The organism is Thalassospira lucentensis (assembly GCF_032921865.1).
Lineage (GTDB): Bacteria > Pseudomonadota > Alphaproteobacteria > Rhodospirillales > Thalassospiraceae > Thalassospira > Thalassospira lucentensis_A.
On the sequence record NZ_CP136684.1, the window covers coordinates 4,019,736 to 4,077,406 of the forward strand.

General features: G+C 54.5%; 52 protein-coding genes and 1 tRNA gene (2 of these 53 cut by a window edge). 19 read left to right on the top strand and 34 right to left on the bottom strand.

Annotation, left to right across the window (positions count from 1 at the left end; translation table 11 throughout):
• Nucleotides 1–1,185, top strand: partial view of an AAA family ATPase gene (locus R1T41_RS19450; protein WP_028624272.1) — the final stretch only. The gene continues 1,464 nt to the left of window position 1, outside the view; only the last 1,185 of its 2,649 coding nucleotides appear in the window; the start codon falls outside the window, past its left edge; the stop codon is at nucleotides 1,183–1,185.
• A gap of 117 nt (nucleotides 1,186–1,302) precedes the next feature.
• Here R1T41_RS19450 and R1T41_RS19455 read toward each other — a convergent pair whose 3' ends face one another.
• The 10 genes from R1T41_RS19455 to R1T41_RS19500 form a co-directional block, all read right to left on the bottom strand.
• Nucleotides 1,303–2,586, bottom strand: a complete 1,284-nt coding sequence (locus R1T41_RS19455; protein ID WP_028624271.1) for a hypothetical protein — start codon at nucleotides 2,584–2,586, stop codon at nucleotides 1,303–1,305.
• Nucleotides 2,587–2,599: 13 nt separating this feature from the next.
• Nucleotides 2,600–3,418 (bottom strand): TIGR02391 family protein, encoded by an 819-nt coding sequence (locus tag R1T41_RS19460; RefSeq protein ID WP_317338638.1) that lies wholly within the window; start codon nucleotides 3,416–3,418, stop codon nucleotides 2,600–2,602.
• Nucleotides 3,419–3,440: 22 nt separating this feature from the next.
• Complete coding sequence (locus R1T41_RS19465) at nucleotides 3,441–3,743, bottom strand: helix-turn-helix domain-containing protein (protein WP_028624269.1); 303 nt, start codon at nucleotides 3,741–3,743, stop codon at nucleotides 3,441–3,443.
• A complete protein-coding gene (locus R1T41_RS19470; protein WP_028624268.1) occupies nucleotides 3,727–4,110 on the bottom strand; it encodes a type II toxin-antitoxin system RelE/ParE family toxin in 384 nt (127 codons plus the stop codon). The genes R1T41_RS19465 and R1T41_RS19470 overlap by 17 nt, the downstream gene beginning before the upstream one ends.
• A gap of 139 nt (nucleotides 4,111–4,249) precedes the next feature.
• The gene (locus R1T41_RS19475) at nucleotides 4,250–5,449 is read right to left on the bottom strand and encodes a tyrosine-type recombinase/integrase (protein ID WP_028624267.1); all 1,200 of its coding nucleotides are present in this window, start codon (nucleotides 5,447–5,449) and stop codon (nucleotides 4,250–4,252) included.
• A gap of 232 nt (nucleotides 5,450–5,681) precedes the next feature.
• A complete protein-coding gene (gene clpP, locus R1T41_RS19480) occupies nucleotides 5,682–6,311 on the bottom strand; it encodes an ATP-dependent Clp endopeptidase proteolytic subunit ClpP (protein ID WP_062948548.1) in 630 nt (209 codons plus the stop codon).
• A 46-nt stretch (nucleotides 6,312–6,357) separates the two neighbouring features.
• Nucleotides 6,358–7,815 (bottom strand): trigger factor, encoded by a 1,458-nt coding sequence (gene tig / locus R1T41_RS19485; protein WP_317338641.1) that lies wholly within the window; start codon nucleotides 7,813–7,815, stop codon nucleotides 6,358–6,360.
• A gap of 114 nt (nucleotides 7,816–7,929) precedes the next feature.
• Nucleotides 7,930–8,014: transfer RNA gene (locus R1T41_RS19490), tRNA-Leu, on the bottom strand.
• A 168-nt stretch (nucleotides 8,015–8,182) separates the two neighbouring features.
• The gene (locus R1T41_RS19495; RefSeq protein WP_317338643.1) at nucleotides 8,183–9,613 is read right to left on the bottom strand and encodes a malonyl-CoA decarboxylase; all 1,431 of its coding nucleotides are present in this window, start codon (nucleotides 9,611–9,613) and stop codon (nucleotides 8,183–8,185) included.
• A gap of 214 nt (nucleotides 9,614–9,827) precedes the next feature.
• The gene (locus tag R1T41_RS19500; protein ID WP_317341598.1) at nucleotides 9,828–11,285 is read right to left on the bottom strand and encodes an NAD(P)H-hydrate dehydratase; all 1,458 of its coding nucleotides are present in this window, start codon (nucleotides 11,283–11,285) and stop codon (nucleotides 9,828–9,830) included.
• Between the two features lie 159 nt (nucleotides 11,286–11,444).
• Between R1T41_RS19500 and R1T41_RS19505 the strand changes: the two genes are divergently transcribed.
• Entirely contained in the window at nucleotides 11,445–12,695 is a 1,251-nt protein-coding gene (locus R1T41_RS19505; RefSeq protein ID WP_062948542.1) for a D-amino acid dehydrogenase, read from the top strand.
• Nucleotides 12,696–12,734: 39 nt separating this feature from the next.
• Nucleotides 12,735–13,847: a PAS domain-containing sensor histidine kinase gene (locus R1T41_RS19510; RefSeq protein ID WP_317338646.1), complete on the top strand. Its 1,113-nt coding sequence runs from the start codon at nucleotides 12,735–12,737 to the stop codon at nucleotides 13,845–13,847.
• Between the two features lie 61 nt (nucleotides 13,848–13,908).
• Here R1T41_RS19510 and R1T41_RS19515 read toward each other — a convergent pair whose 3' ends face one another.
• From R1T41_RS19515 to bfr (R1T41_RS19535), 5 genes are all read right to left on the bottom strand, one after another.
• Entirely contained in the window at nucleotides 13,909–14,385 is a 477-nt protein-coding gene (locus tag R1T41_RS19515) for a cytochrome c (RefSeq protein WP_317338648.1), read from the bottom strand.
• Nucleotides 14,386–14,416: 31 nt separating this feature from the next.
• Nucleotides 14,417–14,800, bottom strand: a complete 384-nt coding sequence (gene cueR / locus R1T41_RS19520) for a Cu(I)-responsive transcriptional regulator (RefSeq protein ID WP_062948538.1) — start codon at nucleotides 14,798–14,800, stop codon at nucleotides 14,417–14,419.
• 2 nt (nucleotides 14,801–14,802) lie between these two features.
• Entirely contained in the window at nucleotides 14,803–17,283 is a 2,481-nt protein-coding gene (locus R1T41_RS19525) for a heavy metal translocating P-type ATPase (protein ID WP_317338651.1), read from the bottom strand.
• A gap of 177 nt (nucleotides 17,284–17,460) precedes the next feature.
• Complete coding sequence (bfr, locus tag R1T41_RS19530; RefSeq protein WP_317338653.1) at nucleotides 17,461–17,952, bottom strand: bacterioferritin; 492 nt, start codon at nucleotides 17,950–17,952, stop codon at nucleotides 17,461–17,463.
• A 20-nt stretch (nucleotides 17,953–17,972) separates the two neighbouring features.
• Nucleotides 17,973–18,449, bottom strand: a complete 477-nt coding sequence (gene bfr / locus R1T41_RS19535; RefSeq protein ID WP_062948534.1) for a bacterioferritin — start codon at nucleotides 18,447–18,449, stop codon at nucleotides 17,973–17,975.
• Nucleotides 18,450–18,723: 274 nt separating this feature from the next.
• Between bfr (R1T41_RS19535) and R1T41_RS19540 the strand changes: the two genes are divergently transcribed.
• Nucleotides 18,724–20,304 carry a cryptochrome/photolyase family protein gene (locus R1T41_RS19540; RefSeq protein ID WP_317338656.1) on the top strand — a complete coding sequence of 527 codons (1,581 nt, stop codon included), beginning with the start codon at nucleotides 18,724–18,726 and terminating at the stop codon, nucleotides 20,302–20,304.
• A 121-nt stretch (nucleotides 20,305–20,425) separates the two neighbouring features.
• Here the strand turns inward: R1T41_RS19540 and R1T41_RS19545 are convergent, their stop codons facing one another.
• Both R1T41_RS19545 and R1T41_RS19550 read right to left on the bottom strand, forming a co-directional pair.
• The gene (locus R1T41_RS19545; RefSeq protein WP_007089389.1) at nucleotides 20,426–20,590 is read right to left on the bottom strand and encodes a DUF1127 domain-containing protein; all 165 of its coding nucleotides are present in this window, start codon (nucleotides 20,588–20,590) and stop codon (nucleotides 20,426–20,428) included.
• 278 nt (nucleotides 20,591–20,868) lie between these two features.
• Nucleotides 20,869–21,666: a prephenate dehydrogenase gene (locus tag R1T41_RS19550; RefSeq protein ID WP_317338661.1), complete on the bottom strand. Its 798-nt coding sequence runs from the start codon at nucleotides 21,664–21,666 to the stop codon at nucleotides 20,869–20,871.
• A 544-nt stretch (nucleotides 21,667–22,210) separates the two neighbouring features.
• On the opposite strand from R1T41_RS19550, the gene R1T41_RS19555 reads away from it, so the two are divergent.
• The 4 genes from R1T41_RS19555 to R1T41_RS19570 all read left to right on the top strand — a co-directional run bounded on the left by R1T41_RS19555 (nucleotide 22,211) and on the right by R1T41_RS19570 (nucleotide 26,478).
• Nucleotides 22,211–23,473: an ABC transporter substrate-binding protein gene (locus tag R1T41_RS19555; protein WP_062961449.1), complete on the top strand. Its 1,263-nt coding sequence runs from the start codon at nucleotides 22,211–22,213 to the stop codon at nucleotides 23,471–23,473.
• Nucleotides 23,474–23,572: 99 nt separating this feature from the next.
• Nucleotides 23,573–24,481: a carbohydrate ABC transporter permease gene (locus R1T41_RS19560; protein ID WP_007089386.1), complete on the top strand. Its 909-nt coding sequence runs from the start codon at nucleotides 23,573–23,575 to the stop codon at nucleotides 24,479–24,481.
• Complete coding sequence (locus tag R1T41_RS19565) at nucleotides 24,474–25,361, top strand: carbohydrate ABC transporter permease (protein WP_062961448.1); 888 nt, start codon at nucleotides 24,474–24,476, stop codon at nucleotides 25,359–25,361. The genes R1T41_RS19560 and R1T41_RS19565 overlap by 8 nt, the downstream gene beginning before the upstream one ends.
• A 4-nt stretch (nucleotides 25,362–25,365) precedes the next feature.
• Nucleotides 25,366–26,478, top strand: a complete 1,113-nt coding sequence (locus tag R1T41_RS19570; RefSeq protein WP_317338666.1) for a sn-glycerol-3-phosphate ABC transporter ATP-binding protein UgpC — start codon at nucleotides 25,366–25,368, stop codon at nucleotides 26,476–26,478.
• 113 nt (nucleotides 26,479–26,591) lie between these two features.
• On the opposite strand, the gene R1T41_RS19575 is transcribed toward R1T41_RS19570, so the two are convergent.
• The 3 genes from R1T41_RS19575 to R1T41_RS19585 all read right to left on the bottom strand — a co-directional run bounded on the left by R1T41_RS19575 (nucleotide 26,592) and on the right by R1T41_RS19585 (nucleotide 30,617).
• A complete protein-coding gene (locus R1T41_RS19575; RefSeq protein WP_114110098.1) occupies nucleotides 26,592–28,100 on the bottom strand; it encodes an ATP-binding protein in 1,509 nt (502 codons plus the stop codon).
• Between the two features lie 11 nt (nucleotides 28,101–28,111).
• On the bottom strand, nucleotides 28,112–28,846 hold the full coding sequence (locus R1T41_RS19580; protein WP_037991605.1) for a response regulator: 735 nt from the start codon (nucleotides 28,844–28,846) through the stop codon (nucleotides 28,112–28,114).
• Nucleotides 28,847–29,018: 172 nt separating this feature from the next.
• The gene (locus R1T41_RS19585) at nucleotides 29,019–30,617 is read right to left on the bottom strand and encodes a choice-of-anchor I family protein (protein WP_317338669.1); all 1,599 of its coding nucleotides are present in this window, start codon (nucleotides 30,615–30,617) and stop codon (nucleotides 29,019–29,021) included.
• Nucleotides 30,618–30,790: 173 nt separating this feature from the next.
• Between R1T41_RS19585 and R1T41_RS19590 the strand changes: the two genes are divergently transcribed.
• Together R1T41_RS19590 and R1T41_RS19595 are read left to right on the top strand one after the other, a co-directional pair.
• On the top strand, nucleotides 30,791–31,816 hold the full coding sequence (locus tag R1T41_RS19590; RefSeq protein ID WP_317338671.1) for an NAD(P)/FAD-dependent oxidoreductase: 1,026 nt from the start codon (nucleotides 30,791–30,793) through the stop codon (nucleotides 31,814–31,816).
• 4 nt (nucleotides 31,817–31,820) lie between these two features.
• On the top strand, nucleotides 31,821–32,021 hold the full coding sequence (locus tag R1T41_RS19595; RefSeq protein ID WP_317338672.1) for a DUF2256 domain-containing protein: 201 nt from the start codon (nucleotides 31,821–31,823) through the stop codon (nucleotides 32,019–32,021).
• Between the two features lie 23 nt (nucleotides 32,022–32,044).
• Here the strand turns inward: R1T41_RS19595 and pgi are convergent, their stop codons facing one another.
• The 7 genes from pgi to R1T41_RS19630 form a co-directional block, all read right to left on the bottom strand.
• The gene (gene pgi, locus R1T41_RS19600; RefSeq protein ID WP_317338673.1) at nucleotides 32,045–33,691 is read right to left on the bottom strand and encodes a glucose-6-phosphate isomerase; all 1,647 of its coding nucleotides are present in this window, start codon (nucleotides 33,689–33,691) and stop codon (nucleotides 32,045–32,047) included.
• A gap of 153 nt (nucleotides 33,692–33,844) precedes the next feature.
• Entirely contained in the window at nucleotides 33,845–34,804 is a 960-nt protein-coding gene (locus tag R1T41_RS19605) for a PfkB family carbohydrate kinase (protein ID WP_317338674.1), read from the bottom strand.
• A 151-nt stretch (nucleotides 34,805–34,955) separates the two neighbouring features.
• Nucleotides 34,956–35,540 (bottom strand): protein-tyrosine-phosphatase, encoded by a 585-nt coding sequence (locus R1T41_RS19610; RefSeq protein ID WP_317338675.1) that lies wholly within the window; start codon nucleotides 35,538–35,540, stop codon nucleotides 34,956–34,958.
• A gap of 113 nt (nucleotides 35,541–35,653) precedes the next feature.
• A complete protein-coding gene (gene speB, locus R1T41_RS19615; RefSeq protein ID WP_317338678.1) occupies nucleotides 35,654–36,625 on the bottom strand; it encodes an agmatinase in 972 nt (323 codons plus the stop codon).
• Nucleotides 36,626–36,652: 27 nt separating this feature from the next.
• Entirely contained in the window at nucleotides 36,653–38,158 is a 1,506-nt protein-coding gene (locus R1T41_RS19620) for an aldehyde dehydrogenase (RefSeq protein WP_317338679.1), read from the bottom strand.
• Between the two features lie 69 nt (nucleotides 38,159–38,227).
• Nucleotides 38,228–38,776 carry a cupin domain-containing protein gene (locus R1T41_RS19625; RefSeq protein ID WP_062961439.1) on the bottom strand — a complete coding sequence of 183 codons (549 nt, stop codon included), beginning with the start codon at nucleotides 38,774–38,776 and terminating at the stop codon, nucleotides 38,228–38,230.
• A 54-nt stretch (nucleotides 38,777–38,830) separates the two neighbouring features.
• Nucleotides 38,831–40,213 carry a glutamine synthetase family protein gene (locus R1T41_RS19630; RefSeq protein WP_114110090.1) on the bottom strand — a complete coding sequence of 461 codons (1,383 nt, stop codon included), beginning with the start codon at nucleotides 40,211–40,213 and terminating at the stop codon, nucleotides 38,831–38,833.
• Nucleotides 40,214–40,515: 302 nt separating this feature from the next.
• Here R1T41_RS19630 and R1T41_RS19635 point away from each other — a divergent pair, with 302 nt between their 5' ends.
• The 4 genes from R1T41_RS19635 to R1T41_RS19650 all read left to right on the top strand — a co-directional run bounded on the left by R1T41_RS19635 (nucleotide 40,516) and on the right by R1T41_RS19650 (nucleotide 44,836).
• Nucleotides 40,516–41,886 carry an aspartate aminotransferase family protein gene (locus R1T41_RS19635; RefSeq protein ID WP_317338681.1) on the top strand — a complete coding sequence of 457 codons (1,371 nt, stop codon included), beginning with the start codon at nucleotides 40,516–40,518 and terminating at the stop codon, nucleotides 41,884–41,886.
• A 115-nt stretch (nucleotides 41,887–42,001) separates the two neighbouring features.
• Complete coding sequence (locus R1T41_RS19640; protein ID WP_317338683.1) at nucleotides 42,002–43,351, top strand: FAD-dependent oxidoreductase; 1,350 nt, start codon at nucleotides 42,002–42,004, stop codon at nucleotides 43,349–43,351.
• Nucleotides 43,352–43,434: 83 nt separating this feature from the next.
• Nucleotides 43,435–43,917 (top strand): group III truncated hemoglobin, encoded by a 483-nt coding sequence (locus R1T41_RS19645; RefSeq protein WP_062953123.1) that lies wholly within the window; start codon nucleotides 43,435–43,437, stop codon nucleotides 43,915–43,917.
• 94 nt (nucleotides 43,918–44,011) lie between these two features.
• Entirely contained in the window at nucleotides 44,012–44,836 is an 825-nt protein-coding gene (locus R1T41_RS19650) for a cysteine hydrolase (protein WP_317338685.1), read from the top strand.
• Nucleotides 44,837–44,841: 5 nt separating this feature from the next.
• Here R1T41_RS19650 and R1T41_RS19655 read toward each other — a convergent pair whose 3' ends face one another.
• The 5 genes from R1T41_RS19655 to betI form a co-directional block, all read right to left on the bottom strand.
• The gene (locus tag R1T41_RS19655; RefSeq protein WP_317338686.1) at nucleotides 44,842–46,155 is read right to left on the bottom strand and encodes an FAD-binding oxidoreductase; all 1,314 of its coding nucleotides are present in this window, start codon (nucleotides 46,153–46,155) and stop codon (nucleotides 44,842–44,844) included.
• Nucleotides 46,156–46,333: 178 nt separating this feature from the next.
• Nucleotides 46,334–47,923, bottom strand: a complete 1,590-nt coding sequence (locus tag R1T41_RS19660) for an L-serine ammonia-lyase, iron-sulfur-dependent, subunit alpha (RefSeq protein ID WP_317338688.1) — start codon at nucleotides 47,921–47,923, stop codon at nucleotides 46,334–46,336.
• Nucleotides 47,924–48,046: 123 nt separating this feature from the next.
• Complete coding sequence (gene betA, locus R1T41_RS19665; RefSeq protein WP_317338690.1) at nucleotides 48,047–49,732, bottom strand: choline dehydrogenase; 1,686 nt, start codon at nucleotides 49,730–49,732, stop codon at nucleotides 48,047–48,049.
• Between the two features lie 56 nt (nucleotides 49,733–49,788).
• Entirely contained in the window at nucleotides 49,789–51,246 is a 1,458-nt protein-coding gene (gene betB, locus R1T41_RS19670) for a betaine-aldehyde dehydrogenase (protein ID WP_317338691.1), read from the bottom strand.
• A 62-nt stretch (nucleotides 51,247–51,308) separates the two neighbouring features.
• Nucleotides 51,309–51,899: a choline-responsive transcriptional repressor BetI gene (gene betI / locus R1T41_RS19675; RefSeq protein ID WP_062953117.1), complete on the bottom strand. Its 591-nt coding sequence runs from the start codon at nucleotides 51,897–51,899 to the stop codon at nucleotides 51,309–51,311.
• A gap of 378 nt (nucleotides 51,900–52,277) precedes the next feature.
• Here betI and R1T41_RS19680 point away from each other — a divergent pair, with 378 nt between their 5' ends.
• The 4 genes from R1T41_RS19680 to R1T41_RS19695 all read left to right on the top strand — a co-directional run bounded on the left by R1T41_RS19680 (nucleotide 52,278) and on the right by R1T41_RS19695 (nucleotide 55,753).
• Nucleotides 52,278–53,237 (top strand): choline ABC transporter substrate-binding protein, encoded by a 960-nt coding sequence (locus tag R1T41_RS19680; RefSeq protein ID WP_317338694.1) that lies wholly within the window; start codon nucleotides 52,278–52,280, stop codon nucleotides 53,235–53,237.
• Nucleotides 53,238–53,329: 92 nt separating this feature from the next.
• Nucleotides 53,330–54,178 carry a choline ABC transporter permease subunit gene (gene choW, locus R1T41_RS19685; RefSeq protein WP_062953115.1) on the top strand — a complete coding sequence of 283 codons (849 nt, stop codon included), beginning with the start codon at nucleotides 53,330–53,332 and terminating at the stop codon, nucleotides 54,176–54,178.
• Nucleotides 54,179–54,180: 2 nt separating this feature from the next.
• On the top strand, nucleotides 54,181–55,377 hold the full coding sequence (choV, locus tag R1T41_RS19690) for a choline ABC transporter ATP-binding protein (protein ID WP_317338697.1): 1,197 nt from the start codon (nucleotides 54,181–54,183) through the stop codon (nucleotides 55,375–55,377).
• Nucleotides 55,378–55,459: 82 nt separating this feature from the next.
• On the top strand, nucleotides 55,460–55,753 hold the full coding sequence (locus R1T41_RS19695) for a hypothetical protein (RefSeq protein WP_317338699.1): 294 nt from the start codon (nucleotides 55,460–55,462) through the stop codon (nucleotides 55,751–55,753).
• Here the strand turns inward: R1T41_RS19695 and moaD are convergent.
• Entirely contained in the window at nucleotides 55,750–56,001 is a 252-nt protein-coding gene (gene moaD / locus R1T41_RS19700; protein ID WP_317338701.1) for a molybdopterin converting factor subunit 1, read from the bottom strand. The two genes, R1T41_RS19695 and moaD, sit on opposite strands and share 4 nt — an antisense overlap.
• 84 nt (nucleotides 56,002–56,085) lie before the next feature.
• The gene (locus R1T41_RS19705; protein WP_317338703.1) at nucleotides 56,086–57,030 is read right to left on the bottom strand and encodes a LysR family transcriptional regulator; all 945 of its coding nucleotides are present in this window, start codon (nucleotides 57,028–57,030) and stop codon (nucleotides 56,086–56,088) included.
• Between the two features lie 152 nt (nucleotides 57,031–57,182).
• Here R1T41_RS19705 and R1T41_RS19710 point away from each other — a divergent pair, with 152 nt between their 5' ends.
• Nucleotides 57,183–57,671, top strand: the 5' portion of a protein-coding gene (locus R1T41_RS19710) for an ABC transporter permease (protein WP_097050137.1). Its footprint extends 384 nt past the window's final position; only the first 489 of its 873 coding nucleotides appear in the window; its start codon is at nucleotides 57,183–57,185; its stop codon lies off the right edge, out of view.

A 57,671-nucleotide genomic window follows, 5' to 3' on the forward strand; every position in this document is an offset into this window, starting at 1 on the left:
CCAGCGGATCGACTACAGGTGCTCGCTGACAAATTGAATGCGGAGGCGGAGGCCCTGGATAGAGCCTCGAATGAAGAAGCTCGCGCTGTGTTGCAGAAGCAACTAGGCGAGTTGGATGCGCGCGTAAAACTCAGTCAAGTTAAGGAGGCCGTGGCTACGGCAGTGACGAAGTTGGTGCACCAAGGGAAACTGAAGAACTGCCTGACTGCGGTCAGGACAAACGCTATATCCCTCAAAGCATCGGAACTCGCGGAAAAGGTGGTCTCCAAGGAACTGGCCGATGCGTTGAACTGGGAATTCAAAGCACTGGGCGTAGGGAGCTTGAGAGTTTCGCTGCAAAGCCGTGCCGACCGAGGGAAGGCGCTGCACAAGCTGAAACTGCAACTGCCGCAGGTTCGTAGTCCGGGTGAGATTCTGAGCGAAGGCGAGCAGCGTGCCATTGCGATCGGCTCGTTCCTCGCCGAGGTGGGATTGAGCGGTGGGAAAGGCGGAATCGTCTTCGACGATCCAGTCTCGTCCCTAGATCATCGTCGGCGCGAGCGCGTGGCCAAGCGCCTGGCCGCTGAAGCGGTGCAGCGGCAGGTCATCATCTTCACGCACGACATCTATTTCCTCTGTCTGCTAGCCGAAGAAGCAAAGCAAGTGGGTGCGGCAGTGGTCACGCAGAGCCTGACGCGGCGTGCTGAAGGCTTCGGCATAGCCGACCCGGAATTGCCGTTCGAAGGAAAGAACGCGAGCAAGCGCATCGGGGTGCTGAAAGCACAGCAGCAAGCAATCGCCAAACTGCACAAGGAAGGCAACGAGCAAGAACATCAAAGGCAGACGGTTGATGCGTACTTCCGCCTGCGCATGGCATGGGAACGCGCGGTGGAAGAAGTCCTCCTGCGAGAAGTCATTCTCCGCTTCCGAAAAGGTGTGGAGACACAACGGCTCGTCGGCGTGAGTGTGGGCGACGATGACTACGCGCAGGTCAACGCGGGAATGAGCAAGTGCTCCAACTATGCCCATGACAAAGCGATGATGGGCGGTGTTGCTATTCCTGATCCAGACGAACTGCTCACAGACATCCTCGCGCTGGAGAGCTGGCGTGCACAGGTTCACAAGCGTTCGGAAGAAACCGCCAAGAAGCGCAAAGCAGGGCCGCCGATTCCCGCAGGAGCTGGCGTGCAGGTCGCTCCAGCCTGAGCCAATTGGATCAAGCGCACAAGAATCAGGCGAGCGATCACGAGCCAAGCCAGCAGCAACGCGGCAGTATTGCCTTCTGGAATCGGTTCATCAGGACCGCGCGAGGCGGAAAGGTCGTCACGCCTCTTGGCTTGTTTCCACATGATTGCGGTGCAGATCTGAAACCACCGCGATCAACCTGTTGATCGGCTCGGCCAGCCGCTTCGGCAATACACGGTGCTGGGTATGGGTTTTCAGATCGGCAATCCAGCGGTGCGCCACCCACACGTCCTCTTCGGGGTGGTGGTTGTCCACGCCGTTGCAATACTTGTAGCCAACGAGCGCATCCGTGTGCGACAGCAGGATGCGCGCCATCGTCATGTGGAAGCGATGGGCCTGGAGGTCCGCCGGGCTTCTGGGGCGCGGGAGGGTCAGCCGAAGGCATCGCTGGGCGTTGAACTCACTCCAGTCAGGGCCAACGACCTGCCCCGCGCGTTCAAGCATCTTGCGCGACTGCTCGTTCTTGCCGTTGACCAGCGCAACGGCGACCGTACCCTTCGAGTACTCCAGCTTTTCGGCGAGCAGGTTCATCCAGCGCACCAACTTGTTCAGGGTCTGATCGTCGGCGAACACAAGGAACTGATGGCGTTGCTCGTCATCCAGAAACGCCGGCAATTGCGCGTAGAGGGGGTACAACAGATCGTGGAGATAGATGTAGGTTTGCCGGCGTCCTTGCTCGTGGCTCTGCGTGGTTGCGGTTAGTACCCGTTGTGCCCACTCGGGCGTAAGTTCGTCCAGCACCATTTCGGTGATGTCGATGGAAATCAGCGGAAATCCGAGCGACTTCCCGATTAGTGCCTTGCGCCCGTCGAAGGCGTGGCCGAGTTCGATTTCAACGCCACCCAGTACCATCGGCTCGGTTTGAACAGGTGGCCCAAGCACGGCAACGTCGAGCCGGAATTTGCTGCCGAATGGCGTTTCCAGAGGATGCTCGGTTGCCACTTGGTCGGCACCGAGCAACATGTTGCCTTCCAACGGATAGTCCGACGCATCCGCATCCTTGAACGCCCAGGGCATCGCAAGCCCGGCACTCAAGCGCCGGGAGAGCTCGGCCGCGACAAGTTCTTTTGCCCGCCGGTGTTCGGGACTTTCCTGGACAGCGTGCCACCGACTGGCTTCTTCATCGTCAAAGTGCGCTTTGGGATTAAAGGCGTGCTGAGTTGGAAGCACACGAAAATGGGATCGCCGACGCAGTTTCCCACTTTCAAAGGAAGGGCTAACCCATGTCACCATCTGCCGCGATGCGCCGGGAGACACTAGAGGCCAAAGCTTGCGCGCATGCTCCCGGCTGCGAACGTCGCGCGCAGCGATCGTGGTCTGGAAAATTCCTTTTCGAGAGAAGACAACGATCGCCTCGTCCATTCCTGTCTTGCCCCTATTGCGATGCGGCAGCGAACTTCGTGGTGCCATCCAGCTTGCGGTGAATCAGCGATACCAGCGTCAAGATGTCCAGCGCGTCCTGTTCGGACATGGGCCAATTCGTCTTGGGTGCATGGGCCAGCGGATTGCGCACAGCACCAAACAGTCCGATCAGCAGGTTGGCAAAGCCTTTCTGCTCGCTTTTTTCGGACTCGGTGGCGAGTGGTCCCAAAGCGAGAACAGGCTGCTGGCCCGCGAATGCCTTGTTCACCAGATCCGCGCCATCGCTGTTCAGGCCTGATAGCAGGCGAATCCGTTCTGCAACGCCTTTCGTTGCCTCAAACACGGCATGGAAGTAGTTTTCGTCCAGCAACTCGGCGCGGCAGTAGCTCAGCACTTCCGCATGAACGACACGGCTTTCCAGTGCGGCCTTGAGTTGTCCTGCACGGGCGCGCGCGGCATCGAGCGTCGTGGCCTTGTCGGCATGCCCGACCTTGCCGTCTTCGCGCATGTAGAAACCGGAGAAGGCCAGGACGACATTGAGTTCGTCGCGCCGCCAAGTGAATGTCACGGGGTCGCGGGCGTAGTTCACCGGGTTCATAGCGCGATTGATGAACATGATGAGATGGTTCCCGATCTGGTGCCGGTTTTGCGCGCCAGCCAGCGCATTGAACAACCGCTTCCATTTGGTAATGCCGGGCGACGTGTCGGCAACCTCGATTTCTTGCAACAAGCGCTCGATCTGCGTTCCACTCAGGCCCCGTTCGGTATCTGCAAGCACACGGCAAGCGGCTTCAAGATGCTGTGAGCTGAAAGGATCAATTCGCGTCGCCAATGTTTATCTCCCTCGTCAGGCATCAGATGATGGCCTGCAAGCCCTTGTCGGCGATGACGTTTAGCAGCTTGAGTGCCGGGCCGGTGGGATGGGTTTCGCCTTGCTCCCACTTGCGCACAGTCGAGGCCGAGGTATGCAGGTGCAGCGCAAACACCGGCTGGCTGAACTTCAAGGCTTCACGCAGGCGCTTGATGTCAGCAGCGCCAAACTCCCGCACTGGCGGCGGGCAAATCGCGTCGAACTCGCGCATCGTCACCTTGCTGATCGCTCCGGCTTCGTGGAGCGCCGCCAGGTCGCCGCGCAGCGATTCAATGATCTTGCTCACAATGCACCTCCAGTAAAACACCCGACTGCAACGCCTTCGACAAGGCTTCGGCAGGCAGTTCCAAGAACACCTTGCCGGCGAATTGCAGCGCCTTCTTCTCGTCCTGCGTGATGTTCGCCTTGTCGCTCTTAGGGAACCCATGCAGGAACACATAGCGGCTGCCAATCTTGGCCGACAGCAACGTGCGATAGCTGCCGCTCTTGCCTGCGCCAGGGCGGGCCACCCGCTTCTTGTAGAGGAAGCCTCCCAAGTCCGCGTCGATCAGACCGCTTTCCATCTCCTGAACTGCCTTGCACAAGGCAGCATCGGGCAGCTTCTCGCCCGACTGCCACCGAGCAAAGTCCTTGCGCTTGAGGATGGGCGTCATATCGACCTCCAAACTATACCCGTAACGGGTACACTTTTCAAGTTGGCGCGGTGAGGCCGCCCCGGAAGGGGCGGCACACCCGATTGTCGTGATAGCAACACGACAATCGGGGCTGGCAAGGCGGGAGCATGGTCGCCGGTCACGCCGTCGCCTCCGCAGCGCGGGATACGCCTGTGATCGTCTTGCGCCGATTTGCCACCAAATCAGCCGCTTCGCGCACCGGTTTGTCCTCTGTGTGGACGTAGCGCATGAACATCGCCACGGTCTTGTGCGCCGTCAGCGCCATGCCGACCTTCACCGGGATGCCGGAATTGGCAATGTCCGTCGCTGAACGGTGACGGATGCCGTGCGTGCCCACATGCGTCACGCCTGCAGCTTTGAGAGTGCGGCTCCAACCGTTGTAATACTCGCCGTCGGTCAGATGCCGATCAGGGTGACGCGGAGACGGTAATACATGGGGCGTCGTAGCATTGCGAGCCGCCGTCGAAAGAAGCCGATAGGCTTCTTCGCTCATGGGCTTGGACATACCGCCTGTCTTGCTGTCAGGCCACACCACCCGCCGGTTTTCCAGATCAATCCAATCCCATTGGAGTGAGACGATCTCAGAAAGGCGAGCGGCAAACTCGAATTGCAGGCGGATGGCCAACGGGATCACAGCATGCTCCAGGCCTTCCACCTCCAACTGGCCAAGGTAGCGAAACAACTTGCCCATTTCCTCGTCGCTGATCAGGTGAGTCGCCTTGCCGTTGGGGTACATCGGTACATGACGGCATGGGTTGGTGCCGTCAGGGCGATAGCCCCATACCTCGGCCAAGTTGAACATCTTGCGCATCACGCTGAACGTGCGGTTCGCATCGGCGGGCTTGTGCGCCATCTTCTTCATCATTGAAGCGACATCGGGCCGCTTCAGATCCTGCACCTTCAAGCGGCCAAGCATCGGAATGATGTTGCGATCAATGACGCTCTGGTAGCCTTCCTGCGTGCTCGGCTTGTTGCGCTGGCTGGAGTAGTCCTCCATGAACTTGATACACAGTTCCTTGACGGTGGGTGCCTGACGCGCTGCAGCCTTCTCTGCGGCAGGATCTCCACCCCGGCGCACTTGCGCCAGCCACTCCTGGGCTAGCGACCGGGCTTGTTCGACGGTCAGCTCTCCATACAGTCCCAAGGCAGGTTTGCGCCGCTCTCCGGCGTTTGTCCGGTACTGGAGCATGAACACCTTGCGGCCTGCCGGGGTGATCTTGCACAAGAAGCCAGGAACCAGGGTATCGCGCAGTTCGATGGGCTGAGCTTGGGCTTGTGCCGCATCGACTGCGGACTTGGTGAGTTTGATTTTCGCCATGATGACTCCTCGGAAGACCCGATTTCCAGGAGCCTGTTGGGAGCCAAGCGGGTGGAAGCCGGGTCAGGTTTCAGAAAGCACCGGCATATGATGAATCTGCCTAAGTTATTGATAAACCTGCTGTATCGAGCAACGGCGTAGCCCAGCGAAGTTCGGTGCTGGAGTCATGGTGAAATAAAAAAAACGCCCCGGCAAAACACCGGGGCGTTTTCATCGGATCGTTATGGAACGATCAATCTTTTTTCGCATCAGAATCCGGTTTCGGACGTGACGTAACCACCTCGTCAATCAGGCCGAATTCCTTGGCCTGATCCGGGGTAAGGAAGTTATCTCGCTCCATCGCGTCTTCAATCGTCTTGAGATCACGGCCGGTATGCTCGACATAGATCTCGTTAAGACGCTGACGCAACGCCAGAATTTCGCGAGCATGGATTTCGATATCCGATGCCTGCCCCTGGAACCCGCCGGACGGCTGGTGAATCATGACGCGCGCATTCGGCAGGCAGTAACGCTTGCCCTTTGCACCGGCCATCAGCAACAGCGATCCCATGGAAGCCGCCTGCCCCATGCACACCGTGGAAACATCGCAACGGATGTATTGCATGGTGTCATAGATCGCCAGACCCGACGTCACAACCCCGCCCGGGGAGTTGATGTAAAGCGAGATATCCTTGTCCGGGTTTTCCGATTCGAGATGCAGCAACTGCGCGCAGATCAGTGACGACATGCCGTCATGTACCTGGCCGTTGATGAAGACGATCCGCTCCTTGAGAAGACGGGAAAAGATGTCATAGGCCCGTTCACCACGGCTGGTCTGTTCAACCACCATCGGCACGAGCGAGTTCATCTGTGCTTCAATCATCGACTGCAATCTCCTTGCTGCATCCTAAACCGGTATGTCGGACGGATTACTTCTCTTCCGATTTATCGGCCTTTTTCTTGGCGGCCGGCTTCTTGGCAGCAGCTTTCTTGGCCGGAGCCTCTTTGTCTGCAGCTTTTTTAGCCGGTGCCTTCTTGGCAGCCGATTTCTTCTTCGGAGCTTCGTCTTCCTCTTCCGGTTTCAGAAGGTCTTCGACCGAAACGGTCTTGTCTTCTACCTTGGCGAGTTCGACGATGAAATCCACGACCTTGTCTTCATATACAGGGCCCTGAAGCGCCTGCAAGGCCTGCGGGTTATTTTTATAGAATTCAATAACCTGCTGTTCCTGACCCGGATATTTCTGGGCTTCGGCAACGAGGACCTTGTTTACGTCTTCCTGGGTAACCTGGATTTCGTTTTTACGGCCAACTTCTGCCAGCAGAAGACCAAGAAGAACGCGGCGTTCTGCGATTTCGCGGAACTCGGCGGTCAGTTCTTCTTCGGACTTGCCTTTGGTTTCGTCATCTTCCTGACCGGCTTCACGCGCCTGTTTGATCTGGCCGATGATGCCTTCCAGCTCGTTCTCGACCAGGCTGGTCGGCAGTTCGAAGCTGTGGTTTTCAGCAAGCGCGTCAAGCAACTGGCGTTTCAGTTTCTGACGGGCAACCGATTCGTACTCGCGGCCGTAATCCTTACGGATTGCGTCTTTAAGCGCGTCAAAGCTTTCCTGGCCGAGTTTCTTGGCGAGTTCATCATCAAGAGCAGCCGGTTTCTTTTCCTTGATTTCCTTGACGGTTACGTCGAACTCGGCATCTTTGCCTGCAAGTTCAGCCGCACCATAGGCTTCCGGGAATTTCACCTTGACGACAACTTCGTCACCAGCATTGACACCGGTCAGCTGGTCTTCGAAACCTTCGATGAACGAGCCCGAACCAAGTTCGAGTTCGTAATCTTCGGCTTTACCGCCTTCGAAAGCTTCGCCACCGATTTTGCCAAGGAAGTCGATGACGACAACGTCACCGGCTTTCGATTTGCGCTTGCGTGCGAGCGGCTCGGTGGTGCCCTGCGCTGCTGCAATACGATCAAGCGTTTCGTTGACTTTCGCATCGTCAAGTTCAACGACTTCGCGGGTCAGCTTCAGCTTTTTGAAGTCCATCGGCTCGATGGCCGGGATGACTTCGACAGCAATGGCGAACTCAAGATCCTTGCCTTCGTCAAACGAGGTCACTTCGATTTTCGGCTGAACGGCCGGGCGCAGGTCATTATCGTTAAGAACCTTGCCGGTGTTTTCGTTTACAGCGGATTCGAGAACTTCACCCATGACGGCCTGGCCATAGCGCTGGCGCAGCAGTTTCGCCGGTACTTTGCCCGGACGGAAGCCCGGAAGGCGAACCTGGTCTTTGATCTCGTCGAGTTTGGCGACGACTTTTTCTTCGATCTGAGCGGCGGGCACAACGACTTTGAACTCGCGCGCCAGGCCTTCGTTTTTGGTTTCAGTAACCTGCATAGATAACTCTTTTGCTTGGTTCGAATAATGTCCGTTACGCGACGCAGTCCGGACGTCAGAAAGTCAATATGACTAAACGAATATGCATCCTGGTCTTAATTTATGGTCAGCTTATGGTACGGGCGAAGGGACTCGAACCCCCACGGATTGCTCCACTGGAACCTAAATCCAGCGCGTCTACCAGTTCCGCCACGCCCGCACACAAGCATACCAAACACACCGGAAGTACCGGTGTGGGTGCGCCTTAATACAAACTTCGATCACCTCATGCAAGCATCGCCTTTTAGACAGATGCATTCAGGCCTGAATTTAATGTCCGACAGGCAGGATTTCTGCGTTTCACAACGCTTTTGGAAGGTACAAAAAACTATCGCGCAAGGCGCTTTACAGCCCCCGATGCGGCTATTCTACCCTGCCCGATATAGCTTTCATGGTTCTTTTCGATATCGGCAAGATCGTAAAGATAGTTGACCATCATGCCAAAAGACTGCTGCCAACCGGCTTCGTTTCCATTGCCAAGCCAGTTCAGCCTCTCAACCCGAGCGCCGTTGGTCAGATGAAAATGCGCAACAGGATCAAAGGCCGTCCCGCTATCAGGACGCCGGGCATTCAGAAGATACCAGCAACACAACTGCTCCAGTGCCTCGCGCGTTTCCGGGCTTACCTGCTCAGGCCGCTCCGCAGATGGTTGCGGTTCAAACAGATCTTCGCAGTCGGTAATTGCCGCTTCGATATGGACAGGAAGTCCTCTATTCGACTTGGCTGTTACACTGGGGCCCGCAATTGCGGGCAAACCGGTCACTTCGCCACGATGGCGTGCGTCGACCTGTTTTTGCACCCAGGACCGGAATCCCGGAATCGGAGACAGGGTACTGAACTGTTTAAGGTTCGGCAGGTCACGCTGCAATTCTGCGACCACCCGCTTGATCAGGAAATCGCCAAAACTGATACCGGCCAGACCAGCCTGCGCGTTCGAGATCGAATAAAATATTGCCGTATCGGCGTGCCGGGGATCGGCCGCATCTTCGTCCCGGTTGATCAGATCGTCGACACTGCCTGCAATCCCGTTGACCAATGCAACCTCGACAAAAATCAGCGGTTCATCTGGCATACCGGGATGGAAAAACGCAAAGCAACGACGATCCGATGCCAGACGCCCCTTCAGGTCATCCCAGCTTTTGATCGCGTGAACCGCTTCATAAGCAATCAGTTTTTCAAGCAGTGCGGCTGGCGAATTCCAGGTGATTCGCGACAGCTCAAGGAATCCGATGTCAAACCATCCCGCCAGCAATGTTTTCAGATCGCGTTCCAGAATGCCAAGCCCCGGCGCTTCGCGGCGCCATCGCAAAAGATCCGCGCGAAGATCGACCAGAAATTTAACACCTTGCGGTAATGAATTGAATTCTTTCAGTAATGACCGGAATGGCGGTACCAATGCTGTACGCAATTCTGCTTCCAGCAAGGCACGTTCGGCAACATCGTCCGCCGCCGTCCAATCGGAAACAACATCGGCAACCCGATCCCGATCGACATCAAATTCGGTGATCAGAAGGTGCAGGAATTCCTTTTTTCCGGCTTCATCAAGGCGCAAAAAGTCATGCCCCAAAGTCGCCGCCCGCGCACGTGCCGAAACCGCGCCACCGCGCCGTGCCAGACAGGCTTCTATCTGGTTGCGCCATCTTTCCTTGCGGTTCTCGTTTTCGTCAAAGCCAAGCCCGCGTGCGACCGTGCTGTCGCGCAATTCGCGCCATGCAGAACGCAGGTTATCAAGCGTTCGATCCAGAAAGGTCTGCGACATCCCATTCTCCAAAACCTGTTGTGTCGGCTCCGTGCAGAACCACCGCGCATTTGCAACAGCCTTGGCGTTTCACATTATTTTGTTTCCAGCCCGTTTCGGGCGATATCCACTGCCACTGCCATTGATATTGTGATCGCGGCGACATTCCGCCAGCCGTCGATCCAATCCCATCTTAATGACAGGAACACAGACCATTTGTGTTCGATCTGTTAAATCATTTGGGCAATGCGTGCCAAAGTTCGCCCAGCAAAACCGGCAGATGTTCCGGGATATCTTCGGCAATCAGCCCCGGGCCAAGATCGGCCCCGGCGCGGGCATGAAGCCACGCCCCCATGCAGGCCGCATCAAACATTTCCATGCCCTGTGCCATCAGTCCGCCAATAATCCCCGCAAGCACATCACCCGATCCGGCCGTTGCCAGCCACGGCGCATCAATCGCATTGATTGCTGCCCGGCCATCGGGTGCGGCAATTACCGTATCCGCCCCTTTGATCAGGACAGTTGCCCCGCTTCGCTTGGCAGCGGCACGCGCACGACTTAGCTTATCGCCTTCGATATCAGGAAACAGACGAGCAAATTCACCTTCGTGCGGCGTCAGGACCGTGGGCCCCTGAATGGCGAAAAACAACGTACTTGGTTGTTCGGCAAAGCTTGTCAGCGCATCGGCATCCAGAACCGTGCACCGACAATAATGCAGCAGCGGAATGATACGACTGCATGTTTCATCGCCGACACCAAATCCCGGCCCGATGATCAGCGCATTGTGGCGGCAATCCTTTAAAAGGTCGTCCAGACTGGCAATCGGGGCCGTCATGATGCCCGGGCTGTCAGCCGCATAGACCGGAAGCGCCGAAGGATCAGCAACAACCGTAAGCAACCCTGCCCCGGCGCGCCGCGCCGCACGTGCTACCAGTCGCCCTGCCCCGGTCATGGATGCCCCCCCCACCACCAGCAGATGACCACGATGATATTTGTGCCCGTCAACACCTGGCCAATGTATTCCCGCCCGCCAGATACCGGGCTCGTTCCGCATCAAAGACGGGCGTATATCGCGGATGGTCTGATCGGTTATACCGATATCACGCACAATTACCTGCCCGCACAAAACGCGACCGGGCAATAAATAATGCCCCGGTTTTGGACGACAGAATGTCACGGTCACATCCGCCTTGATCGATACACCGCGCACTTCACCGCCGTTACCATCAACACCACTTGGCACATCAACGGCGATAACCGGCACGCCACAGGCATTTACGGCCCAAACCAGTTCGGCAAGTTCACCTTCGATTGATCGGGCGAGCCCGGCGCCAAACAGGCAATCAACAATCAGGTCAGCCCCGACCAGCAATGCGGGCGAAAGCCTCTCGACCGCACCGTCCCAACGCCCGGCATTCAATGCGGCATCGCCGGTAAGCTTTTCAGCTTCACACAGTAATCCTAACCGCACCGACCAACCGGCATGACGCAGCAGACGGGCAACAACAAATCCGTCGCCACCGTTATTGCCCGGACCACATAGCACCGTTACGGAACGCGGCGTCCAGCGCGATACGATTTCTGCAACAACGGCCGCACCGGCATTTTCCATCAGAACATCGCCAGCCGTTCCGGCGTCGATGGTTTTGCGGTCGGCTTCATACATCTGTTCGGTGGTCAGGATTTCGAACATTTTCACCTGTCACATTCGGTACTTTGGGGTAGTTGCCCGATCATCCGAAAATCGAACAGACACCGGTAGCTATTTGTTTTCCTGATCAGTATATTGCAAACGCAATCGCGAGTCAGAGACTAACGCGTACTTAACGATCTGCAACGAGGCTTTTCCGGCATGCATGTTGTCGTGATGGGCGCTGGAGTCATCGGGACGACGGCGGCCTGGTATCTTTTGGAAAACGGCCATCAGGTTACGGTCATTGATCGACAGCACGCCGCCGGACAGGAAACAAGCTTTGCCAATGGCGGGCAGATTTCCGCCTGCCACGCTACCCCCTGGGCAAATGAACATACCCCTGCACAAATTCTGAAATGGCTTGGCCGCGAAGAAGCGCCGCTTCTGTTCCGGATGCGCTGGGACCCGCAATTGTTTTCATGGGGCCTGCGTTTCCTGCGCAACTGCACTGACAAACGGGCCCGCGAGAACCTTGAAAAGGCATTGCGCGTCGCGACATACAGCCGCGCCTGCCTGAAAGACCTGCGCAGTACTCTTGGCCTTGAATATGATCACCTTGAACAGGGTATTCTTCACGTCTGCCGCAACGAGAACGAGCTGGCAACGGTTGAAAAGGCAACACGCCAGATGCAGGAATTCGGCCTGAACCGCCATATGGTCAGTGCCGAGGAATGCCTTGAAATCGAACCGGCATTGCGCGACAGCAATGCCAAAATCATCGGTGGCAGTTTTACGCCCGACGATGAAAGCGGCGATGCACGCAAATTTACCGAACTTCTGGCGGACCGGTGCCGTCAACGGGGTGCAGTATTCAAACTCGACACCATCATCACCGGACTGAAACAGGATCAGGGCCGCATTACCGCCGTCGTCACGGATCAGGGCGATATTTCCGGTGATCGCTATCTTATGTGTCTTGGCAGTTACAGTCCGCTTCTTTTAAAGCCCCTTGGCATCCATTTGCCGGTTTACCCATGCAAGGGATATTCGATCAGCATTGATACCACGGGATATAACGGCGCCCCGCAGGTGGCCCTGATCGACGACAGTGTAAAGATGGTCTATTCGCGGCTTGGAAACCGGCTTCGGGCTGCGGGGACAGCGGAACTGGACGGCTACAACCTCAGAATGTCGGAACGACGCCAAAAGATGATTGCCGATAAGGCATTCGAATTGTTTCCAAATTCCGGGGATCGTTCGACAATCGAGTTCTGGTCGGGACTTCGTCCCGTAACCCCGGATTCTGCCCCTGTCATTAGTGATACCAAATATGATAATCTGTATCTTAATACGGGGCACGGGACATTGGGGTGGACCATGAGTTGTGGTTCTGGAAAGGCGGTTGCCGATCTGATCGACGGTCGCACACCTGACATCTCGCTTCTCGGACTGGGCATCGACCGTTTTTAAACGATTGATTACTGGATAACGATGGGACCAGGGGCCGACATGACCACAGACTCCCCGATTGACGCTGAAACCGCGCCATTGGCAGATCAGGTTGTTTTGAATGCACTGCCCTATGCCGCAGTAATTTGCGAACGTAGTGGCAAGGTTCTGCAATGCAACGACGCCATGGCAAATCTGATCGGCGTTGCCCGCGACCGCATGATCGGGCGCAAGGCGGGCTTCCTGTCTGCCGGACTTCTCAATGACATCGACGACGTGTTCGCATCAGGCCGTACGTGGCGCGGGGATATCGTGCTGGTCAATGCCAGCAACGAAAGCCATATGTGCGATCTCTCCATTGCTCCGTTGGAATATTTCCGTGAAAGCGAAACCTGCACAGCGGTCCTGATGACGCTTCTGGAAAATGACCGGCAGCAACAGGCAGAACGCACCTTAATGGAACAGAATCGCGACCGGTCAGATGCCAATGCGTCAAAATCGGACTTCATAGCGAATATGGGGCATGAATTGCGCACCCCGCTTAACGCCATCATCGGGAACTCAGAACTGATCGCGCAGGGTGTTCTGGGCGAGCTTTCCGAGAGCTATCGTGATTGCGGACGAGACGTTCACGAGGCCGGAACCCACCTTCTGGAACTCGTGAACAATGTTCTTGATGTTTCCAAACTGTCAAACGGTTCGATGGCGCTGCAACTGGCCGAGGATGACATCAGTTCCGTGACGCAGGAAGCAGCAAAGCTTGTTCGCGACGATATCAAGAAACGGCATCATAAACTGACCCTGAATTTGCCAGAAAAACCGCTGGTGATGCCATGCGACCGGCTGAAACTGAAACAAATCCTGATCAATATCCTGAGTAATGCGGCCAAGTTCACCCCCGACAAGGGCCAGATTTCGCTGACATTGACGGTACTGGATGATGAAATCTGCTTTGCGGTGCAGGATAACGGCGTCGGCATGAGCCCGAATGACATTCCCCGCGCACTGGCCCGTTTTTCGCAATTGCATCCTTCGGGGGTCAAGGAAAGTGCCGGTACGGGTCTTGGCCTGCCGCTGGCGAAGCTTCTGGTCGAATTGCATGGCGGTCGGCTGAGCATCGAAAGCGACCTTGGCAAGGGCACGACGGTGCGGATCACCCTGCCCCGCGTTTGAATCTACCGGTAGAAATCAGAAAGGCTCGGCTGTTATCGCCGGGCCTTTTGTTTTGTTTGCATTACTGCGTGGCCGACTGGTTGATCTGATCATGACGCAACCGGATTTCTTCAGGCCAGCGGCTTTTGATATAAGACAGCGACGCAATAATTTCCTCGTCGGGCAAAACATCTTCGAACCCCGGCATTGCCGATTGATAGCCATCGCCGATCATCTTTGCCGGACCATACTTGGTCAATGCAAACAGCAAGTCATCCGGATGATGCCACGTATGACCGGTTTCGTCATGGGGTGGTGCCGGCAATAACCCGTCATCGCGCCGTTCACGCCAGTTTGCCTCGCCTTTGAAATCGCGTCCGTGGCAGGACGCACAATTGACGTCATAGATTTTCTTGCCCATTGCCACCAATTGCAAATCATCAGGCCGCAAACGTACCTGTTTGGCATCTTCTGTCTGGCTGTTGCCATAAACGACCAAACCAATCACGAAGATTGCAGATAGAGCTCCGCCGATGGCGAAAATCGACTTCTTTTTCACCGAACTTCTTCCTTCTTTCATGCTGAACAGGCTATCCAGCCAGATCATTGATAATGGGGCAATGTGGCCGGTGATCGCCTTGGCATGCGTCAACCAGATGCGCCAATGTCTTTTGCAGGCTTTGCAGTTCCGCGATCTTGCGTTCAATCTCGATCAGATGCGTTTTGGCAATCTGTTTCACATCGGCCGAGGCCCGATTGCGATCCTCGTAAAGCGAGAGTAAAACCCGACAATCCTCGACCGAAAAACCTAGGCCACGGGCGCGCTGCAGAAAACGCAGTTTGTGCAGGTCCTCGTCGCTGTAATCGCGATATCCGTTTTCCAGACGGCCAGGTTTTATCAGGCCTATATCCTCGTAATAACGGATGGTTTTTGCCGGAAGACCACTATCGCGTGATGCATCGGAAATGTTCATGATTATTCTCCGCGTACTTTCCATCGGCGCAGCAACAACGAGTTGCTCACAACCGAGACCGAGCTTAGCGCCATCGCAGCCCCTGCAATCGCCGGGCTAAGGATACCGAACGCCGCCAAAGGAACGCCGATGACGTTATAGGCAAAAGCCCAGAACAGGTTTTGTGCGATCTTGCGCCGGGTCGAGATCGATACATCAATCGCACCGGCGACAAGTGCCGGATCGGATCGCATCAGGGTGATACCCGCCGTTTCCATGGCAACATCTGTCCCGCCACCCATGGCAATGCCGACATCGGCCGCTGCCAATGCAGGTGCATCATTGATGCCGTCACCAACCATCGCGACATGGCGACCGTTTTTGCGAAGTTTTTCGACCTCGCGCGCCTTGTCCTGCGGGCGAATGCGACCGCGCCCTTCTTCCAGTCCAAGCTGACCCGCGACATAGGCAGCGACATCTTCGCTATCGCCAGACAGCATGATGCTGGTGATCCCGCGCGCTTTCAGATCGGAAATCGCCTGCTTTGCAGAGGCACGGATACGGTCTTCGAGTGTGATGAACCCGGCAAAACGGCCATCAATCGCCGCCAGAATAACGGTCTGGCCCCGACCTTCGTGATCGGTAATTTGCCGGGCAAGTCCGCCCTCCGGCAAAGCAATATCAAGATCGGCAAGCATTGCCTCGCTACCGATCACGACTTTGTGACCCTCGACCATTGCCTGAACACCGGAACCTGTTTTGCTGCTAAAGTCGGTGATATCGGGAACTTTGACGCCCTGTTTCCGTGCCATATCGACAACGGCACGTGCCAGCGGATGTTCACTCGCGGCCTGAACGGCTGCGACCATACGCAGCAGCTCGGTTTTATCCGTTCCTTCCCCGGGGATGATATCGCGAACCGTTGGGGTGCCTTCTGTCAGAGTACCGGTTTTATCAAAAATTACGGTATCGACGTTATGCGCCTGTTCCAGCGCATCGAAGTTACGGATCAGAATACCGCTTTTGGCAGCCGCCCCCGTCCCTGCCACCAGTGCGGTTGGCGTTGCAAGCCCCAATGCGCAGGGGCACGCAATGACCAGAACCGAAACCGCGGCAACAATCGATGCCTCAATACCTGCACCGAAAAACAGCCATCCGCCAAAGGTAACCAAGGCAATCACAATAACCACCGGCACAAAAATCCCGGAAACCTTGTCGACCAGTTTCTGAACCGGTGCCTTTCCGGTTTGCGCCTGTTCAACCAGCCGAATGATCCGCGACAGGGTTGTATCTTCGCCGATTGCCGTCACTTCAATATCCAGCCGCCCGGTGCCATTGACCGCTCCGCCGACAACCCTATCGCCGGGCACGCGTGCCACGGGGCGCGTTTCACCCGTGATAAGGCTTTCATCCAGTTCACTTTCACCGGCCGAAACCTTGCCATCGACGGGAACCCGTTCACCGGGCAATACCCGGACGATATCCCCGATAACAAGCTCGGCGATATCGATTTCAATTTCACCCTTGGCCTGATCAAGTTTGCGGGCCTTACGCGGACGCAATGCCATCAGTTCACGAATGGCGGCTGACGCACCACGTTTGGCGCGCTCTTCCATAATCTTGCCCGCAAGGATCAGGGTGATGATCGCAGCCGATGCCTCGAAATAAAGATGCGTCTGCTCGTCATGACCGGCCACCAGCATGTTATACAGGCTAAGGAAATAGGCAGCCGATGTACCAAGGGCGACCAGCACGTCCATATTGGCGCTGCCATTGCGCAACGCCATCCATGCACCGCGATAGAACCGCCACCCGATCAGGAACTGCACAGGCGTAGCAAGGGCCAGTTCGACCCAAGGGCTCAAATGAAAATCGACACCCAGATACATCCAGATCATCTGGGCAACCAGTGGCACTGTCAGGACGATTGACACACCCAACCACAGAAGCGATTTATCGAAACCGGTTTTGTCAGAACCCTGCCCGTCAATTGGGTTGGACTTGTTGCGTGAAACCGCGTGATAGCCAGCCTTTTCAACCGCGGCAATGACATCCGCATCCCCCCCCTGCCCGGGCAAGGTACGGATATCGGCACGCTCCAGCGCGAAATTGACGCTGGCTTCGGTAACGCCGGGCAATTTGCCCAATGCCTTTTCCACACGAAGCGCGCAGTTGGCACAGGTCATGCCATCAATATCAAAGGACCGGCTTTCATCCGCCACGGAATATCCTGCGGAACGAATGGTGTCGGCCAGTTTCCCCACAGATGTCTGATCACGATCAAAGGTGATATGCGCAGAATTCAGCGCAAGGTTCACCTCGGACGATACATCGGGCAACTTACCAAGTGCCTTCTCAATTCGCCCGGCACAGGATGCGCAGTTCATACCACCGATCTGCAGGGTAACTTCGTCTTTCAATCCCTCACGTACGGCTTTCACCGCACCGGGTGCACCGTTGCCATCGTTTTTTTCGGGAATATCGGCTTCTGATCGCCTATCCATTCTGGTCACCATTCCATAGTCAATAACTTGATATGGGCGACCATAGAGATTCCAGCAACTGGAAGGTCAAGCGGAAACTGGCGAATTGATTTTGCATTATCAATTCATCACCAAACATCGGATAAAAAAGAAAAACCCCGGACAATGCCGGGGTTCTTTTGATGGCAGGTATCGACCTTAGGCGTGCGGGTTTGGCTCGCCCACAGCGCGGAACTGGATATAGTTCGGCAGGCCCATCATATCGATCAGGCGGATTTGCTGTTCCAGCCAATATGCGTGATCCTCTTCACTGTCATCAAGCAGCGTGGTCAGCATATTGCGCGTCTGGTAATCCTCTTCCTTCTCGGCAAGTTTGATCGCCTTTTTCAGAAGATCGATCACATGATATTCGTGCTCAAGATCATTTTTCATCATCTCGAGCACGGTTTTGCCGATCTTGATCGGGCTGCGCGACGCGGTATCGGGCACGCCTTCAAGGAACAGGATACGCTCGATCAGGCGTTTTGCATGTTCGAGTTCCTCGTCCTTTTCATGGTGCATCCGGGTATAAAGCGCATGCAAACCCCAATCGAGGTACATCTCGGCGTGGGTGTTGTATTGGTCTGCAGCAGACAATTCAGCCGTAAGCTGCTTGTTCAGCGCGTCGATAACCTTCTTGTTACCCTTCATGGCGTTAAGCTCCTGCTGTATTAGTCGCCGTCGCCAGAACGGCTTTGAATGTAATTCTGCATCCCGACATTTTCGATCTGCCACTGCTCTGTTTCCAGCCAGTCGACATGTTCTTCCTGATCTTCAAGGAATTTGACCAGCAGATCGCGGGTTACGAAATCTTCGGCTTTTTCGCAGGCGGTAATCGCCTCGCGCAGAAGCGGAAGGCTTGCCAGTTCGAACTTCATATCGCAGGAAACGATTTCCTCGACATTCTCGCCGATCATAAGCTTGTTCAAATTCTGAAGGTTGGGCAGTCCTTCAAGGAACAGAATGCGCTCGATGGTGTCATCAGCACGTTTCATTTCCTTGATCGAAAGCTTGTATTCGTACTCGCCCATTTCTTCCACGCCCCAGTCGCGAAGCATACGGGCATGCAGGAAATACTGGTTAATCGCCGTCAACTGATTGGTCAGCACGCGATTAAGATAACCGATGATCTTGGGATCACCCTTCATGGTGGCACTCCTGATGATTGGGCTGTTCAAATAGTGGGATCGACCATCCCCCTTTTCAAGGGAAAACCACGCCTTTGATTACCATTATCAATAATTTAGCCGATTTTTACGCTAATTCTCAATTCACGGCATACAAGTAAAAATCATTCGCGTGTTTAGTCCTGCGAATGAAAATCGGTTAGCGCTTTGCCGTCTGATTTTGATCTTTTTTCCGATCTTCGGGGCGAAATCCTTCGTACGAGTCGTGATCCAGCTTCATGCCGTCGGAGCCACCTTGGAAATACCTGCCTGTAAAACCATTCGCTTTGTTCTTGGCGACCAGCTTTCCACCACTCTTTCAAGCCTGCGTGATGCCAATCCGGCGCAGGATGTGATTGTGATGGCAGAACCTCGTGATGAGGCGACCTATGTTCCGCATCATCGACAAAAGATCGTTTTCATTCTGTCTGCCATGCGCCATTTCGCCCAAGATTTGCGCGAAATGGGTTTCGAGGTTTGTTATTTCGATTACCAAACTCACCCCACCAGCAGCTTTACCGATGCCCTGAAACTGGCGTTGAAACATCACCCGGTGAAACAGGTGATCATTACGGAGCCAGGTGAATGGCGAATACTTGGCGAGGTCGCAAAATGGGCCCGTACATTTGATATCACGCTTGATGTTCGTGCTGATGATCGTTTCTTTGCCCCGCTTTCAGCATTTGCCGAGTTTGCCGAGAACCGCAAGGAACTCCGTATGGAGTATTTCTATCGGCAACTGCGACGTACGACCGGCATATTGATGGAACAGGACGGAAAACCGGTCGGCGATCAGTGGAATTTTGATCACGATAATCGCAAACGTCTTCCCGACGATAAAAGACCACCAAGCCCCCTCACTTTCAAACCAGACGCGATCACACAGACATTACTGGAACACGTTGCACAAGATTTCCCGAACGCCTGTGGGAAGCATGAAGGTTTCGGCTGGGCGGTCACCCGACAGGATGCACTAAAAGCCATAGATCACTTTATCGAACATCGATTGCCGCTATTTGGCGACTATCAGGATACGATGACGGTAAAAAGCAGCACCGTTTATCACGCTCTTCTAAGCGGCTATATCAATGTGGGCCTTTTGCTTCCCGATGAAGTATGCCGTGCCGCCGAAGATGCCTATCGCAACGGTAAAGTGCCGATCAACGCCGCCGAAGGCTTTATTCGTCAGATACTCGGCTGGCGCGAATATGTGCGTGGGCTTTACTGGCACATGGGGCGGGACTATGGAAAAAGCAGCTATTTCGATGCTAGGCGCCCTCTGCCCGCCTTTTTCTGGAATGGTGACATTGCGATGAACTGCCTGCATCACGCCATCACCGAAACACTTGATAATGCCTATGCTCATCACATTCAGCGACTGATGGTGATTGGCAACTTTGCGCTTTTATCCGGACTTGATCCGAAGGAAGTCTGTGAATGGTATCTGGCCGTTTATATCGACGCATTTGAATGGGTCGAACTTCCCAACACCTATGGCATGGCACTTTATGCTGACGGCGGGAAAATGGCGTCCAAGCCCTACGCCGCCAGTGGGAAATACATCAACCGGATGTCCGATTACTGTTCGGATTGCCAGTACAACCCCAATAAGAACACAGGCCCCGATGCATGTCCCTTTAACGCGCTTTACTGGCACTTTCTGGATCGTAACGCCGAAAAACTTGGCAATAATCCGCGCCTTGGTATGCCTTATCGCAACTGGTCAAGCATGAATGGGAACAGTAAAACAGCATTGATACAACAGGCCGAAAGTTTCCTGAAACAGATGGATTGCGGAAAAACCCCACAGCCATCACGTCAGGGGAGCCTGTGGTAAACCAGCTTGCCGACAAAACAGCGGCGCGTTCAAAAGCCAGACAAACAAAAAGCCGGACAAATTGTCCGGCTTCTGCTTACACAGCTGCCTACAAACTGGCGCTGTCGAAATTCAGTCTGGCTTAAGCGATCGCGTCACGAGCAGCTTTGCGCGCTACGTCTTTGATCTGCCAGTGGGAAATCCCGACATCATCCAGATCACGCTTGTCGAGATTGTAGAGTTCGTTCGCGACAGAGCGTGCATAGGCCCAACGGCGAACAGCAACGAGAATACTGGACAGGAACATGTTGAACCTCCTTGGGTTAAGAATAAGAACGCTTGCCTGCGGGTCTTCCGCTTTTGGTCGGCGCGTTCATCACTTCACTTTCTGCAATGCAATATGCCCCCAAGTGACATATGTCTCAACCGCCAAAGATTGCATATCATCTATTCCAAAGTGTCACAATTGAATGGGTTCAATTGTGACACTTTGGCCCCGATCAAAAGAAAAATTGAAATAAATCATATATTTCAGCGTACGCCGAGCATGCGGCAACGCAACATAGTCAATCATGTTCGCACCGCTCATTCCGCCGTTACCGCGACAACAGCACATTTACCACCGGCAAGTTGGTCACGCACGCCCATCGCCAATTCAAAGAACTGTTCCCGCACGGCACCGGCATAAGGGTTCGCATTTTCAATCGCCCAGAAAACGCCGGGCGCATCGTAGCGCACCATTTCGGTCGCCTTTACGAGCAAATCAAAGCTTGCCGTTGTCATGCGCGCGGGCAATGGATCCATCCGGACCAGAACCTTGGCAATCAGGTGTGTCACCCCCTGCACGATAGCGGCCTCGCGGTCATGCTCATCGGGTGTAACTACAAACACCTTAAGCCGAAGAACGTGACGCAGGAACGCCGCAATTCGGCAGAATCTGCGCCCCCTAACAGGACAAATCGCGATCTTGAGCTCGGCAATACCGTCCCGAGCACTTTGCGGACCGAACAGGGGATGGGTTCCGATAATATCCACATGATCGGGAAGCCCCTCAAGCATTGCCCGCACCGGTTCCATTTTCACGGACCCTACATCCAGAACAATCGCCCCCGCACGCAAATGCGGTGAAATCTGTGCGATCACCGCCCTCATCTCTGTAACCGGGACAGCCAAAATGACGATATCGCATTTCGCCACGTTAATAATGTCAGCCGCCCGAATGTTTCCGGGCGTTGCTACCGACGCACATGCCGAAACCGCATCAGGATTAACATCATGCACCAAAATCGGAAAATGATCCGCCAGATGAAGCGCCGTCAAACGCCCAAAGGCGCCGAACCCCAAAATCCCTATCGTCGGATGAGCTGGAAATAAAAAAGGCATCGTCTGTCTCCAAAGAGCCGCGATGCCGGTGCCTGCCTTTTAAAATCAACCGCCGACGACGCAGCGGTTGAACATAGAAAAACGCTCCCGCCTTATGTGGCAGGGCCGTAATAGAAATCAGCAAACAGGCAAATAACGTTTTTCATGATTGCGATTAATAGTGCCAAACCATTTGATGTCAAGGCATCTTGATAGCAGCAATTCAAGCGGCATCCATTTGATGCCAGGCTCTTCCTGCCCCGTATATGACGGCCAGCCTAAAGGTCCCGTATTAAGTTAAACCTGCCCGTTTTGTTCTATGGCTGTTACAAATTCGAGCACATTTGATCGAATTGTGCATCACTGGAATAACTGTCTTGCGGCGAAATACGCTAATCATCTTTGCTGCCGTGCAATACAATCCAGAGATATAACGCTATTTTTGTAACAGTTTGTTTCAGTTCGCATTCTGGAAACGCCCTGTTACAGTTTTGTGAGTGCAAAGGGTCCCCCTTGGCAGCATGTTGTCGCTGCAATTGGTTTAAAGCCAGGGAGGAAACCTTAAATGAATCTGCGCAAAACCATTCTCGCCACCGGTGTGGCGTTCTCTGCTCTCGCGACTGCAAGCTTTGCACATGCCGAACCGACTGCCGAAGTCCTTCATTGGTGGACTTCGGGCGGCGAAGCCAAAGCCGTCGCTGCCCTTAAAGAAGATTTCGAAGCACATGGTGGCAAATGGGTTGATAGCCCGGTTGCCGGTGGCGGCGGTGACGCAGCCATGACCGTGCTGCGTTCGCGCGTTCTGTCCGGCGATGCCCCGGCTGCCGTTCAGCTTAAAGGCCCGGCGATCCAGGATTGGGCCGAACAGGGTGCACTCGCTGATCTCAATGACGTTGCCGAAGCTGAAGGCTGGGACAAGGTGATCCCGCCGGCAATTCAGAGCGTCATGAAGTATGAAGGCGACTATGTTGCCGTTCCGGTAAACATTCACCGTGTTGACTGGATCTGGGCAAACCCGGAATTGCTGGCCAAAGTTGGTGCCACCGAAGCACCGAAAACCTGGGACGAATTCAACGCCCTTGCTGACAAGCTGAAAGCTGCTGGCATCACGCCAGTCGCGCACGGTGGCCAGCCATGGCAGGACGCAACCGTCTTTGAAACCGTCGTTCTTGGTCTTGGCGGTCCGGAATTCTACCAGCAGGCTCTGGTTGATCTCGACGAGGACGCGCTGAAATCCGACACGATGAAAGCTGTGTTCGACCAGATGCGCAAAATCCGCGGCTATGTCGATGCCGACTTCCCGGGCCGTGACTGGAACCTTGCAACTGCAATGGTCATGAATGGCGATGCCGCCATGCAGATCATGGGTGACTGGGCAAAAGGCGAATTCCTTGCAGCGGGTAAAGTCCCGGGCAAAGACTTCATCTGCTCGGCAACCCCGTCTGAACACGGTTACCTGTTCAACGTTGACAGCTTCGCGATGTTCAATGTTTCCGGCGATGACAAGGTCGAAGGTCAGAAACTGCTTGCAGAACTGATCGTTGGTGAAAAATTCCAGGAAACCTTCAACCTTCTCAAGGGTTCGATTCCGGCACGTCTTGGCGTAGCACTCGACAAATTCGACGATTGCGCAAAGAAATCCGAAGCTGACCTTCTGGCAGCACAGGACGCTGGTGGCTTCCTGCCTTCCATGGCGCATGGCATGGCGCTTCGCGGTCACCTTTCGGGTGCGATCGTTGACGTCGTGACCGCCCACTTCAACTCCGATATGTCGTCCGACGAAGCCGTCGAGCGTCTTGTCGAAGCAGTTGAACTGGCCAAAGACTAATCTCATCTGACCTGTGCAGTCACACTGACTGACAACGCGCCGGCCCCGGATATATCCGGGGCCGGATTCCCGCTACTTTAATTGTTTGAGGCAAAGGGTATGGGGGCTTCTTCAAGCACCGAAAGCAACCTGACGGCCAGCATACAACGCCATCTTTCGAAGATCGTTGTTGCACCGTCCTTTGCTGCGTCCCTGTTTTTTGTCTACGGGTTCATCCTGTGGACAGGCTATATGGCGTTTTCGAAATCGCGCATGCTTCCGGTCTGGGATTGGGCTGGTCTGCGGCAATACGAACGCCTCTGGCAAATGGAACGCTGGCATGTTGCCATCGAGAATCTGCTGATTTTCGGCGGTCTCTTTATCGTTATCTGCCTGTTTCTTGGCTGCCTGCTTGCAGTCCTTCTGGATCAGCGCATTCGCGCCGAAGGCGTACTTCGCACTATTTTCCTTTATCCGATGGCGCTGTCATTTATCGTGACCGGCACCGTCTGGAAATGGCTTCTCAATCCGGGCCTTGGTCTGGAAAGCATGATGCATGACCTTGGCTGGACCAGCTTCAAATTCGACTGGCTGGTGAATTCGGACATGGCGATCTATACCGTCGTGATCGCAGCCGTCTGGCAGGCATCGGGTTTTGTCATGGCAATGTTCCTTGCGGCATTGCGCGGCGTCGATCAGGACATCATTCGCGCAGCCTATATGGATGGCGCCAGCCTGCCCCGCATCTATTTCGGCATTATCATCCCGTCAATCCGTCCGGTTTTCCTCAGTGCCATTGTCGTTCTGGCCCATCTGGCCGTTAAAAGTTTCGACCTTGTCATTGCACTTACCGGTGGTGGACCGGGTTATTCATCCGATCTTCCGGCCACCTTCATGTACACGATGGCCTTCCAGCGCAACCAGCTGGGCGTGGGTGCCGCAAGTGCCATGATGATGCTGGCGACCGTAATGGCAATCATTGTGCCGTATCTTTATTCCGAACTGCGCGGAGGCAAGAAAAATGGCTGATATTCAGCATTATAGCCACGACGCAGGCTGGAAGCATACCATACTGCGCGGGTTGCTTTATCTCGTTTTGATCCTGTTCGCCGCCTACTATTTGTTCCCGCTTTTCGTGATGATTTCGACCTCGTTGAAATCGCTTAGCGAAATCCGGGAAGGCTCGCTCATTTCGCTGCCGCGTGTCGTGACCTTCGATGCATGGACCTATGCGTGGAACGAGGCCTGTGTGGGCGTTGAATGTTCGGGGATCAAAATTTACTTCTGGAACTCTGTCAAAATGGCGGTTCCGGCGGTTCTGATCTCGACCTTCCTTGGTGCGATCAACGGTTATGCGCTGACCAAATGGCGCTTCAAGGGTGCGAATATCGTCTTTGCCCTGCTGCTGTTTGGCTGCTTCATTCCGTTCCAGGTCGTTCTGCTGCCGATGTCACAGGTTCTGGGATCGCTTGGTCTTGCAAGTTCGACCACGGGCCTTGTTCTCGTGCATGTCGTATACGGTCTGTGCTTCACCACACTGTTCTTCCGGAACTATTATGTTTCGATCCCGGATGAACTGGTGAAAGCTGCAACCATCGATGGCGCAGGATTCTTCACCATTTTCTGGCGTATCATTCTGCCGATCTCGACCCCGATCATTGTGGTGTCGGTTATCTGGCAGTTTACCCAGATCTGGAATGACTTCCTTTTCGGTGCTTCCTTCGCCTCGGGCGACAATGCACCGATGACTGTCGCACTCAACAATATCGTCAACACCACGACCGGCGTGAAACAGTACAATGTCGATATGGCCACAGCCCTGCTGACCGGCCTGCCGACCCTGCTTGTTTATGTTCTGGCCGGAAAATACTTCGTCCGCGGCCTGACCGCCGGTTCGGTGAAGGGATAAGCAAATGGCATCACTCACCCTTGATAAAGTTCGCAAGGCCTTCGGTCCTGTCGAGGTTCTCAAAGAAATCAATATTGCTATTGAAGACGGCGAGTTCCTGGTTCTGGTCGGCCCGTCGGGTTGCGGCAAATCCACCCTTCTGAACCTGATTGCAGGTCTTGAGGGTTCCAGCGACGGGGAAATCCGCATCGGTGATCGCGTGATCAACGACGTGCATCCCAAGGACCGCAACATCGCGATGGTGTTCCAGTCCTACGCGCTTTACCCAAATATGACCGTTCGCAAGAACATTACCTTCGGTCTTGAGATCCGTGGTGTTTCGGCGGCAGAACGCGACAAGGCCGTTGCCGATGTTGCCAAACTGCTGCAGATCGAAGCCCTGCTGGACCGTAAGCCATCCCAGCTTTCGGGTGGTCAGCGCCAGCGCGTTGCAATGGGTCGGGCGCTTGTTCGTGATCCGGATATCTTCCTGTTCGACGAACCGCTCTCGAACCTTGATGCCAAGCTGCGCGTCGATATGCGTACCGAGATCAAGAAACTGCATCAGCGTCTGGGTGCCACCATCGTTTACGTGACCCACGACCAGATCGAAGCCATGACCCTTGCCTCGCGCATTGCGGTCATGAAAGATGGCATCCTGCAGCAGTTCGATACGCCGCAGAATATCTACGAACGCCCGAACAACATTTTTGTTGCCGGCTTCATCGGTTCGCCTTCGATGAACTTCATCAATGCAACCCTGATCAATGACAATGGCAATCTGGCCGTATCGATCAAACGCGATAACGACCCGATCATTCTGCCGCTGAAAGATGCACCGGAAAGCTATCAGGGCTATGTCGGCAAAGATGTCGTTTTTGGCATCCGTCCGGAAGGCCTTACGCACAAGCGCACCGGCTCCGACCAACCGGGCAGCCAATATGTCAATTTCGACTGCAAGGTCGAAGTCATTGAGCCGACCGGTGCCGACACCATGACGGTTGTCGAAATCGGCGGAAAGGAAATCGTTGCGCGCGTCCGGCCAGACCGGGCACCGCAACCGGGCGAGATGATGACATTCTCGGCCGACATGTCTCAGATCAGTCTGTTTGATCCGGTAACGGAACTTCGGATCTGATCTGATCGGCGGGTGGTTCTGGGGGCCACCCGCCGTTCTTCTCTTTGGGGTATCGTATCACCTTGATCCCCCTGATACCAAAAAGGCCCGGAAACATCCGGGCCTTTTTGGTATCAGGTTTTGGCAACGCGCCGTGGCAATGCAATCGTGACCTCAAGCCCGCGTCTGGGCAAATTGCGTAGCCGTACCGTACCGTCATGGGCATCTATAACTGTTTTCACAATCGACAGACCAAGGCCGCTGCCCCCTGTAGTACGTGCACGTGATCCTTCGACACGGAAGAATGGCAGGAAAACATTTTCCTGATGTTCCTCGGCAATGCCCGGCCCCTCGTCCCGAATGGAAATCAGCACCGTGTCGGCTGTCGCATCCAGACTGACATAGGCACGATAACCGTATTTCAGGGCATTTTCGATCAGGTTGGTGAAGGCACGTTTCAAGGTTCCCGGCCGACAGGTCAGACGGATGCTGCGCTTGTCGCCAAATGAATGCGCTTCATCCCCGCCCCCAAAAACCGTATGCACCGAACTGAACCGAAGCGGCTGAGGCCCCTCAAAACTGACAGGTCGACCAAGATCAGCGTAATCGTCGCAAATCGCTTCAAGCACCGAAGTGAAATCAACAGTGCGCTCTTCTTCCTTGTGAATCCAGTCACCAAGGAAATCGAGCGCATCATTCAAAAGCCCGTCCATTTCATCAAGGTCACGCAATACGGTTTCGCGCAACTCATCATTATCGATAAATTCCGCACGCAGACGCAGGCGCGTACTGGGCGTGCGCAAATCGTGTGAAATCGCGGCCAGCATGCGGGTTCTATCCCCCAGCATGCGTGAAATCCGTTCGCGCAATCCGTTATAGGCCGCGGCCATTGATCTTGCCTCGGTCGGGCCGCGTTCCTCAACCGGGGGGCCTTCGACTTCGTCGCCCTGACGAATGATCGCCTCGGTCAGATTTTTGAAAGGCCCGGCCAGAAGGTCGGCTAAGGCAGCGAATACCGCCAACACCGCGATAACCCCGACCAGAAAAATCAGAAAAACCATGGATGGCGATGCATAATCCGACCACAGCACCGAATGGCTAAGCAGCATCCGCATGCCTGATGGCAACATGATCTCGATACGGGCTTCCAACCCCTGACGTGCTATTTCCCGCGATAGACCGGCAAAAAACAGGCTGGGATTTTCGGCCGTTTCAATCAGGTCACGCTGTTCGGAACCAAGGCGACCCCGACGAAAATGGACCTTTACCGATGTTGGCCAGCCTGTATCGGCTAAACGCGCAGGCATTGCGATATGTTGTGCCGGGCGCGAAAACAGAAGAATTGTACCGATGTCGTCAGGTGGTAGAACACGGACAGAAAGCCCGTCACGCGCGGCTATATCAACGATATTTCCCTGTAATTCCGGGCTTTCCGCGATCAGGATCAGTTCGCGAATGGTAAAGCCCAGCGTATAGGCACGGCTGATCCGTTCGCTTCGTTCGATAATGTATTTCGATGCGATTGAACTGATCCCGGCGATGATGACACCACCGACCATCATGATCATAAAGATGCGTCCGCCCAGCGTGCGGGGCTTGAACCGCCGCATATATTCGGAAAACGCACCAATCTGATCTGTCATGGATCGAATTCCTAGACGGTCCTCGTATCGGCGCAGAACTGATAGCCGATCCCGCGCACTGTTTTGATCAGTTTGGGATTTTTGGCATCTTTTTCAATTTTCCGGCGCAGGCGGCTGATCTGGATATCGATGCTGCGATCAAACGGGATCGAACTTTGACCGCGCACGATATCGACAAGCTGTTCGCGCGAAAGCGCACGCTTGTTATGCTTTACCAGTGCCAGCAACAGCGAAAATTCCCCGGTCGACAAATGCACCGCAACATCATCCAGATCACGCAATTCGCGTGATCCAATGTCGAGCGTCCAGTCGGCAAACAGGATTTTCTGGGTCTTGGTTTCTTCGTGATGGACCTGTGTCACGGTGCCGGTTTCAAAACGACGGAACACGGCACGAATACGTGCCAGCAATTCGCGCGGATTGAACGGCTTGGTCAGATAATCATCTGCACCCAGTTCCAAACCAAGAATACGGTCCGTATCCTCACCCACCGCGGTCAGCATGACGATCGGTACCTTGGAATTGCGGCGCACATCCCGGCACAGCGCAAAACCATCCTCGCCGGGTAACATGATATCAAGGATCACCAGATCAATATTCCAGTCGCGAAGCGCACGATGCATCTCCGCCCCGTCGGAAACGGTGGTGATACGAAACCCGTGCTGGAGCAGGAATTTTTTCAGGAGCTTCTGGATTTCCTGATCGTCATCGACAACCAGAATATGGGGTTCACGTCGCGTACTCAGTCTCCGCCTCCCTTCGGTCGACAGGTCCGTAACCGGACCGTGGCGCGGAGTTTAGTTCATATCGTTGCAGTATTGAACCATTTTACCAAACGGACAGGATAAATGAAAAAGCCGGGGAGAGAATCCCCGGCTTTTGATCTACAAATCCTTTGCATACAGAGACTTATACAACCTATTTTAGGTCATAAACTTTCGTGCTGCCCGATACTTCGCTTGCTACGATCAGCATGGCGTTGCCCGTCGGGCTATCTTTTGGCTCAACAAACAGCATGCCTTCCGGTGCAAGTTCACCCGCGGTACCTGCTTCCGGATTACCGGAAAAACGACGATCTGAATGATAGGTCACGAATTGCGGATTGGTCGGATTTGTCAGGTCATAGACCATAAATCCGCCCTGGCGTTCCAGACCAATGAAAGCATAAGGCGTACCATTGACGTAACCGGTTGCCAGACCTTCGGGTTCCGGCCCCTTATCATCAGAACGGTCATCACGGCTGTAGTTCTCGGTGTCAGATGCATTGAACACATTGCCATAATTCGCGGCCATGTACTGTTCAAACTTGTCACCACTGTCAAAGACCATATTACCATCGGCATCAAGGACAGAGAACGAACGTGCGCCATAGCTATAGATCACGTCGAAATCACCATCACCATCCGTATCCCCCTGCGCCGTGGTCGTTTTCAGACGTCCAAGGTTTTCGTCCTTCTGCAAGGAGCTAGCATTCGGGAATGCGACCGGATCAAGGGTCAGTTTGCCAACGCGGGTTTCTTCGCTGTAACCGTCGTAATCGCGAGAATCCCCTTCATTTGCCGTCAGGACCCAGGTTTTGCCGCCGATTTCGATCGTATCAATCGTATCTGGCATATACATGCCCATGACCGGCCAGGTGCGAATGTTGATTTCGCCGTCCTTGTCGCTGGCATCAAACGCGTTGACCGAATGATCCTTGAAGCCAAGACCGGCAACCCGGATAACATTTGCGGTCTCAATATCGATGACCGCCACCGCGTTGTTTTCCTGAAGCGAAACATAAGCCGTTTTGCTGTCTTTCGAGACGGCGATATATTCCGGTTCGATATCCTGTGCCACGCTCGAAGTGCCCGGGTTTGACGTGCGCATGCCATATGGCAGGTCCGTCCCGTTCAGGAATGCGAAGGAAATATTCCGCACATCGGCATCCGACAGATCGGCAAGATTTCCGGACACGGGAATAATCGAAATGCTGCCTTCGGGATCATTGTCGAATGCGTCGTTCGGCTCCCCTTCGTTCGCAACCAAAACGTATTTTCCATCCGGGGTAAACTTGATCATGTCAGGCAACGCGCCGACAGTTACCGCAGCAATGAAATCACCATTGGTGTCGAAGAAGACGGCCTTGCCCGGTGCCTGTTTGTCGTCATTCTCGACCGCGGCGGCAACGATGTTGCCATGGATGGCAACGCTGTTTGCTGCCTTACCCCAGGTTGCAAGTTCGATCGAGCCAAGTTTGGCAAGTTTGTCCGGGTTCGACATATCAAGAATATCGATTGCCTTTTCACCGCCATTCACGACGAAAATGCGCTTGCTTGCCGGATCATAAGCCGGGATTTCAGCCGCACCTTCGTCAAAAAGACCGGTGCGATATTCACCCATCGGCACAATCGAAAGCGGTTTGGCCGCTGGCGAGGCCGTATCGACCGTCATGGCCATGTTGCTCGAATGAGGCGCCGTACCACAAGCCCCAAGAAGCACAGACATCGCTACAGTCGCCATTAAAGAATAACGCATAAATTCCCCCTGATGTTCGGTTTAATCGTGGCAGATAACCTGCTGATAACGCGTAACAGTTTGATGACGACAAGGTGACAGTTTCATAAATATCGGGCACTGCACGATGCTCCAAACGCCATCGGCCAGCGTAAGACATCAAAGGTTGAAAGTTTTCAGGCAGGAACAGCAAAATGGCCGCAATCAAGATCGCCATTATCGGTGCAGGAATGGCCGGTTTAAAGGCAGCAGCCACGCTTCACCGGATCGGTGTGAACTTAACGGTCTTTGAAAAAAGCCGCGGCATGGGTGGACGTCTGGCGACACGGCGCACTGAATTCGGCAATTTCAATCACGGCGCCCAATATGTCACTGCCCTTCATCCTGATTTTAGGGCGTTCCTGCATCAGGCGGAAAACCGGAAAGCAGCCCACAACTGGAACCCGAACCTGCATCGTGGAGCTTTGGCGCACCTGGATATGCCGTCGCAATCAATCACAGACGGCAATGCCGCCAAAGATATCTGGTATCAGGGCGCACCGCAGATGAACAAACTGATCACCCCGCTTCTGGCACCGTTTGAAATCTGCACGCAACACCGCATTACCCGTATCGAAACCGCCGGACCGTGCAATTTTGTCCTGCATGACGATTTGGATGGTGAATTCGGCCCGTTTGACGGTGTGATCGTTACCGCGCCAGCCCCGCAATCGGCAGAATTGCTGCAACCGCTTGCCGCACGATTTGATCCGATTGCCGATGTTGAAATGGCCCCATGCTGGGCTGTGATGATCGCTTTTGCCAAACCGTTGCCAACGGCATTTGACGCGATGATCCATCCTGATCCGGCGATAAGCTGGGCGGCGCGCAGTGGCGATCACCGTCATCTGATCCACAAGCCATTCCCCGACCTTTGGGTTTTGCATGCCAGTCCCGAATGGTCCCGCGACAACCTTGAAGAGGACAAGGAACGCATCGCATCCCGATTGCTCGATAAACTGCGCGCGGCAAGTGGTGCCAAACTTCCCGATGTGATTTCAATAGACGCCCATCGCTGGCGATATGCCCGAACAATCACGCCACTTGGCCGAAGCCATTTGGCCGGAATGAACGGACGCATAATTGCCGCGGGTGACTGGTGCCTGGGGGCAAGGGTAGAAGCGGCATGGCGCAGCGGAAAATGCGCCGCACACGCCATGATCGAAGCTCTAATCGGGTGATCGGATGGCCCGAAATGCCAACGGTAAACGACCTGAAAAGGCGAACCTGCCGAACAAGGTTTGCATGACCTGTCATCGGCCCTTCGCATGGCGACGCAAATGGCGCGATTGTTGGGACGATGTCAAATATTGCTCTGCCCGTTGCCGGGATCATCGCGAACATAACAAGGGCGGCACCAGACGACAGACTGACACCGCCCCATAAATCCGGTCTTGCTTAGGATCGACCTAACGGCGAAGTGCGTGTAACTGATTGATCAGCCCCGCCGTTGAAGCATCACGCGCATCGGCTGTTTCATTCCCCTGCACCATCGGCAGCAATTCCTTGGCAAGCTGCTTGCCAAGTTCAACCCCCCACTGGTCATAGGAATTGACGTTCCAGATGATGCCCTGAACAAAGATTTTATGTTCATACATTGCGACCAGACGCCCCAGCGTAAAGGGATCAAGCTGCTTATAGAGGATCATGGTGCTGGGCTTGTTCCCGGCAAAGACCTTTTGCGGGGCCAGAACATCAATCTCGGCCGGGGACAGATTGCCACCGGCAAGTTCATCGCGGACTTCCGCCTCTGTCTTGCCGCGCATCAGGGCTTCGGCCTGCGCAAAGCAGTTTGCGACCAGTTTGTCATGGTGGTTCGATAACGGGTGCAAGGCATTCGCCGCAACTATGAAATCAACCGGGATCAGTTCTGTACCCTGATGGATCAACTGATAAAAGGCGTGCTGGCCATTGGTGCCGGGTTCGCCCCAGATGATCGGACCGGTTTCATAATAGATCGGCTTGCCATCGCGGGTAACGGATTTGCCGTTACTTTCCATATCGGCCTGCTGCAAATAAGCTGGCAGGCGCGAAAGATGCTGGTCATAAGGCAGGATCGCCTGACTGGAAGCCCCCAGAACATTGCGATACCAGACCCCGATCAACGCCAGCGTTACCGGAATATTCCGGTCAAGCGGAGCTGAACGGAAATGGTTATCCATCACCTGTGCGCCACGCAGCAATTCTTCGAATTTCTCGTACCCGACCGCAAGAATGATCGGCAATCCGATAGCCGACCAAAGGCTGTATCGCCCACCGACCCAGTCCCAGAAACCAAACGCGTTGTCAGTATCAATGCCGAATTCTGCAACCTTGTCCAAGGCAGTTGACACCGCGACAAAATGCTTGGCAACTGCACCTTCATCTTTCAGCAAACCAACCAGCCAGTCACGGGCCGAATAGGCATTTGTAAGGGTTTCGTCGGTGGTGAAGGTTTTGGATGCAATGATGAAAAGCGTCGTTTCCGCATCAAGGTTTTTCAGTGTATCAACGATATGCGCACCATCGACGTTGGAAACGAAATGGCAGCGAATACCGTCGATATGATACGGACGAAGTGCCTCGTTCACCATGACCGGCCCAAGATCGGAACCGCCAATCCCGATATTGACGACATCGGTGATCGCCTTGCCGGTATGGCCTTTCCAGTCGCCGGTATGCACGCGCGCGGCAAAGCGTTTCATACGTACAAGGACTTCCTTGATGTCGGGCATAACGTCCTTGCCGTCAACCATCACCGGATTACCATCCAGATTGCGAAGGGCTGTATGAAGAACAGCGCGATTTTCGGTGACATTGATCCGGTCACCGGCAAACATCCGTTCGCGCCAGCTTTCGACATTGGCTGTTTCCGCCAATTCGCGCAGCGCGGCCATCACATCATCGGTGATCAGGTTTTTCGAATAATCGATAAACAGATCATCCTGTGTAACGTGGAAACGGTCGAACCGTGCCGGATCGTCGGCAAAGGCTTTGCGCAAATTCAGGTTCTTGGAAACTTCTGCGCCCAGTCGATCAAGCTTTTCCCAGCAGGTCGTCAGATTTTCTGTGGACATTCCACCCTCAGCTTCAAACAGATAGCAAACAATATCGGTGTCATGTCAAAACACTAACACGCCGATACGACCATTTGTGGGACAGTGTGTGGGACATTTTGATGGCAATCTGGCGGGAACAGGATTGCCATCGCATGAATATTATCCGGCCAATCAGTTCGCGGAAAGGAATTCCGAAACCTGTGCCTCGGTCGGAAGGGCTGCAATCGCACCACGTTTTGTTGCGGTAATCGCCCCAACCGCATTGGCAAAGCGACAGGCGGCTTCGACCTTTTCCGCGGATTTCAGCAATTCCGGATCTTTGAGCAAACGTGACAGGAAGCCTGCGGTAAAACCGTCCCCTGCCCCGGTCGCGTCAACCGCCGTGACCTTGAACGGTTCGGCCGAACCTTCGAAATCAGGGGTAAAGAACCGGCTGCCTTTCGGGCCCGACGTCACGATCATCAGTTTCCAGTGATCGCACCACAATTCACGCACGCCAGCCTCAAGATCGTCCTTGCCGGTGATAAAGGCGACTTCGTCGTCGGAAATTTTCACAACATCCGCCTTGGTGATCGCAAGACGCAGCATATCACGGGCGGCATCCGCACTGGGCCAAAGCGGCAGGCGAAGGTTGGGGTCACATGAAATGATCGCACTGTTTTTACGCGCAATGTCAATCGCCGCAAGCGTCGCCGCACGCGGGTCGTCATCAATCATGCAAAGCGTGCCATAGTGAAACAGCGCGCATCCTTTAAGCATATCCTCATCCAGATCCGACGGGCACAGCAGCATGTCGGCAGACGGACTGCGATAGAAGGAAAATTCACGTTCGCCATCAGCCCGCAGCGAAACAAAGGCAAGCCCTGTCAGGGCTTCCTTGGTCAGGACAATGCCCGATGTATCGACATTGTCGGCTTTGAGCGTATCGACCAGAAAATGACCGAATGCATCATCACCAAGCTTGCCGATAAAGCCCGTTTCAATTCCAAGCCGCTGCAATCCCACAGCCACATTGCCCGGCGCACCACCCGCGGCCTTGGCAAATGCCGGTGCATCGGCAAGGCCGGTACCGGTTACGGTCGGAACAAAATCGATCAGCAATTCCCCAAGGCAAACTGCTTTTGCGCTCATAGCGTTTCTCCGTTTATATCGCCCGGCAAACGGGTTGCGGGCATTATCATTTGCTGTGGGACGCGACGTTTTTAAATCGATTCAATTCATCAGGCAAAGGAAAAGCCACTTCGCGAACAAAGTGGCTTAATCCAGCGTATCTAAGACACACTCAGGCCGCTTTCCCAAGTGCCACTTCACGCGCACGGCCAAGCGATGTCATCCATTCATCGAAATGATCGTCATGTTCAAGCTGATAGCGATAATGCCGGTTAAGGGCTGCCGTCAGCTTACCATCCCGCCCAAGCAGATCATCGGCAAAGGCAATCATGCGCGAATTTGGCCATGCAATCGGACGAATGGCACGAAGAGCGGCAAACAGTTCATCTTCTGTCACGTCGGGCTGGGTCTGCGCCATCAGGGTCAGCATCGCCGCTGTCGAGCGCGACACACCCATATGGCAATGCACCAGCAAATGGCCGTCCTCACGGGCATCGACCGTGTTTTTAAGCCCCTCGCCAAAGGCAAGAACCTCTTCAACATGGGCTGATGTCGGCGCCATCTGGCCCGGCAGTTCCTCGATAATATCGTGGAAGCGCAGAATGGTACGTTCGTGCGGCGCATATGCCGCAAAGGCATCCGGGTCCGGACGTTCCGGATCAAGGACGGAAAGCACATGCGAAACCGATCGGGTCTGATGGGTTGGCAGTTCATCAATGCCACAAATCGTCAAAAGCGAAATTGAAACCGGTTTCATATCTTTCCTCCAATACACTGATTAAGCGCAATAACATCACAGCAGCACCGAAAAGCAAAGGGCCGGTATTGTTAAAATAACCGGCCCTTTTTGAATTCTTTATGATCGCGCGTTTACGGCTTTCGGTTCACTGCATGGATGTTGAGCATTTCCCACGCAATTGTCGCCCCGGCCAATGATGTAATGTCCGAAACGTCATAAGGCGGGGAAACTTCGACCACATCCGACCCGATCAGGTTGATCCCGCCCGCAAGACCGCGCAGGATCGAAACCGCCTGATGGCTGGTCAATCCGCCTAAAACCGGTGTGCCGGTGCCAGGGGCATAGCACGGATCAAGCCCGTCGATATCAAAGGTGATATAGGCGTGATTGTCGCCGACCACGTCCTTGATTTTGGCAACGATCTGATCAATTGACATCGCCTGCACATCCGGCCCGTACAGGATGTTATATCCATGGGTCAATTCATTATGCGTGCGGATGCCAACCTGAATGGATTTCGACGCGTCAACAATGCCATTCTTTGCCGCATGCCAGAACATGGTGCCATGATCGATACGATCGCCGTCATCTTCCCATGTGTCGGAATGGGCATCGAACTGGATCAGCGAAATTCCCTTGCCGTACTTTTCGGCATGAGCCTTCAGGATTGGATAGCTGATGAAATGGTCGCCACCAATCGTCAGCATTTTCGCACCCGAGCTGACGATATCGCGTGCGTGATCCTCGATCATCTCCGGGATTTTATGCGGGTAACCGGGATCAATCACCATATCGCCATAGTCGATCACGGCCAGTTCGCCAAAGATATCGCGCCCGGACGGGAAATGCGGTGCCCATGCAAGATTTACTGACGCACGGCGCACACCCTGCGGGCCAAGGCGCGTACCGGGGCGGCTTGACGTTGCAAGATCAAAGGGAATACCGGTTACCGCAACATCAATGCCCGTAAGATCACGGGTGTATTTGCGGCGCATGAATGACAGCGCACCGGAATACATCGGCTCACTGGTATTCTGATGCACGGATTTCGCAGTAAAAGCGTTGTCGCCGCCTTTGGTATCAATAACCCCGGTACTGCTCATAATTCGTCCCCTTGTCCTTTCCGAACCTCAGGCGTCGCCCAGTGCAATCCAGGTCGACTTGATTTCACAATATTTGTCCATCGCATGCAGCGAACGGTCGCGACCGGTGCCCGATTGCTTGTAACCGCCAAACGGCATGGTGATGGATCCACCATCCCAGCAATTGACCCAGACAAGACCGGCACGCAGTTTTTTCGCGGCCAGATGCGCCTTGTTGATATCGCGCGTCCAAACTGCCGCAGCAAGTCCATATGGCGTATCATTTGCCGTCTGAACAGCCTCTTTCCAATCCTTAACCGAAATCACCGACAAAACCGGGCCAAAGATTTCTTCCTTGGCGATTATCATGTCGTTTTTGACCGCGTCAAACACGGTCGGCTCGACATAATACCCACCGGACTCGGTACGTGCTCGCTTTCCACCCGTGCAGAGTTTTGCGCCCTCTGCCGCACCCTTCTCGATATAGCCCAGAACGCGGTTCATCTGATTTTCATCGACAATCGCGCCCATCTGGCTGTTTGGGTCCAGGGGGTCACCCGGCTGCATTTTGCGGCCTGCTGCAACCACTTTCTCGATGAATTCGTCCTTGATGCTTTCTTCGACAATCAGGCGCGAACCAGCCGTGCAAACCTCGCCCTGATTATAGAAAATGCCGCCTGCTGCGGCTTCTGCTGCCGCGTCCATATCCGGACAATCGGCCAGAACGATATTGGGGCTTTTTCCACCGCATTCCAGCCAGACGCGTTTCATGTTCGACTGACCGGAATATTGCAGGAACAGCTTGCCCACTTCGCCCGAACCGGTAAAGGTCACGCAATCGACATCCGGATGCAGGCCAAGTGCCTTACCTGCCGTCGGACCAAAGCCGGGCAGAACGTTCAAAACACCAGCCGGAATGCCTGCCTCGACCGCCAGCTCCGCGACACGTATTGCGGTTAGTGGCGATTGTTCGGCAGGTTTGAGAATGATCGAATTGCCCATCGCCAATGCCGGACCAAGCTTCCAGACCGCCATCATCAGCGGGAAGTTCCATGGCACGACTGCCGCCACGACGCCCAGCGGTTCACGCGTGATCATGCCAATTGCGCGCGCTTCGCGCGGTGAAATTTCGTCATAAATCTTATCAATCGCCTCGGCATACCAGCGAATGCATTTATAGGACAACGGGATGTCATCACCGGCTGCCAAGCTGATCGGTTTGCCCATATCAAGACTTTCAAGCAGCGCCAGTTCGGCAGCATGCTTTTCCATCAGATCTGCAAACTTCATCATCACGGCCTTGCGCTTGCCCGGCGATGCTTCCGACCAGCTGCCTTTTTCAAAGACCGCACGCGCGGATTGCACCGCGCGATTGACGTCTTCAACATCGCATTCGGCGACCCTGGTCAGAACCCTGCCGTCGCGCGGGCTGATGCAATCAAACGTTTTGCCCGATGCCGCATCGACATAAGCCCCATTGATAAAGGCCTTGTTACGGATCGCCAGGCTGGCTGCCTGTGCGCTCAGCTGTTCGAAATTCAACTGGTTTGTCATCGGATATCCTCCTGACGGGTCGCGCGTTCTGTTTGTTCCGCGCGATATTCAAACATGATGATTGTGCAATCAGTATGACGGCGGTGTTGCGGCACTGACGACTTCGCATTCCGTGTCACCAGCATTTCGGAACCGGTGCGGGATTTCCGCATTAAAGTAATAGGCATCACCCGGTCCAAGAACCTGAACCCGTTCGCCCACCGTGACCTCAAGCTTGCCACGGACAACAACACCGGCCTCCTCACCCTTCTGGACGATCAGATTGTCGCCGGTATCGCCGCCGGGCGGATAAATTTCATGAAGGACGCGCAGATTGCGGTCCTTGCGGGTCGCGCCGACAAGACGCATCGACATGGTGCCATCGGAAAGTTCGACGAGATCTTCCTTGCGAAAGAAAATCTCTTCGCCGTTTTCCAGATCAATCGTAAAGAAGTTGATCAGGCTCATGGGGATACCCGCCAGAACCTTGGCCAGACTGTCGACCGACGGGCTGACCCGGTTCTGTTCAATCGTCGATATCGTGCTGTTGGTGACACCGGCGCGGCGCGCCAGTTCACGCTGGGACAACCCGTACATGGTACGTACAGCTTTCAGGCGGTCCCCAACCTTTTGTGACATCCGGTCTCTTCCCTGTCGGTCGCTCTTGTCGGCGACCATTTTGCAAAAGTGGCGTTATACCGCGTCAAGATACCAACGGTACTCAAGCGGCGTGACCTCGGAAAAGAATTCGTCATATTCGGAACGTCGGCAGATATCGAAAACCTCGACAAACCGCTCGCCCAGATATTCCTTGACGATGTCACCTTCGACAAATCGGTCGAGTGCCGAAATCATGCTGCGCGGCACGATCCGCCCGCCATGCTGCTCATAGCCGTTGCCGACAATCGGATCACCCGGATCAAGCTTGTTCTTCATGCCGTAATGCATGCCTGCCAAAACACAGGCCAGAACCAGATACGGGTTGGCATCCGCGCCCGACACACGATGTTCGATGCGGGCCGCTTCCGGGCCGCCTGCCGGAATGCGAAGTGCCACGGTACGGTTATTGAGCCCCCAGTTCGGTGACATAGGCGCATAGGCCTTGTTCTGGAACCGGCGATAGGAATTCGGGTTGGGCGCAAAAATCGCCATGCTTTCAAACATTGACGCCTGCAAACCGCCAATCGCGTGCAACAGCAGGTCGGAAACATCCTCGTCCCCCTTGGGCGAAAGAACGTTCTTGCCTTCCTTGTCACGCAGGGACACATGAACGTGCAATCCGTTACCCGCCTGATCGGAATAGGGTTTGGCCATGAATGTTGCGGTCACGCCGTGATCCCAGGCAATGCCTTTGACAACGCGCTTAAGCTGCATGGCGTGATCAGCCGCCTGCATCGGGTCATTCACATGCCCCAGATTGATTTCAAACTGGCCGGGCCCGGCTTCGGCAACGATAGTATCGGCCGGAATGCCCTGACGGTTCAGTTCGGCAACCGCGTCATGAAGGACTTTTTCGAAATCCTCGATCTGCTGAAGGCCATAGACCTGAACACCATCCGATGCGATCCCGCCGCCAAGCGGTGCAGGCGGCAACGGTGCAGCGGTTTGTTCATTCTGATCGGCAAGATAGAATTCAAGTTCCAGCGCCACGGTCGGATAGAAACCATCCGCTGCCAGACGGTCAACAACCGCCTGCAGAACGTTCCGCGGATCGGCAAAAAATTTTGTACCGTCCAGATTATACAGGCTCATCATGACCTGGGCCAACGGCAGTTCACCATACGGAACCGCATGCAGGGTTCCCGGGATCGGCTTGGCAATATTGTCCTGATCACCACTGGACCAAAGCAGACCGGTACCTTCCGGGTTGTCGCCGGTGATATCTACCAGACACACAGAACCCGGCATATTGATGCCTTCATGGAAGCTTTTGAGAAACTTCTGCTTGCTGATTCGCTTGCCCCGGAACACCCCATTCACGTCAGGAATGAGTAATTCGACAAGTTCGATATCCGGATTTGCTTCAAAGAATCGTTGAGCTTCCGCCCTACTGTCTTCGACGAACGACTTGTTCATCGTCTAATACTCCCAGAAAAGCCTATTTATTTCACTTTTTCATCGTGCCCCGCCCAATGATTGCGGTCAAGCCCCTCGTTCGATATATCGTGCAAATAATGCAGTGCAAAATAAATCCCTGACGCGGTTGCCATGGATATTAAGAATGGTTTGAAACAACCAGCCCATATCAAATTTGGCTCCAGGACGACAAATTTGTTTCATAAAATTTCCCCTTGCAAAGGTGTTCAAAAAAACGAACACTTATCCGAGATGTTCAACATATCGCACAAAACAGGCAAGTATCGCTGTCAGGAGACGTTATGAATAATTTCGACAAAACCGCCTATTGGCAGGATATAGATCAGCAGCACCATATTCATCCGTTTACCGATACAGCGGATCTAAACAGCCGCGGCACACGCGTGATTACACGCGCCAAAGGCGTTTTCATCGAAGATTCGCACGGCAAACAATATCTGGATGGCATGGCAGGCCTTTGGTGCGTCAATGTCGGCTATGGCCGCAAGGAACTTGCCGACGCCGCCTATAATCAGATGCTTGAGCTGCCCTACTACAACAACTTCTTCCAGTGCGCGAACACGCCTGCGATCGAGCTTTCAAAGGTTCTCGCCGAAATCACGCCGGACGGGTTAAACCATGTCTTTTATGCCAATTCCGGCTCGGAAGCGAACGACACGGTCGTTCGCATGGTCCGCCAGTACTGGAATCTTAAAGGTCAGCCGGAACGCACCTTTATCATCAGTCGCAAAAACGCCTATCACGGCTCGACCATTGCCGGGGCGTCGCTTGGCGGCATGGCTGGCATGCATTCTCAGGGCGGACCGCTTCTGCCCGATGTCGCCCATATCGATCAGCCATACTGGTATGGTGAAGGCGGCGATCACACCCCCGAAGAATTCGGGTTGATTGCGGCGCGCAAGCTCGAAGAAAAAATCGAAGAACTCGGTGCTGATCGCGTCGGTGCCTTCATTGGTGAGCCCATACAGGGGGCCGGTGGCGTGATCATTCCGCCATCAACCTACTGGCCGGAAATTCAACGCATCTGCAAAAAATACGATATCCTTTTGATTGCTGACGAGGTCATTTGCGGCTTTGGCCGCACCGGTAACTGGTTTGGGTCGGACACGTTCGATATCAAGCCGGACCTGATGCCGATGGCAAAGGGCATGTCATCGGGTTACCTTCCGATTTCGGCTGTCATGGTGGGCGAACGGGTTGCTGATGTCCTGATCAATGAATGCGGCGAGTTCACCCACGGATTTACCTATTCCGGTCACCCGGCAGCAGCAGCCGTGGCATTGGAAAACATCCGCATCATTCGTGATGAAAAACTGGTTGAACGCGTTCGCGATGACATCGGTCCGTATTTTGCCGAAAAGCTCAAAACCCTTGCCGATCATCCGCTGGTCGGTGCGGTTGAAACCGTCGGCCTGATTGCTGGTATTCCGCTGGTGGAAAACAAGGCAACGCGCAAACCGTTCGATAAACCGGGCACGGTCGGCACCATCTGCCGTGATGCCTGTGTGGAAAATGGCGTTATCATGCGGGCCTGCGGTGATCGCATGGTGGCCTCGCCGCCGCTTTGCATCACGCACGGCGAAGTTGATGAACTGGTCAAACGGGCCCGTGCGGCCTTTGATGCGACAGCCAAAAAAATCGGAAAAATGTAAGTTCTGATTTAAATCAAGACATTACACAAACACCCGGCGCGATATATCATCCGCCGGGTGTTTATCATTTCCCCCCAGAACACCGCTTAGACGCGCCACCTCTAAAGAGTTCGCCATGCTTAAACGCCTTTATCAACCTGCGGCCTATCAAACCAATAGCATGCCCCAAAGCTTCTGGGCTGTCAGTGCCGCCCCCCTGCCCGACTGCGATCACCTCCCCGAGGATGGCACGATCACGGCCGATGTCGCGATCATCGGTGGCGGCTATACCGGGCTGTCGGCTGCGTTGGAACTGGCCGAAAATGGTGTTGATGTTGCCGTGTTTGATGCCGGGCGTTCTGGCTGGGGCGCATCGGGGCGCAATGGCGGATTTTGCTGCATGGGCGGAAGCGGCAAAAGCTATGCCCAGCTTGCCAAACAGTTTGGTGATGACCAAACACGCCATTTTGCCAAGCTTCAGCGTGCTGCAATCGACCTTGTCGCATCACGGCTTGAAGAGTGGAATGTTGATGCGGATCGTCATTCGGACGGCGAAGTCATACTGGCGCACAAGGCCAACCGCGTGAAAGAATTGCGTGAAGAGGCCGCCGAAAATGCCCATTTTACCGGTATCGAAACCGAATTCCTGACGAAGGATCAGCTTCGTGAACGCGGCCTTCATGCACGGGAAACCCATGCCGGATTGCATGTCAAACAGGGCTTTGGACTACATCCGTTAAAATATCTTGCCGGGTTGCACCGCATGTGCGCGGCCAAAGGTGTTCGGATATTCGAACAGGCGACCATTGAAGACCTCCAAGACACCGGGGACGGTTACATCCTGACCTGCAAAAATGTGCGAATTTCGGCGAACAAGGTCGTCGTCGCCACCAACGGTTACAGTGCCGAAAACCTGCCCGACTGGATCGGCGGGCGATTGATGCCGGTGTTTTCCGGTATCCTTGTCACGCGTCCGATGTCCGATAATGAACTTGCCGACCAAGGCTGGACCAGCGACCTGATGGCATTTGATAGCCGCATTCTGCTGCACTATTTCCGCAAGCTGCCCGACAATCGCTTCATGTTTGGTGGTCGTGGCGGCATTACGGCAACCCCGACAGCCTTTGATGCCGCAAAACGGCACCTGTTGTCGCATTTTCACCGGATGTTCCCGGCATGGCCGGATGTTGAAATCACCCATCACTGGAACGGGCTCGCCTGTCTGTCGCAGTCGTTCCGCCCCTATGTGGGATGGGTTCCGGGGCATCGGGATGTCTGGACGGGGCTTGCATGGCATGGCAATGGCGTCGCACTTGGAAGTCTGGCCGGGAAAATGCTGGGTCAGCAAATGCTTGGTATCAAGGGCCCGGATGACATCGGCGCGATCATGGGTACACCGCCCGATCGTTTCCCGCTGGCACGGTTCCGCCGGATTGGCCGCAGCCTCGCCTATCGATATTATGGTTTGCGTGACGAGTTTGCGTAATCGGGCAAACTGACCTATGTCATGTCGCGGCCCCGGCCTTTGCGCTATTGCCCGGATCAAACCTTATCGAGCACGAGACGACCATGTCAGATCAACCGACCCTTGCCGAAATCAAAGAACGCCGCGAAATCGCGACCCGGAAAATCCGCGAGGAAACCGGCATCGATCACGACATGATCAAAAATATCGTGCATGGCTTTTACGCAAAGGTGCGCGATGACGCGATGCTGGGTCCGGTATTTGCGGAGAAAATTACGGATTGGGATCACCATCTGGAACGGATGTGCATGTTCTGGGCATCTGTGGCACTTGCCAGTGGTGCCTATGACGGCCGCCCAATGCAAAAGCACCTGACGCTCAGGATCGACCGGAACCATTTTGATCGCTGGCTGGAATTGTTTGCCGAAACACTTTCAGAATACTGTGAAACAGCCGCCGCGCGCCATTTCATGGAACGCGCCCTTCGGATTGCATCAAGTTTCGAAATCGGCATAGCCGCGCATAACGGCGTCATTTTGGGTAAAGGCGAACGTTACGATCCGGTTTCGGCATGGTCCCCGAAATAGGCCAGAATTCATAGCAATCAGCACACTGCAAAACTTTTTGTCAGCTTTCTTAAGACCGACATGTTGACAACATTGTCCTGCTCCGAACAAAATATTGTTACGTGTTATTACTAGACGGGGGCAATCTTCACGCGCACTGAACTGGCAAATCAAAGGGCTTATATTGGCAGCCCTGCAAGATTGCTATGTGCCAGACCGATTGCAAAGTAAGACGGACGAACGGACGACAGCGGAGAAAGACGATATGTGGCTTTGGATTGGCATCGGAGCAGTCATCATTCTAGCCCTGATTACCACCTATACGATTTATGGCCACAAGCGTCATCTGAGCCCGACAAAGGGCAAGAAAATAGACTTTTCGCAACGCCCCAACAGCGCCCTTGTTATCATCGATCTGCAAGAAGATTTTACGCTGGCCACGGGCAAAAATGCCTATGACCCGGCCCTGGTCGAAAAAACGATTTCCGCGATCAACGAACTTGTTCAACTTGCCAACGAAACCGGCCAGCCGGTGATCTCGGTTCGTCAGATATTCAAGGGCTGGTACATCAATCTTCTGGTAAAGCTGTTGAACAAGGGGCGCGGCAGCCCGAAATCAGCTGGCCTTGATCTTGATTCCCGCCTGAACGGTGATATCGACCACGATATCACAAAGGCCCGTGCCGATGCCTTTACCGCACCGGAACTCGAACGCGTTCTGGAACGCCAGAAAGTCGGCAGACTGCAAATCGTCGGTCTCGATGGCAATTACTGCGTCAAAGCAACGATGCAGGCAGCCATTAATCGCGGATATGACGTATCATTTACCGACGCAGGTATTTTGACTGTCAATCCAGCCATCTGGCAGAAGACCAAGGCCCGCCTCGCCGCCAGTGGCGTGACGAGCGGCAGCGCACAAGCATCAGCCGAAGCATCCTGAAAACTTCACAGCCTGTCGCGGATTGAATACCAGGTCATGGCAAGCACCAGGAATGGATAGCGCAATGCCTTCCCGCCCGGGAAGCTTGGAATGCTGATATTCGACATCACATCAAACCGTTCCATCGTGCCCGATACCGCATCGGCCATGATCTGCCCGGCCAGTGTTGCCATCGCAACCCCGTGCCCTGAATACCCGGTCGCGGTGAATACCCGGTCCTCGACCTTGCGGAAGAACGGCATACGGTTCATCGTAATCGCAAGCGTCCCGCCCCAGCCATAATCGATTTTAACGTCTTTAAGCTGCGGATAAACTTCCAGCATATGCGGGGCGACAAAGGATTTGATGTCTTTGGGGAAGTGATAGCTATATGTCTCCCCGCCGCCAAACAGCATCCGTTTATCGGCCGACAGACGATAATAGTTGATCACGAATTTTGAATCCGCGACGGCAACATCATCGCGGATCAGTTCGCGCGCCAGATCATCGCCCAATGGCTCGGTCGCGATAACGAAATTGTTGATCGGCATCACCCGTTTGGCAACCCGGTCTTCGAGCCCGTCAAGATACCCGTTGCAGCCCAGCACCATCATGTCGGCTGTCACACGGTGCCCGCCCGCTGTTGTGACAACGACCTTTTCACCATTGTCATAGCTGGTGACAGTCGCGTTTTCGTAGATATTCGCCCCGGCAGCACGTGCCGCATCCGCAAGCCCAAGCGCGAAGTTCAGCGGATGAAGATGCCCTGCCTCCATATCAAGCGACCCGCCATGATAAAATTCCGACCCCAGCATGTTGCGGATTTCATCCCGGTCAACGGCACGAATGGCTTCATAACCGTATTCGGTTCGGAGCTTTTCGGCATATTCGTGCGTGCCTGAAACAAATCGTTCGCGATGATCAGCGTGCAGAATGCCCGGCTTCCAGTCACATTTGATGTCATGCTTGGTGATCAAGCTTTTGACAATATCCTTGGATTGCTCGGCAATATCCCAAAGCTTTCTGGCGTCTTCGCGACCGACCATTTTTTCAAGGTCGTCCTGCTCCCGGCGCTGCCCCGATCCAACCTGTCCGCCATTGCGTCCTGATGCGCCCCAACCAACCCGGTGCGCCTCAAGCAACACAACACTGTATCCGCGTTCTGCCAGATGAAGTGCCGATGACAAACCGGTAAACCCGCCGCCCACAACAACGACATCACAAGCCTTATTCCCGTCCAATTCGGCAAAGGGTGCGATCTTGTTCGCCGTTGCCGCGTAGTAGGATGGCGGATATGCGCCAGATTTGTCATTTGCGGTCAGGAAGTTCGGGGTAAACACACGGCGCCTCGGAATTTTTGTCTTGTGATTTATTAATCCCCTAATGGTGCCGGAATTGGCCGGACCATCAAGGGAAAACTGGCTAAAACCGGCCTCTTCGCATGCTTTTCACCGATTATGCAAAAACAGGCAACATGCAGAACAAAGGATTGCGTAAAAACCGGTTTATATGGGTCATTCAGCGCGCCTGCGTTACCGCCTCAACCATCCTAAGGGCTGTTTTGGTGGCCGCACATCCACCACGTGCCGTGCAACGCAAATCCGGATGCATCATCGCCCCGATTTTAACCGTCTGATCGACCAGCTCGTCATATCCCAGAACTGCATCAAACCCGGCCAGAACCGCCATTGCTGATGAAAAGGCGTGCGACACCCCGGCGACATTACGCGCATGGCACGGAATTTCAACATCCCCGCCCACCGGGTCACACACAAGGCCCAGCGTATTCATCAAACACATGCTTGCCGCGTCAAAACATTGCACAGGTGTTCCGCCAAATGCCTGCGCGACACCGGCCGCTGCCATTGCCGCCGATGCGCCCGTTTCCACCGAACAGCCCCCGCATTCTGCGGCAAAGGTTCCGCGTGCGGCAAACACGGCACCCACCAGCGCCATCACCTGCAACGCATCGGTGGCACCTTCCAGATCAATGCCATGCCGGATCAAGCCATACAGCGTCCCCGGAACCACGCCTGCACTGCCCGCGGTTGGTGCGGCACAAACCAGTCCACGATTAGAATCCCGTTCCATCGCCGAAAGCGCGCCTGCAATTGCATCCTGCAAAACCGCCCCGCCAAGCCCGGCGGGCAGATTGGCATCGCGAACCTTGCGTGCGCGAAGGGTTAAAAACCGCATCACATTGTCTTCGGGCTTGGCATCGAACCCTTCGGCCACCACACGCAACATCAATTCGCACCGTTCTCGAAACAGCGCGCGCGTTGCATCTCGTGACAGGCCAAGACGCCTTGCTTCCAGAACAAGTCCCGCCTCGGCAAGCGATCCGCCCTGCTGTTCTGCCACGGCAATCACCGCATCGCTGCTCGAAAACAGATCGTCAGTCGCACACACCGGATATTGCGAGGCCGCAGCGAAACGAACGTCTTTGATACCGTCCTGATCACGTAAAGAGGCTATCAGCTTTGTATCGGGCAAGGCCTGCAACGCAATTTCGCAGCGGTCATGATCCGGGTCGACCGATATGCCGAGCAACCTGTTGCCATTCTCAACAAGCCCGGCGGCAATATCATCCGACCGCGCGCCGATATCAGAGCCCCAGACAAACACGCTTGCAGTTTTGCCTGTCAGAAAGACCGGCTCACCATTCATCGCATCGATGTAATACATCCCGCCGCCAACCGATGCACCGGCATAAAGATCGGTGCGTTCCAAGCCATTCCGGTCAGTTACGGTCAGTTCAAGATCAACACGGTTGGGATGGTTGTTGTTTTCAAGTTCAATGATTTCAACGCTAAACAGAAATCCCTCGCCACGCATCACACGCGGCAAAATGTCGCGATAATCCGCATCCGTCAGTGCTGCCCCGGCGAAACCGGCAGCAAAATTCTCGTCCGAGCTTTGGGCCTGATATACCGGCGCGAATGATCCGCGTGGATCAAACCGGACAATGGCCTGTTTCAAGACCTCGCCATTGCTGCATGACAACTCGCGTGCGACCTTCGCCATCATATAAGGTGCTGCGCAATGGGAACTGGACGGACCGCGCATGACGGGGCCGATCACGGAATTAAGCAGACTGATTTCTTGCATGGCGGGGCAATCCGGGAAAATTGCATATGATTTTCCCGATGATCACCCGCAGGATGGACGAAAGCAATGACCGAAAAGAAAAATCCCCGATCCTGAAACATCAAAGACCGGGGATGATCGGGATCAACGCTGTTTGGTTTCCCATTCAGGATGGACGAAATATGGCGCATTTGATGATGGCAACGGATCGCGTCCGCGAATGATATCTGCGGCCTTTTCCCCGATCATGATGGTCGGGGCATTCAAATTGCCCGATGCGATTGTCGGCATGATGGAACTGTCCACCACGCGCAGGCCTTCGATACCGTGCACGCGCGTTTTTTCATCCACCACAGCCATATCGTCGCTGCCCATCTTGCACGAACAGGACGGGTGATAGGCACTTTCGGCGTGATCGGCGACCCATGCATTGATTTCATCATCGGTCTGGATGTCCCTGCCCGGCGAAATTTCAATTCCGCGCAGGTCCTTGAAGGCATCCTGTGCGAAAATCTCGCGGGTCAGACGCACGGATGCGCGCATTTCTTCCCAATCTTCCGGATGGCTCATATAGTTGGGATCAACAATCGGGCGCTTTGCCGGATCGCTTGATGCCAACCGGACTGTCCCGCGTGACTTGGACCGCATCGGACCGACATGCGCCTGGAAACCATCCTTTTCGGCGGCTTTGGATCCGTTATAGTTAATCGCAGCCGGGATGAAATGATATTGCAGATCAGGATGCTGAACACCCGCTTTTGACCGGATAAACCCACCGGCTTCAAAATGGTTGGTCGCACCAAGCCCGGTTTTGAAAAGATACCATTCCAATCCGATCTTGAATTTGTTCCAAGGATCAAGCTTGCTGTTCAGACTGATCGGCTGGGTGCATTCCATCTGGACATACAGTTCCAGATGGTCCTGAAGGTTTTCACCAACACCGGGGATATCGGCAACCACATCAATCCCGTGTTCGCGCAGATGTGCGGCCGGACCAACCCCCGACAACATCAAAAGCTTTGGCGAATTGATCGATCCTGCCGAAATAATCACCTCGCGCTCTACCGTCGCGCGTTTGAGTTCACCACGGTGGGTGAAATCAAGTCCGACGGCGCGTTTTCCATCAAAAACAACGCGCTGCGCCAATGCCTTGTCATAAACAGTCAGGTTCGGACGTTTCATTGCCGGATGCAAATAGGCCCGCGCGGTTGACCAGCGACGCCCCTTGTAAACCGTCATATCCATCGTCCCCAGACCTTCCTGGCGATAGCCATTCTGATCGGGGGTAAACTCATAACCGGCTTCCTGACCGGCCTTGATCCACGCCTTGTGCAGCGGGTTTTTGCAAGCCCCCGTGGTGACATGCAGCGGGCCATCTCCGCCATGATATTCATCACCATTGGCGTCTTCGTTGCGTGTATCGGCCTTGCGGAAATACGGCAGGCACCGCGCATAATCCCATTCTTTTAACGCCGCATCCTGTTCCGCCCAACGATTGTAATCAAGTGCATGACCACGAACATAAGCCATGCCGTTGATCGAACTGGAACCGCCGAAAACACGCCCGCGCGGTGTTTCCATACGGCGGTTGTTCAGGTTCGCCTGCGGCGTCGTCCAGTATGCCCAGTTATAGGTTTCCGACTGCATCGGATAAGACAATGCCGTTGGCATATGAATACGCCAATCCCACCAATGATCTACCGGTCCTGCCTCTACCACCAGAACCTTGACTTCCGGGTCCTCGGTCAGACGGCTGGCTAGGACGGCACCGGCGGAACCGGAACCGACAATAACGTAATCGTACTTTTCCGTGGTGGTCGGCGTATTCATGCTTTTTCCTTATCTTCAACAGGTTGCAGGCAGCCATTCACAGTCAGGAACCATGATCAATAAGGCGCCTCGACATCACCGGTTTCGACATAGACGGATTTGATCCGGGTATAATGCTCAATCGCGGCCCGGCCATTTTCACGCCCCACTCCGGATTTCTTGACCCCGCCAAACGGCATTTCAATCGGCGTGATATTATAGGTATTGATCCAGCAGGTTCCCGCCTCAAGCCGGGCAACAACCCGGTGCCCGCGCGAAAGATCGCGGGTAAACACGCCAGCGGCCAACCCATATTGGGTATCATTGGCGCGTTTAATGACCTCATCCTCATTCTTGAAGGTCAGGACCGACATCACCGGGCCAAAGATTTCCTCGCGCACGATGGTCATATCATCGGTGCAACCGGTAAAGATGGTCGGGGCGACAAACAGTCCACCTTCGGGCATGTTTTCACTAACCGCATGACCGCCCAGAACGCATTTCGCGCCCTCGCCCTTGCCTACCTCGATATAGGACATGATCTTTTCAAACTGCGCCTTGGTCACAATCGGACCAACCTGGGTTTCCGGTTTTTCCGGGTCACCAAGAACAAGGTTCTTACTCCGTGCAATCAGCTTTTCGATGAAGGCATCGACGACGCTTTCATGGACGAAAACGCGCGTGCCGTTCGAACAAATCTGCCCGGATGAATAGAAATTCGCCATCTGCGCGCCCGATACCGCGTTATCCAGATCGGCATCCTCGAACACGATCATCGGCGATTTGCCGCCAAGCTCCATGGTGACGGCCTTCATGCCGCCTGCGGCAACCGCAGCAACCTTGGCACCAGTTTCAGCCGAACCGGTCAGGGAAACCTTATCGACGCCCGGATGTTCAACCAGCGCAGCACCACAGGTGCGCGCGCCTTGGACGACGTTGTAAACCCCATCGGGAAGCCCCGCCTCCTGCAACGCCTCAGCCACCGCAATCGCTGAAAGCGGCGTGACTTCGGACGGTTTGTAAACAACCGCATTCCCGCACGCCAATGCCGGTGCGGCTTTCCAGCAGGCAATCTGGATCGGATAATTCCACGCGCCAATTGCTCCGCAAACACCAACCGCCTCACGCCGCGTATAGGCAAAATTGCCGCCAAGATCGATATGCTCGCCCGATAGGCTTCCGGCCACACCGGCAAAATATTCAAGACACTCGACACCGGAAATCACATCCACGATTTCGGTTTCCTGAATGGCACGGCCCGTATCACGGGTTTCGACCAGTGCCAGTTCATCATTACGATCACGTAGGATTTGGGCCGCCTTGAACAGAACCCGCGCCCGTTCGGCCGCAGGCATGTTTTTCCAGATTTCAAACCCGGCACGCGCGGCCTTCACTGCGGCATCGACATCGGCCGCGGTGCTTTCCTTACCTTTGGCGAGTACCGCGTTGGTTGCGGGGTTCAGCGTGACCATTTCCGCCCCTGAACCGGCGTCTTTCTTGCCATTGATAAAGTTCTGGATCTGATAAAGGCTCATGTCGAAACTCCTGCAGGCCACACCGGAATCGGGTAGCCCTTTTGTAAGTGTATGTTTCTTGACTAGCGCGCGGGCGAACTCGCCAGATGCAGGTGCATGGTATCCAGCACCATCTTGCGCGCCACGGCGACATTGGCTCGTCCCGGCGTCAAACCGGATCGCACCCAGATGCCATCGATCATGGCAGCAGTCACCGCAGCAATTTCTTCGGCCCGCTGATCGGTTGTCAGGCGGCGCAACTCATGGCGTAAGTTAGATGCCAGTCGCTTGAAATAGACCGCATTCAATCGGCGCAGCGGATCGGAAAACGGCACCTGCGACCAGAAAGACAACCACGCACCAATCACCTGCGGCGTGAATTGTTCTTCGTTGAAGTTGGTATCAACAATCGCTTCAAGGCGTTCGTGGGGTGTTTTTGCCTTCGCGACACGGTCCAGGAAATCGCTGCGCAATTCCTGCATCAAAAACCGCATCGTTGCTTCCAGAAGCGCATTTTTACCGCCGAAATAGTGCGAAATAATCCCCGACGACATTCCCGCCGCCCCGGCAATCCGACTGATCGTGGCATCGGCAAAACCAAAGCGGTGAATGGTCTCGATCGTGGCATCGATCAGTTGCCTGCGGCGTACAGGCTGCATTCCAACCTTGGGCATTACTAATCCAATTCTAAGCGATCCGAAGGACTTAGGCCTGTCTGGTGACGCAAATGCGACTTTTTCGCCCTTCGCAATTGACCTTGGGGGAATATGCTGTATTTTAATTGAACAATCAATCAATAAAAAACGCCGTCTTTTGTGGCGCGACGTTCTCAGGGAAAGTGCCTTGGTTGCGCGGCTTTACGGCTGTTTTTATGATTATTCCGGTCTATGTGACCGGGTTCAGGGGACCCGATCACATGGTTTTGGACGAATGCTCGCGGTGTCAAATGCGCATCGCCTCACATGCGTCTGGCCTCCGGAACCGAAAGTCTGATGGCGGCGTTATTGCCACCATCAGTAACCGCTAGGTCCACACAAGGGAGAACCATAAACATGACCACACGTTCCACCATCGGCCGTCTTCTTGGCACCACTGTCATTGCCACCACCCTTCTGGGGGCGGCCGGTGCACAGGCGGCTGATAGCGATGTCTGCAAGACCGTAACTTTCTCGGATGTTGGCTGGACCGACATCACCGCGACCACCGCAACCGCATCGGTTATCCTTGAAGCCATTGGCTATGACGCTGAAACCGAACTTCTTTCCGTTCCTGTCACTTACACCAGCCTTGCCAACGGGGACGTTGACGTCTTCCTCGGCAACTGGATGCCGACCATGGCTGCAGACATTGCGCCTTATCTGGAAAAGAAGACCGTCGTCAGTACCGGTGCCAACCTTGAAGGTGCCAAATACACCCTCGCCGTTTCGAAGAATGCTTATGATGCCGGCCTCAAGGATTTCGCCGACATTGCCAAATTCAAGGACGATCTTGATGGCGAAATCTACGGTATCGAACCGGGCAATGATGGCAACCGCCTGATCCAGGACATGATCGACAATGATCAGTTCGGCCTCAAAGGCTTTGAACTTGTTGAGTCTTCCGAACAAGGCATGCTGGCCGAAGTCAAACGCAAATCGGCACGTGACAAATTCATTGTTTTCCTTGGCTGGGAACCGCACCCGATGAATGCCAAATATGACATGGCCTATCTTGATGGTGGCGATGACGTATTTGGCCCGAATTTCGGTGGGGCCACGGTTCATACCAACGTGCGCGCCGGTTACACTGACGAATGCCCGAATGCCGGTAAATTCGTCACCAACCTGAAATTCAGCCTCGATATGGAAAACCAGATCATGGATGCCATCCTGAACGAGGGCACCGATCCGGAAAAAGCGGCAACCGCATGGCTCAAAGCCAATCCGGATGCCGCGATGGCCTGGCTTGATGGCGTCACCACCTTTGACGGTGGCGATGCCAAGGCAGCGCTCAAAGATGAACTCGGTCTTTAGGGTCCAGCTTCGAATTCATAATGCCGGTACGTTGCCACCATCAATGGCAGCGTATCGGCACATTTTCTTTGTTCAAATAATGGAAAAATCCAATGGAATGGCTCACGGAAACTAAAATTCCGCTGGGACGGTGGATTGCATCCCTGATGGATGCGCTTAACGAGCATGCCGACTTCGTGTTTTACACCATCTCGGACGTTCTTGAATTCATTATCGAAAACACAGTCGAATTGCTGGTCTGGTTACCGCCGTTTCTGATCATCGCGCTGTTTGGTGTGCTGGCTGCATGGTTGCACAGATCATGGAAACTGACGGCCTTTACCGTCCTTTCCCTGCTTCTGATCGTCAATCTTGGCTATTGGGAAGCCACCATGGAAACGCTTGCACTTGTGATCTATGCGACGCTGTTCTGCATGGTGATCGGGGTTCCGCTTGGCGTGGCATCCGCGCATCGTCCCTGGCTTTATCAGGCCTTGCGTCCGGTTCTTGACCTGATGCAAACGATCCCGACCTTTGTCTATCTGATCCCGACCCTGATCCTGTTTGGTCTTGGCGTGGTTCCCGGTCTGATTTCGACCGTGATCTTTGCCATCGCCGCCCCGGTGCGGTTGACGCATCTTGGTATCGCCAGCACGCCCAAGGCATTGATCGAAGCAGGAAAAAGCTTTGGCTGTACGCCACGGCAATTGCTGTTCAAGGTCGAACTGCCATCTGCCATGCCATCGATCATGGCGGGCCTGACCCAATGCATCATGTTGTCACTGTCCATGGTGGTGATTGCCGCCCTTGTCGGGGCCGATGGCCTTGGAAAGCCGGTTGTTCGTGCCCTTAACACGGTCAACATCGCCCAAGGGTTCGAGGCAGGCCTCGCAATTGTGATCCTGGCCATTGTGCTGGACCGCATCTGCCGCCGCGACAAATCTGAAAATACGGGGCAGTAATCATGAGCAATGCTGTTGAATTTGATAATATCGACGTCATTTTTGGGGACGAGCAGGCGGAATCGCTGGCCCTCCTCGACGCCGGTAAAAACCGTGATGAAATAGCCAAGGAAACCGGCAATATCCTTGGCGTTGCCAATGTCAGCTTTGATGTCCCGCAGGGTGAAATCTGCGTTCTGATGGGGCTTTCGGGCTCGGGTAAATCCTCGTTGCTGCGCTGTGTAAACGGGCTTAACCGCGTTTCACGCGGATCGCTTCGGGTACATGACGGTGACTGGATGGTCGATGTCACCAGTTGCGATGCCAATACGCTGCGCGATCTTAGGCGTAAATGCGTTGCCATGGTCTTTCAGCAATTCGGCCTGTTCCCGTGGCGCACCGTCGAAGACAATGTCGGCTTTGGCCTTGAGCTTGACGGCATGGGACCGAAGGAACGCCGTGAAATCGTCCGGGAAAAGCTGGCCCTTGTCGGGCTGGATCAGTGGGCGGGTAAATATGCCCACGAACTTTCAGGCGGCATGCAACAGCGTGTCGGCCTTGCCCGTGCCTTTGCCACCGATGCACCGATCCTTTTGATGGACGAACCGTTTTCGGCCCTGGACCCGCTGATCCGTAACCGCCTGCAGGACGAGCTTCTTGATCTTCAGGAAAAGCTTAATAAAACCATCCTGTTTGTCAGTCATGATCTGGACGAGGCCATGAAACTTGGCAATTCAATTGCTATCATGGAAGGTGGCTATGTCGTGCAGCATGGCACGCCCGAAGACATCGCCCTTCGTCCGGCCAACGGATATGTCGCCGATTTCGTCGCCCATATGAACCCGGTCAATATCCTGCGCGGTCGCGCCATCATGCATCGTGTTGACAGGGACCAGCGCAACGATTCCGGCGAACTTCCTGTCGAGGACGAAGATATCCGTATCACGCTTCAGGACGGCATCATCAAGGCCGCCCATAACGGTAAACGGGGCGAGCTGCGACTGATCAACTATACCGGTGAATTGCCGGACGATCTGGACGGGACCGACAATTCGGTCATCTTCGTTGCCGATGACACCGTGCTTCTCAAAGACCTGATCGAAATGCGCAGCATCACGCAGAACCCCGTTCTGCTTACCCGCGAGGGACGCATTTCCGGCACATTGGGCCGCAAGGAATTTTTTGAAAGTTTGACGCAAACGGCATCTGTGATAGAATAATTCGCATCGCACAAGAGTGCGGATAATTTGGGCGGTTGATTGGTTATCAACCGCCCATTTTTTTGGCGAAAAGGGGATAGTTATGCAGTCTGGATTGCAGCTAGAACTTGACTTCCCGCCCCTCAATACGACTTTCAAGTTTAAGAAGACACAAGTCTTTCCGATAAAAAGACTACGTACTAAACCCGGCTATCATCACAGAAAAATTGTGGTTACCCGCATTGAAAATGAAACCGGAAATCATTCTTTCTTGACTTACGAAACTCTGGTGCCTGCTCGTAAAATGCAAACGACTGAGACAATCAATGATGCCGCCAAGCGAGAATTAATCATGTTTATGTGCCAATACCTACTAGATGCGTCGAACGACAGTTAGCCACCGGTTACCGGCGGGAACAGCGCGATTTCACTCGCACCGCGTACATCGCGATCGCCTTGCGCATATTCCTGATCAACTGCCACCCGAATAATAGCCGGATCGGCCAGCGCATCGGCGAAATTCGCTCCCCTGCCCGGCATCCATGCCAGAAGGTCGGCAACGGTTTTCACATTTTCCGGCAGTTCAATATCTTCCTCGGCCATGCCGATACGGTCTTTGACCCAGGAAAAATAAACCAGCTTCATCTTCTATCCCGTTCACTTCAGGTCTGTGCTTGGCCGCATGCTTGCGCAAACACCCGCAATCCGCAAGCCCCGATCACGTCCTGTTTACGGATAAACAAAATAACCATCCGGCGCACTGCCCAGCCGCCCGGTCAGGTTATCAATGAAAAACCGTTCCGCCCGGCCAAGCGACATGCGCGGATTGGTCACCAGATAGATATCAATTGCGGGTGGCGCATCATAGGGTGGCAGGCGCCATAACTGCCCGCGTTCCATCGCGTTTTGCACGACATGGATCGGCAACGGACCAATCCCAAGCCCCGCATTGATCAGGCGGCGCACTTCTTCCAGATGTGGGCTGGTGGCGATCACCTTGCCTTTCATGCCTTCGCGCGCACGTAAAACCGCAACCGGGGCCAGCGCATCGGAAAGCTGATCGGTGGAAAACGACACGAATGCCTCGTTGCGCAAATCGGCAAGTGTCAGGTTTTCCCGGCCAAACAAATGATGTGTCGGCCCGCAAAAGAACCCGAAATGTTCACGATACAGTTTGCGATATTCCAGCCGGGGATGCTGTTCATTCACCAGACAGATGCCGAAACTTGCCTGCTGGGACAGGACCTGACTTGTGACATGGGCGGATGTCGCGACATTGATTTCATAGGTGACTTCGGGATGTTCGCGATTGAATTCAAACAACGCATCGTCAAGCGGCGGAAACACCACGTGACTTGCCAGCCACAAATGCAAATGCCCGCTTAGCTGATTGCCACTGTCCGACATCACATCGGAAAGTCGACCAATCGCCCCGCAAATTTCGCGGCATTCATGATAAAGCGCCAATCCCTGTTCGGTGACCTCAAACCGGCCGCGTTCCCGGTCAATCAGACGTGCACCGATCTGATCTTCAAGCCGTTTAAGCGCATTGCTGACACTGGGCTGGCGCAAAAGCAGCCGGTTGGCCGCCCCGGTGATCGACCGTTCTTCGACAATCACTGTAAAGGTATGCAACAGGTTCCAGTCGAATTGCCGTTTTAAAAGGTCGCTCATTTCCTCACCCATAGCAATTGGCTATGCAATCCATTCTACTTATCTATTTGCGCTATGTGCAAGTCTGGGGTGAAATGGTCAGACATATTCATTCACGGCCAGATAACCGCGCATGGCAGGCAATTGCCAGAGCACAATAACGGGAGGCAAAAATGGCCGCAGATGTAGCCGGGGCACGCAGAACGCCCTGGGTCCTGCTATCGCCGTCACTGGCGACGATATCGCTGTTATTGATCATCCCGATGATGTTCATCGTGGTTTATTCATTCTGGCTGCGCACCGCAACCGGTGCCGATCAGGTTGGGTTTTATCTCGATAACTGGGTCGAAGTCCTTGGCGACCGGTTTTACCGCGACATTCTGTTTCAGACCTTTGCCATTGCCTTTTACACCACGGTGATCTGTGCGCTGGTTGGCTATATCCCGGCTTATTTCGTCGCCAACACGCCGATGAAATCCAAAACGTTCCTGCTGTTGATGCTGATGCTGCCCTTCTGGATCAGCTACATCATCCGCACCATGTCCTGGATCAACATCCTTGGCACTTCGGGCGCGCTCAACACATTGATGCTGTCGCTTGGCATCATCGATGAACCGATCCAGATGCTCTATAATCAGACCACGGTTATTCTGGGCCTTGTG

What these genes read in the sequence shown, in the direction of transcription:
- R1T41_RS19705 (WP_317338703.1), bottom strand. Translation starts at nt 57,030, where the DNA reads ATGAGCGACCTTTTAAAACGGCAATTCGACTGGAACCTGTTGCATACC.
- speB (WP_317338678.1), bottom strand. Translation starts at nt 36,625, where the DNA reads ATGAGCAGTACCGGGGTTATTGATACCAAAGGCGGCGACAACGCTTTT.
- R1T41_RS19645 (WP_062953123.1), top strand. Translation starts at nt 43,435, where the DNA reads ATGTCAGATCAACCGACCCTTGCCGAAATCAAAGAACGCCGCGAAATC.
- choW (WP_062953115.1), top strand. Translation starts at nt 53,330, where the DNA reads ATGGAATGGCTCACGGAAACTAAAATTCCGCTGGGACGGTGGATTGCA.
- R1T41_RS19680 (WP_317338694.1), top strand. Translation starts at nt 52,278, where the DNA reads ATGACCACACGTTCCACCATCGGCCGTCTTCTTGGCACCACTGTCATT.
- R1T41_RS19590 (WP_317338671.1), top strand. Translation starts at nt 30,791, where the DNA reads ATGGCCGCAATCAAGATCGCCATTATCGGTGCAGGAATGGCCGGTTTA.
- cueR (WP_062948538.1), bottom strand. Translation starts at nt 14,800, where the DNA reads ATGAACATTTCCGATGCATCACGCGATAGTGGTCTTCCGGCAAAAACC.
- R1T41_RS19620 (WP_317338679.1), bottom strand. Translation starts at nt 38,158, where the DNA reads ATGACAAACCAGTTGAATTTCGAACAGCTGAGCGCACAGGCAGCCAGC.
- betA (WP_317338690.1), bottom strand. Translation starts at nt 49,732, where the DNA reads ATGAATACGCCGACCACCACGGAAAAGTACGATTACGTTATTGTCGGT.
- R1T41_RS19470 (WP_028624268.1), bottom strand. Translation starts at nt 4,110, where the DNA reads ATGACGCCCATCCTCAAGCGCAAGGACTTTGCTCGGTGGCAGTCGGGC.
- tig (WP_317338641.1), bottom strand. Translation starts at nt 7,815, where the DNA reads ATGCAGGTTACTGAAACCAAAAACGAAGGCCTGGCGCGCGAGTTCAAA.
- R1T41_RS19560 (WP_007089386.1), top strand. Translation starts at nt 23,573, where the DNA reads ATGGGGGCTTCTTCAAGCACCGAAAGCAACCTGACGGCCAGCATACAA.
- R1T41_RS19595 (WP_317338672.1), top strand. Translation starts at nt 31,821, where the DNA reads ATGGCCCGAAATGCCAACGGTAAACGACCTGAAAAGGCGAACCTGCCG.
- R1T41_RS19550 (WP_317338661.1), bottom strand. Translation starts at nt 21,666, where the DNA reads ATGCCTTTTTTATTTCCAGCTCATCCGACGATAGGGATTTTGGGGTTC.
- R1T41_RS19660 (WP_317338688.1), bottom strand. Translation starts at nt 47,923, where the DNA reads ATGCAAGAAATCAGTCTGCTTAATTCCGTGATCGGCCCCGTCATGCGC.
- R1T41_RS19570 (WP_317338666.1), top strand. Translation starts at nt 25,366, where the DNA reads ATGGCATCACTCACCCTTGATAAAGTTCGCAAGGCCTTCGGTCCTGTC.
- R1T41_RS19505 (WP_062948542.1), top strand. Translation starts at nt 11,445, where the DNA reads ATGCATGTTGTCGTGATGGGCGCTGGAGTCATCGGGACGACGGCGGCC.
- R1T41_RS19565 (WP_062961448.1), top strand. Translation starts at nt 24,474, where the DNA reads ATGGCTGATATTCAGCATTATAGCCACGACGCAGGCTGGAAGCATACC.
- R1T41_RS19605 (WP_317338674.1), bottom strand. Translation starts at nt 34,804, where the DNA reads ATGAGCGCAAAAGCAGTTTGCCTTGGGGAATTGCTGATCGATTTTGTT.
- R1T41_RS19475 (WP_028624267.1), bottom strand. Translation starts at nt 5,449, where the DNA reads ATGGCGAAAATCAAACTCACCAAGTCCGCAGTCGATGCGGCACAAGCC.
- R1T41_RS19500 (WP_317341598.1), bottom strand. Translation starts at nt 11,285, where the DNA reads ATGTTCGAAATCCTGACCACCGAACAGATGTATGAAGCCGACCGCAAA.
- moaD (WP_317338701.1), bottom strand. Translation starts at nt 56,001, where the DNA reads ATGAAGCTGGTTTATTTTTCCTGGGTCAAAGACCGTATCGGCATGGCC.
- R1T41_RS19625 (WP_062961439.1), bottom strand. Translation starts at nt 38,776, where the DNA reads ATGTCACAAAAGGTTGGGGACCGCCTGAAAGCTGTACGTACCATGTAC.
- R1T41_RS19585 (WP_317338669.1), bottom strand. Translation starts at nt 30,617, where the DNA reads ATGCGTTATTCTTTAATGGCGACTGTAGCGATGTCTGTGCTTCTTGGG.
- R1T41_RS19455 (WP_028624271.1), bottom strand. Translation starts at nt 2,586, where the DNA reads ATGGACGAGGCGATCGTTGTCTTCTCTCGAAAAGGAATTTTCCAGACC.
- R1T41_RS19545 (WP_007089389.1), bottom strand. Translation starts at nt 20,590, where the DNA reads ATGTTCCTGTCCAGTATTCTCGTTGCTGTTCGCCGTTGGGCCTATGCA.
- R1T41_RS19640 (WP_317338683.1), top strand. Translation starts at nt 42,002, where the DNA reads ATGCTTAAACGCCTTTATCAACCTGCGGCCTATCAAACCAATAGCATG.
- R1T41_RS19610 (WP_317338675.1), bottom strand. Translation starts at nt 35,540, where the DNA reads ATGAAACCGGTTTCAATTTCGCTTTTGACGATTTGTGGCATTGATGAA.
- R1T41_RS19695 (WP_317338699.1), top strand. Translation starts at nt 55,460, where the DNA reads ATGCAGTCTGGATTGCAGCTAGAACTTGACTTCCCGCCCCTCAATACG.
- betB (WP_317338691.1), bottom strand. Translation starts at nt 51,246, where the DNA reads ATGAGCCTTTATCAGATCCAGAACTTTATCAATGGCAAGAAAGACGCC.
- R1T41_RS19525 (WP_317338651.1), bottom strand. Translation starts at nt 17,283, where the DNA reads ATGGATAGGCGATCAGAAGCCGATATTCCCGAAAAAAACGATGGCAAC.
- R1T41_RS19630 (WP_114110090.1), bottom strand. Translation starts at nt 40,213, where the DNA reads ATGAACAAGTCGTTCGTCGAAGACAGTAGGGCGGAAGCTCAACGATTC.
- R1T41_RS19635 (WP_317338681.1), top strand. Translation starts at nt 40,516, where the DNA reads ATGAATAATTTCGACAAAACCGCCTATTGGCAGGATATAGATCAGCAG.
- betI (WP_062953117.1), bottom strand. Translation starts at nt 51,899, where the DNA reads ATGCCCAAGGTTGGAATGCAGCCTGTACGCCGCAGGCAACTGATCGAT.
- pgi (WP_317338673.1), bottom strand. Translation starts at nt 33,691, where the DNA reads ATGTCCACAGAAAATCTGACGACCTGCTGGGAAAAGCTTGATCGACTG.
- bfr (WP_062948534.1), bottom strand. Translation starts at nt 18,449, where the DNA reads ATGAAGGGTGATCCCAAGATCATCGGTTATCTTAATCGCGTGCTGACC.
- bfr (WP_317338653.1), bottom strand. Translation starts at nt 17,952, where the DNA reads ATGAAGGGTAACAAGAAGGTTATCGACGCGCTGAACAAGCAGCTTACG.
- R1T41_RS19510 (WP_317338646.1), top strand. Translation starts at nt 12,735, where the DNA reads ATGACCACAGACTCCCCGATTGACGCTGAAACCGCGCCATTGGCAGAT.
- clpP (WP_062948548.1), bottom strand. Translation starts at nt 6,311, where the DNA reads ATGATTGAAGCACAGATGAACTCGCTCGTGCCGATGGTGGTTGAACAG.
- R1T41_RS19575 (WP_114110098.1), bottom strand. Translation starts at nt 28,100, where the DNA reads ATGACAGATCAGATTGGTGCGTTTTCCGAATATATGCGGCGGTTCAAG.
- R1T41_RS19555 (WP_062961449.1), top strand. Translation starts at nt 22,211, where the DNA reads ATGAATCTGCGCAAAACCATTCTCGCCACCGGTGTGGCGTTCTCTGCT.
- R1T41_RS19495 (WP_317338643.1), bottom strand. Translation starts at nt 9,613, where the DNA reads ATGTCGCAGACCTTTCTGGATCGAACGCTTGATAACCTGCGTTCTGCA.
- choV (WP_317338697.1), top strand. Translation starts at nt 54,181, where the DNA reads ATGAGCAATGCTGTTGAATTTGATAATATCGACGTCATTTTTGGGGAC.